General features: G+C 41.6%; 53 protein-coding genes and 3 tRNA genes (2 of these 56 running past the window's edge). 30 read left to right on the top strand and 26 right to left on the bottom strand.

From position 1 onward, the window contains the following. On the top strand, window positions 1–70 hold the final stretch of the coding sequence (locus K1Y79_RS12975) for a hypothetical protein (protein ID WP_220250474.1). The gene continues 692 nt to the left of window position 1, outside the view; only the last 70 of its 762 coding nucleotides appear in the window; its start codon lies beyond the left edge, outside the window; it ends in the stop codon at window positions 68–70. Between the two features lie 94 nt (window positions 71–164). Here the strand turns inward: K1Y79_RS12975 and K1Y79_RS12970 are convergent, their stop codons facing one another. The 4 genes from K1Y79_RS12970 to K1Y79_RS12955 form a co-directional block, all read right to left on the bottom strand. Next, entirely contained in the window at window positions 165–590 is a 426-nt protein-coding gene (locus K1Y79_RS12970) for an SRPBCC family protein (RefSeq protein WP_220250472.1), read from the bottom strand. 121 nt (window positions 591–711) lie between these two features. After that, entirely contained in the window at window positions 712–1,794 is a 1,083-nt protein-coding gene (locus tag K1Y79_RS12965; RefSeq protein ID WP_220250471.1) for a phosphatidylinositol-specific phospholipase C1-like protein, read from the bottom strand. Between the two features lie 201 nt (window positions 1,795–1,995). Then, a complete protein-coding gene (locus K1Y79_RS12960; protein WP_220250470.1) occupies window positions 1,996–4,425 on the bottom strand; it encodes a TonB-dependent receptor in 2,430 nt (809 codons plus the stop codon). 168 nt (window positions 4,426–4,593) lie between these two features. Then, a complete protein-coding gene (locus K1Y79_RS12955) occupies window positions 4,594–5,403 on the bottom strand; it encodes a hypothetical protein (RefSeq protein WP_220250469.1) in 810 nt (269 codons plus the stop codon). A 162-nt stretch (window positions 5,404–5,565) separates the two neighbouring features. Here K1Y79_RS12955 and K1Y79_RS12950 point away from each other — a divergent pair, with 162 nt between their 5' ends. Next, window positions 5,566–6,102, top strand: a complete 537-nt coding sequence (locus tag K1Y79_RS12950; RefSeq protein WP_220250468.1) for a pyridoxamine 5'-phosphate oxidase family protein — start codon at window positions 5,566–5,568, stop codon at window positions 6,100–6,102. Window positions 6,103–6,201: 99 nt separating this feature from the next. On the opposite strand, the gene K1Y79_RS12945 is transcribed toward K1Y79_RS12950, so the two are convergent. Beyond that, window positions 6,202–6,969 carry a hypothetical protein gene (locus K1Y79_RS12945; RefSeq protein ID WP_220250467.1) on the bottom strand — a complete coding sequence of 256 codons (768 nt, stop codon included), beginning with the start codon at window positions 6,967–6,969 and terminating at the stop codon, window positions 6,202–6,204. Between the two features lie 82 nt (window positions 6,970–7,051). On the opposite strand from K1Y79_RS12945, the gene K1Y79_RS12940 reads away from it, so the two are divergent. After that, window positions 7,052–7,222: a hypothetical protein gene (locus K1Y79_RS12940; RefSeq protein ID WP_220250466.1), complete on the top strand. Its 171-nt coding sequence runs from the start codon at window positions 7,052–7,054 to the stop codon at window positions 7,220–7,222. Between the two features lies 1 nt (window position 7,223). On the opposite strand, the gene K1Y79_RS12935 is transcribed toward K1Y79_RS12940, so the two are convergent. Both K1Y79_RS12935 and K1Y79_RS12930 read right to left on the bottom strand, forming a co-directional pair. Beyond that, window positions 7,224–7,823: a macro domain-containing protein gene (locus K1Y79_RS12935; protein ID WP_220250465.1), complete on the bottom strand. Its 600-nt coding sequence runs from the start codon at window positions 7,821–7,823 to the stop codon at window positions 7,224–7,226. Between the two features lie 806 nt (window positions 7,824–8,629). Beyond that, on the bottom strand, window positions 8,630–9,682 hold the full coding sequence (locus K1Y79_RS12930; protein WP_220250463.1) for a hypothetical protein: 1,053 nt from the start codon (window positions 9,680–9,682) through the stop codon (window positions 8,630–8,632). Window positions 9,683–11,004: 1,322 nt separating this feature from the next. Here K1Y79_RS12930 and K1Y79_RS12925 point away from each other — a divergent pair. Genes K1Y79_RS12925 through K1Y79_RS12915 form a run of 3 tightly spaced genes read left to right on the top strand, consistent with a single transcriptional unit; the run spans window position 11,005 to window position 14,853 of the window. Then, window positions 11,005–11,997 carry an ABC transporter transmembrane domain-containing protein gene (locus K1Y79_RS12925; RefSeq protein ID WP_220250461.1) on the top strand — a complete coding sequence of 331 codons (993 nt, stop codon included), beginning with the start codon at window positions 11,005–11,007 and terminating at the stop codon, window positions 11,995–11,997. Window position 11,998: 1 nt separating this feature from the next. Further along, window positions 11,999–13,369: an HlyD family secretion protein gene (locus tag K1Y79_RS12920; RefSeq protein WP_220250459.1), complete on the top strand. Its 1,371-nt coding sequence runs from the start codon at window positions 11,999–12,001 to the stop codon at window positions 13,367–13,369. Window positions 13,370–13,392: 23 nt separating this feature from the next. Beyond that, window positions 13,393–14,853: a TolC family protein gene (locus K1Y79_RS12915; protein WP_236059586.1), complete on the top strand. Its 1,461-nt coding sequence runs from the start codon at window positions 13,393–13,395 to the stop codon at window positions 14,851–14,853. Between the two features lie 136 nt (window positions 14,854–14,989). On the opposite strand, the gene K1Y79_RS12910 is transcribed toward K1Y79_RS12915, so the two are convergent. Beyond that, window positions 14,990–16,063 carry an SDR family oxidoreductase gene (locus tag K1Y79_RS12910; protein WP_220250457.1) on the bottom strand — a complete coding sequence of 358 codons (1,074 nt, stop codon included), beginning with the start codon at window positions 16,061–16,063 and terminating at the stop codon, window positions 14,990–14,992. 79 nt (window positions 16,064–16,142) lie between these two features. Further along, the gene (locus K1Y79_RS12905) at window positions 16,143–16,730 is read right to left on the bottom strand and encodes a Crp/Fnr family transcriptional regulator (RefSeq protein ID WP_220250455.1); all 588 of its coding nucleotides are present in this window, start codon (window positions 16,728–16,730) and stop codon (window positions 16,143–16,145) included. Window positions 16,731–17,118: 388 nt separating this feature from the next. Between K1Y79_RS12905 and K1Y79_RS12900 the strand changes: the two genes are divergently transcribed. Further along, window positions 17,119–18,342, top strand: coding sequence for a hypothetical protein (locus tag K1Y79_RS12900; RefSeq protein WP_220250453.1), 1,224 nt, complete (start codon window positions 17,119–17,121; stop codon window positions 18,340–18,342). A gap of 25 nt (window positions 18,343–18,367) precedes the next feature. Then, complete coding sequence (locus tag K1Y79_RS12895; RefSeq protein ID WP_220250451.1) at window positions 18,368–19,156, top strand: hypothetical protein; 789 nt, start codon at window positions 18,368–18,370, stop codon at window positions 19,154–19,156. Window positions 19,157–19,227: 71 nt separating this feature from the next. Here the strand turns inward: K1Y79_RS12895 and K1Y79_RS12890 are convergent, their stop codons facing one another. Next, complete coding sequence (locus K1Y79_RS12890) at window positions 19,228–19,692, bottom strand: GyrI-like domain-containing protein (protein ID WP_236059585.1); 465 nt, start codon at window positions 19,690–19,692, stop codon at window positions 19,228–19,230. Between the two features lie 150 nt (window positions 19,693–19,842). On the opposite strand from K1Y79_RS12890, the gene K1Y79_RS12885 reads away from it, so the two are divergent. From K1Y79_RS12885 to K1Y79_RS12860, 6 genes are all read left to right on the top strand, one after another. Further along, on the top strand, window positions 19,843–20,724 hold the full coding sequence (locus K1Y79_RS12885) for a helix-turn-helix domain-containing protein (RefSeq protein ID WP_220250449.1): 882 nt from the start codon (window positions 19,843–19,845) through the stop codon (window positions 20,722–20,724). Window positions 20,725–20,792: 68 nt separating this feature from the next. Beyond that, entirely contained in the window at window positions 20,793–21,530 is a 738-nt protein-coding gene (locus K1Y79_RS12880) for an SDR family oxidoreductase (RefSeq protein WP_220250448.1), read from the top strand. Between the two features lie 374 nt (window positions 21,531–21,904). Then, entirely contained in the window at window positions 21,905–24,316 is a 2,412-nt protein-coding gene (locus K1Y79_RS12875; protein WP_220250446.1) for an outer membrane beta-barrel protein, read from the top strand. 27 nt (window positions 24,317–24,343) lie between these two features. Then, window positions 24,344–24,901 (top strand): hypothetical protein, encoded by a 558-nt coding sequence (locus tag K1Y79_RS12870; protein WP_220250444.1) that lies wholly within the window; start codon window positions 24,344–24,346, stop codon window positions 24,899–24,901. A 106-nt stretch (window positions 24,902–25,007) separates the two neighbouring features. Beyond that, on the top strand, window positions 25,008–25,262 hold the full coding sequence (locus K1Y79_RS12865) for a hypothetical protein (RefSeq protein ID WP_220250442.1): 255 nt from the start codon (window positions 25,008–25,010) through the stop codon (window positions 25,260–25,262). Window positions 25,263–25,340: 78 nt separating this feature from the next. Further along, a complete protein-coding gene (locus K1Y79_RS12860) occupies window positions 25,341–26,447 on the top strand; it encodes a 6-bladed beta-propeller (protein WP_220250441.1) in 1,107 nt (368 codons plus the stop codon). A gap of 118 nt (window positions 26,448–26,565) precedes the next feature. Here the strand turns inward: K1Y79_RS12860 and K1Y79_RS12855 are convergent, their stop codons facing one another. Continuing rightward, window positions 26,566–27,588: an LLM class flavin-dependent oxidoreductase gene (locus tag K1Y79_RS12855; RefSeq protein WP_220250440.1), complete on the bottom strand. Its 1,023-nt coding sequence runs from the start codon at window positions 27,586–27,588 to the stop codon at window positions 26,566–26,568. Window positions 27,589–27,689: 101 nt separating this feature from the next. Further along, window positions 27,690–28,238: a 2OG-Fe(II) oxygenase gene (locus K1Y79_RS12850; RefSeq protein WP_220250439.1), complete on the bottom strand. Its 549-nt coding sequence runs from the start codon at window positions 28,236–28,238 to the stop codon at window positions 27,690–27,692. A 125-nt stretch (window positions 28,239–28,363) separates the two neighbouring features. Here K1Y79_RS12850 and K1Y79_RS12845 point away from each other — a divergent pair, with 125 nt between their 5' ends. Beyond that, on the top strand, window positions 28,364–29,275 hold the full coding sequence (locus K1Y79_RS12845; protein ID WP_220250438.1) for a helix-turn-helix domain-containing protein: 912 nt from the start codon (window positions 28,364–28,366) through the stop codon (window positions 29,273–29,275). A gap of 71 nt (window positions 29,276–29,346) precedes the next feature. Further along, the gene (locus K1Y79_RS12840) at window positions 29,347–29,769 is read left to right on the top strand and encodes a nuclear transport factor 2 family protein (protein WP_220250436.1); all 423 of its coding nucleotides are present in this window, start codon (window positions 29,347–29,349) and stop codon (window positions 29,767–29,769) included. A gap of 305 nt (window positions 29,770–30,074) precedes the next feature. On the opposite strand, the gene K1Y79_RS12835 is transcribed toward K1Y79_RS12840, so the two are convergent. Beyond that, on the bottom strand, window positions 30,075–31,514 hold the full coding sequence (locus K1Y79_RS12835) for a serine hydrolase domain-containing protein (RefSeq protein ID WP_317197486.1): 1,440 nt from the start codon (window positions 31,512–31,514) through the stop codon (window positions 30,075–30,077). Between the two features lie 831 nt (window positions 31,515–32,345). Here K1Y79_RS12835 and K1Y79_RS12830 point away from each other — a divergent pair. Further along, the gene (locus K1Y79_RS12830; RefSeq protein ID WP_220250433.1) at window positions 32,346–33,413 is read left to right on the top strand and encodes a phosphoribosyltransferase-like protein; all 1,068 of its coding nucleotides are present in this window, start codon (window positions 32,346–32,348) and stop codon (window positions 33,411–33,413) included. Between the two features lie 31 nt (window positions 33,414–33,444). Beyond that, window positions 33,445–34,209 carry an NADAR family protein gene (locus K1Y79_RS12825; protein WP_220250432.1) on the top strand — a complete coding sequence of 255 codons (765 nt, stop codon included), beginning with the start codon at window positions 33,445–33,447 and terminating at the stop codon, window positions 34,207–34,209. Between the two features lie 292 nt (window positions 34,210–34,501). On the opposite strand, the gene K1Y79_RS12820 is transcribed toward K1Y79_RS12825, so the two are convergent. The 7 genes from K1Y79_RS12820 to K1Y79_RS12790 form a co-directional block, all read right to left on the bottom strand. Continuing rightward, the gene (locus K1Y79_RS12820) at window positions 34,502–34,735 is read right to left on the bottom strand and encodes a hypothetical protein (RefSeq protein WP_220250431.1); all 234 of its coding nucleotides are present in this window, start codon (window positions 34,733–34,735) and stop codon (window positions 34,502–34,504) included. 146 nt (window positions 34,736–34,881) lie between these two features. Beyond that, window positions 34,882–35,061 carry a hypothetical protein gene (locus K1Y79_RS12815; RefSeq protein WP_220250430.1) on the bottom strand — a complete coding sequence of 60 codons (180 nt, stop codon included), beginning with the start codon at window positions 35,059–35,061 and terminating at the stop codon, window positions 34,882–34,884. Continuing rightward, a complete protein-coding gene (locus tag K1Y79_RS12810; RefSeq protein WP_220250429.1) occupies window positions 35,054–36,109 on the bottom strand; it encodes a serine/threonine-protein kinase in 1,056 nt (351 codons plus the stop codon). The genes K1Y79_RS12815 and K1Y79_RS12810 overlap by 8 nt, the downstream gene beginning before the upstream one ends. 2 nt (window positions 36,110–36,111) lie before the next feature. Continuing rightward, complete coding sequence (locus K1Y79_RS12805) at window positions 36,112–36,576, bottom strand: hypothetical protein (RefSeq protein WP_220250427.1); 465 nt, start codon at window positions 36,574–36,576, stop codon at window positions 36,112–36,114. Between the two features lie 88 nt (window positions 36,577–36,664). Then, the gene (locus K1Y79_RS12800; protein ID WP_220250426.1) at window positions 36,665–38,560 is read right to left on the bottom strand and encodes a UvrD-helicase domain-containing protein; all 1,896 of its coding nucleotides are present in this window, start codon (window positions 38,558–38,560) and stop codon (window positions 36,665–36,667) included. Window positions 38,561–38,567: 7 nt separating this feature from the next. Beyond that, complete coding sequence (locus tag K1Y79_RS12795) at window positions 38,568–40,757, bottom strand: ATP-dependent endonuclease (RefSeq protein ID WP_220250425.1); 2,190 nt, start codon at window positions 40,755–40,757, stop codon at window positions 38,568–38,570. A 303-nt stretch (window positions 40,758–41,060) separates the two neighbouring features. After that, on the bottom strand, window positions 41,061–41,270 hold the full coding sequence (locus K1Y79_RS12790; protein WP_220250424.1) for a helix-turn-helix transcriptional regulator: 210 nt from the start codon (window positions 41,268–41,270) through the stop codon (window positions 41,061–41,063). Window positions 41,271–41,992: 722 nt separating this feature from the next. Here K1Y79_RS12790 and K1Y79_RS12785 point away from each other — a divergent pair. The 6 genes from K1Y79_RS12785 (at window position 41,993) to K1Y79_RS12760 (ending at window position 46,952) form a co-directional block, all read left to right on the top strand. Beyond that, on the top strand, window positions 41,993–42,709 hold the full coding sequence (locus K1Y79_RS12785) for a hypothetical protein (RefSeq protein ID WP_220250423.1): 717 nt from the start codon (window positions 41,993–41,995) through the stop codon (window positions 42,707–42,709). 32 nt (window positions 42,710–42,741) lie between these two features. Beyond that, entirely contained in the window at window positions 42,742–43,476 is a 735-nt protein-coding gene (locus K1Y79_RS12780) for a sensor histidine kinase (RefSeq protein WP_220250422.1), read from the top strand. 39 nt (window positions 43,477–43,515) lie between these two features. Further along, window positions 43,516–44,424: a HEPN domain-containing protein gene (locus K1Y79_RS12775; RefSeq protein ID WP_220250421.1), complete on the top strand. Its 909-nt coding sequence runs from the start codon at window positions 43,516–43,518 to the stop codon at window positions 44,422–44,424. A gap of 373 nt (window positions 44,425–44,797) precedes the next feature. Then, on the top strand, window positions 44,798–45,040 hold the full coding sequence (locus tag K1Y79_RS12770; RefSeq protein ID WP_220250420.1) for a hypothetical protein: 243 nt from the start codon (window positions 44,798–44,800) through the stop codon (window positions 45,038–45,040). Window positions 45,041–45,132: 92 nt separating this feature from the next. After that, window positions 45,133–45,348 carry a hypothetical protein gene (locus tag K1Y79_RS12765; protein WP_220250419.1) on the top strand — a complete coding sequence of 72 codons (216 nt, stop codon included), beginning with the start codon at window positions 45,133–45,135 and terminating at the stop codon, window positions 45,346–45,348. Further along, complete coding sequence (locus K1Y79_RS12760; protein WP_220250417.1) at window positions 45,345–46,952, top strand: recombinase family protein; 1,608 nt, start codon at window positions 45,345–45,347, stop codon at window positions 46,950–46,952. Before K1Y79_RS12765 ends, K1Y79_RS12760 begins: the two co-directional genes overlap by 4 nt. Here K1Y79_RS12760 and K1Y79_RS12755 read toward each other — a convergent pair. Continuing rightward, window positions 46,918–47,002: transfer RNA gene (locus K1Y79_RS12755), tRNA-Ser, on the bottom strand. The genes K1Y79_RS12760 and K1Y79_RS12755 overlap by 35 nt on opposite strands. Before the next feature lie 410 nt (window positions 47,003–47,412). Between K1Y79_RS12755 and K1Y79_RS12750 the strand changes: the two genes are divergently transcribed. Further along, window positions 47,413–48,525 carry an acyltransferase family protein gene (locus K1Y79_RS12750; protein ID WP_220250416.1) on the top strand — a complete coding sequence of 371 codons (1,113 nt, stop codon included), beginning with the start codon at window positions 47,413–47,415 and terminating at the stop codon, window positions 48,523–48,525. A gap of 127 nt (window positions 48,526–48,652) precedes the next feature. On the opposite strand, the gene K1Y79_RS12745 is transcribed toward K1Y79_RS12750, so the two are convergent. Then, window positions 48,653–48,726, bottom strand: a tRNA-Asp gene (locus K1Y79_RS12745). A 267-nt stretch (window positions 48,727–48,993) separates the two neighbouring features. On the opposite strand from K1Y79_RS12745, the gene K1Y79_RS12740 reads away from it, so the two are divergent. Further along, window positions 48,994–49,563, top strand: a complete 570-nt coding sequence (locus tag K1Y79_RS12740; RefSeq protein WP_220250415.1) for an LOG family protein — start codon at window positions 48,994–48,996, stop codon at window positions 49,561–49,563. Between the two features lie 153 nt (window positions 49,564–49,716). Next, window positions 49,717–51,063, top strand: a complete 1,347-nt coding sequence (locus K1Y79_RS12735) for a BamA/TamA family outer membrane protein (protein ID WP_220250414.1) — start codon at window positions 49,717–49,719, stop codon at window positions 51,061–51,063. An 83-nt stretch (window positions 51,064–51,146) separates the two neighbouring features. On the opposite strand, the gene K1Y79_RS12730 is transcribed toward K1Y79_RS12735, so the two are convergent. Next, window positions 51,147–52,283 carry a hypothetical protein gene (locus tag K1Y79_RS12730; RefSeq protein WP_220250413.1) on the bottom strand — a complete coding sequence of 379 codons (1,137 nt, stop codon included), beginning with the start codon at window positions 52,281–52,283 and terminating at the stop codon, window positions 51,147–51,149. Window positions 52,284–52,577: 294 nt separating this feature from the next. Next, window positions 52,578–52,651, bottom strand: a tRNA-Asp gene (locus tag K1Y79_RS12725). A 118-nt stretch (window positions 52,652–52,769) separates the two neighbouring features. Between K1Y79_RS12725 and K1Y79_RS12720 the strand changes: the two genes are divergently transcribed. Then, entirely contained in the window at window positions 52,770–53,723 is a 954-nt protein-coding gene (locus K1Y79_RS12720) for an acetyl-CoA carboxylase carboxyltransferase subunit alpha (protein WP_220250412.1), read from the top strand. 99 nt (window positions 53,724–53,822) lie between these two features. After that, a complete protein-coding gene (dapA, locus tag K1Y79_RS12715; RefSeq protein ID WP_220250411.1) occupies window positions 53,823–54,701 on the top strand; it encodes a 4-hydroxy-tetrahydrodipicolinate synthase in 879 nt (292 codons plus the stop codon). A gap of 78 nt (window positions 54,702–54,779) precedes the next feature. On the opposite strand, the gene K1Y79_RS12710 is transcribed toward dapA, so the two are convergent. Both K1Y79_RS12710 and K1Y79_RS12705 read right to left on the bottom strand, forming a co-directional pair. Then, on the bottom strand, window positions 54,780–55,688 hold the full coding sequence (locus K1Y79_RS12710; RefSeq protein WP_220250410.1) for a ribonuclease Z: 909 nt from the start codon (window positions 55,686–55,688) through the stop codon (window positions 54,780–54,782). A 103-nt stretch (window positions 55,689–55,791) separates the two neighbouring features. After that, on the bottom strand, window positions 55,792–56,166 hold the full coding sequence (locus K1Y79_RS12705; protein WP_220250408.1) for an STAS domain-containing protein: 375 nt from the start codon (window positions 56,164–56,166) through the stop codon (window positions 55,792–55,794). A 196-nt stretch (window positions 56,167–56,362) separates the two neighbouring features. On the opposite strand from K1Y79_RS12705, the gene K1Y79_RS12700 reads away from it, so the two are divergent. Beyond that, window positions 56,363–57,671, top strand: the 5' portion of a protein-coding gene (locus K1Y79_RS12700) for an ATP-dependent Clp protease ATP-binding subunit (protein WP_220250407.1). It continues 1,226 nt past the right edge of the window; only the first 1,309 of its 2,535 coding nucleotides appear in the window; its start codon is at window positions 56,363–56,365; its stop codon lies off the right edge, out of view.

Below are 57,671 nucleotides of genomic sequence, written 5' to 3'. Positions count from 1 at the left end.
ATATGTCCTGCAGGCATCGTCCGGATGCTGGGTAGAGAAAGTGAGAACGTCTGCAGACTATTTCAGATAATCAGGAGTCAGTTAAATCAGATAGTAAGGTCAAAAGCCATTTAAGATGTATTTCTTAAATGGCTTTCTTTTGTATACTTTAATAACATCCGCCATTAGTGGCTTTCAGTATATCTGTTGAAGTTGTCCAGTATTGCCTGCCAGCCATCACGTTGCATCTCTACAGGATTTTCTTCTTCAGTCTCAAAGGTCTGCACTACCTTGGTACTGTCTCCCATAGTGGAAAAAAGAACGCTTACTTTTCTGCCGTCCCCCAGTGTATATTCTATCAGCTTATTCTCTTTCACATCTGTATATTCTCCTCCGAAATCGAAACTGAAACTGCCATCCTTCGCTGCCATAGTTGTACTGAATTTACCGCCTGTACGCAGGTCATTCTCCGCCTTTGGCGCATGCCAGTCTTCAGAAGCGAACGCCCACTGGGTAATATGCTCCGGCTTATTCCAGTATTCCCACACTTTAGATACCGGAGCCTGAATAGTCGTTTCTATCGTTACGGCAGTTCTGTTTGTTGTTGTCATAGCAGTATGTTTTAATGTTTTTGATCGTTATTGTTAACAATGCAAACATACACTGCCTCCATCTCTCTAAGGAGGGGTGAAAAAGACAAACAGGAGGCGATTTACGACCCCGGCTATCAAACTAATTCTTACCCATTGTAACAGTCTTACTATTAACCGGGTTAAGCCTTACATATTTCTGTCCGTCAAAACTTATCTCATAATCAGATTGGAAATGAGTGCTTTTCCGGTAATAGTCGGTTGTAATGATCTGCGCACCTGATGTACACGCAGCCTCAAAACTGGATCTGTCATTCAGCCTCGCTTCTCTCGTATCTGCATCTGCCCTGGTACGTACAATATACCCTTTTGCTACCAGCGTTGTAATTTCCGGCATTGTCGGATTATTCCTGAATAACATCGCCGCTTCCGGTGTACCTGGGTCAGCGTTGGCAAACATTATCCGCCCTTTCAAAGATGGATGGCCTGCTATATATAAATCCCTCTTTGTGTCCTTATCATCCAGCAAAAAAACGAATTTCCCCCTGGCTGCTTTTAACGAAGGCCAGTTATCCTGCAGAACTGCCTCTTCCAGGGTTTTATATTTCCCCCTGACCATATCCGGGGTAATGATACGGGACTTGCCAAGCCCGGCAATCAATGCCTTGTCCAGCTCCTCGAACGTATTAGCTGTAAATGGTTCGGGAACAGTCATTTCCGGATTCCTGGAAGCTCCATCCTTGGGTTCCAGTGTAATAAACACAGGGGCATGATCTGGATGTTTTTCCGACCAGGCCCTGAGTTCGGCCAGGGTATTCTTCAATGTAAGGTTGTCATTCCGGAAATCCAGGTCAGGAATATGCAATACCTTAAACCCCGGTTCATTCATCCATCCTTTCTCATCAAAGGGTGGTTGCCCTTTTGCCCACTCCAGTCCTTTAGGATGTGCAAAACGCCCGCCTTTCTCATCTGCATAGACATCTATTTCAAGATTGCGAAGTCCCATGTCCAGCTGCTCGGTCAGACTAATATGCTCATAATCCAGTTTACTGGCAGATACTGAATCCCGCTGCTGAAATAGTCTGAACAAGGCCGGGTCAATCGCCCTTTTATAGCTGTTATGCGATCCGATGACCTGTATCCTGTTCATCTTAATATTATCTGGTATCTCATCTTTCAGCAGGCAGATAGCCAGCCCTAATACAATTCCTGATATTATCTTCATACTGATTCGTTTATCCTGACAGCTAATGGAGGTACTGCCTGAAAAGTGAATATGCTGTTCAAAAATATGATCTGTACACAAATGTATTAACCCTGAGCGGAAGGATCAATGCACTTTACAATAGCATAACAATTCCTTTAAATAACAATGCCCGTTCCAACCGGAACGGGCATTGTTATTTAATATAGTAACTAAGATAACTTAGAAACGGTAGCCGATAGTCATACGGAAGTTACGACGCGCTTCCACGATGTAGCTGTAATAACCGCTTGCATTCGTCGGGATAGACGCTGCTGTCAGCAGTTTACGGTTATCTGCCAGGTTATTCACCAGGAAAGAGATGTTATATTTTCCTTTGGAATAGCTCAGACCTGCATCTGTACGGAAGTAGTTAGGCACATTGTATACCTTAGTAGCTCCTACCGCACGTTCTGCCAGCCACTGCATACCTGCTGATGCACCGAAACCAGCCAGCGGACCTTTACCTATGCGGTAAGATAACCAGGCGTTTGTAACGTGTGCTGCAGTATTAGGTGTGATGTTACCTACTGTAGTATTTGCTTCAGTTTTGTTAGGCGCATCTTTGGTTACTTTAGAGTCAGTATAAGCATAGTTAATATTAGCATTCAGACCAGTGAATATTTCACCGCTGATGTCTGCTTCGATACCCTTACTTACTGTTTCTCCCAGTGCTTCAGATACATCTGCACCACGGCTGTCTCTGATACCTAGTGATACTCTTGCATTCTGACGCGCAATACGGTAACCGGTCAGGGATGCCACCCAACGGCCATTGAACCATTCTTTCTTAATACCTGCTTCTATATCGTTTCCTTTTACAGGCTGGAACGCTTGCAGATTGGAATCCAGTCCGGTTTGTGGTACAAAAGACTGATCATACAAAGCATATACTGATGTAGACTTGTCGATGGAATAGCTCAGACCAACTCTTGGTGTAACGATGTCGTTAACAAGACTGGCAGTTTTTGTCTGACCTACTGTCTCTGCATGAGTGAAACGTAGTGCCAGGGAAAGACGTAACCTGTCATTGAAGAAGGCCAGCTCGTCCTGTACATATACTGATGTATAGTTTACAGAAGAGATATAAGCGCTTGCTCCGGCTCTTGTTCTTACGCTTTGTGAGCGGTCAATAACCGGAATAGAGTCGAATGGAATGCCATATACCGGGTTGTATACATTGAATTTCTGTCCGCCTCTCAGACCAATGCTCTGGTCCAGTGTACGGAAATCGCCCCAGAACTTCTTGTTACCCATATCAACACCTGCCAGTATTCTGTGTCGAACGCTACCAGTGTATTCTTCACCGGAAAGAGAGAACTGACCAAATCTGTTCTCACCAGCCTCGTCTCCGATACTGAAATAACGATCCATATCGCCACTTTCTGTCACGCTGTTCGCCCACATACTGTTAGCTACCATGCTGAAGTTGAAATAAGCAACCTGCGCATGCGCCTGCCACCTGTCATTGAATTTGTGGTCGAGGTATACATATACGCTATGATCTCTCAGACGGCCTGGCTCCAGTGAAGGGTCGCCGTAGAAGAAGTCATTACCAATACCTTCGTCCAGCAGTTTCTTCTTGGAGAACTGGTAGTTACCATTACCCAGGTATTTGGAACCCTGGAAGGTATACTCCAATGTTACAGATGTCTTGTCATCTACCAGGTACTTCAGTACCGGCGCGATCATATAACGGTTGCTATAATTGTATTTTGTGTAGAAGTCTTTCTGCTGACCAGCCATATTCAATCTATACAGCAGCTTACCATCTTTGCTCAGTTTACCATCCAGGTCAACTGCTGCACGGTAAGTACTGAAGCTGCCCATGCTCAGGTTAACGCTACCCTGTGTAACACCGGTAGGCTTTTTAGTTACCACATTGTAGAAACCACCTGGTTCGCCAGCTGCCAGCATAAAGCCTGCTGGACCTTTTACAAACTCTATACGGTCAATCATAGCAGCATCTTCGGCGGTAGGGCCCCAGCTTGCTTCGATGTTCATACCGTTACGGAACGCAGGAATCTTGGAACCTCTCATGCGGATCTGCGCATATTGGTTATCCCAGTGACCTACACGGGTGGCACCACTTACGTTACGGGTGATACCGTCTACGATATCAAAGGTCTGCTGATCTGCCAGCAATGTTGAAGATATTACCTGGATATTCTGTGGTATTTCCAGGATAGGCGTTTTCAGACGCAGTGAATTGGAAACGCCATCCGTTTTATATTTGTTTCTGGCACTGTTGATAATCACTTCCTGCAGCTGCTGGTTAGTAGCTTCCAGTTGGATATCCACGCTCAGGATCTGATCTTCTGTCACATCTACCTCTTTGGTAATGCTCTTATAACCAATCAGCATTACCTGGAGGGTATAATGCCCTGGTTGCATTCTCTTGAAAACAAATTCACCATTCTCATTGGTCATTGTTCCCTTATTCTTTTCTTTTATCTGAACTGCTACGTAGGCTACAGGTGCACCATCTCCGGTTAATACCCGACCCCTGATAGCTGACAGAGGCTCGTCAATTGCGAAAGCTGGAGATACCGCGAACATGGTACAGAGGAGGACGCATAACAGTCCATGGATCCGGTTGAGTTTATTAAACATATAAGCTGATTAGCTGAGAAATATTGTAAATGCGCCGCAAATCTATGCAGGCACAACTGGTTACGTTTATGCAATCGGGAAAATCATTTACGCAAAACGGAAAACTGCCCTGTTATAGGCGTATTTTTACAATATTGTATCATTTACAGCTAATAAACCATCAATCGGTTAGTGCGTCCAGTCTAAATTACGTACATCAAACTCCAATACCTCCGTGCCATTGCCAGCTATCTCTACCTCCACTAACAACGTATCAGTTTTCCTGATTCGAGCTATCAACTGCTCCGGATGAGGAAAATACAATCTCTGACGGGAACCGTTTTTGTCGCCGCGTACAGCCAGCATTTCCGGTTTAAGTTTGTCAAAGCGTACCCTTACCTTTTTCCCGCTGGTGAAGTACGCCGGAACAAATGTGCCCTCATAGAGATTCACATATACCGTTGTAGGCTGATCTGCCTTCTTATACAGATAAAGGCTGGGGATCGCAGAGGTATAGTTGGAAGAACTGACGGATGTATACCTGCCCGAACTACTGCGCGAAGGGCCGGAAGCATTACCATTTCTCCATATACCGGAATATTGCCCGGAACCGTTACGGTATCCGCTTTTATACCCCTGATCATACCCTTTACGGTAGTCATGATGCCTGGTTTCCCTGACAGTAACATTGATGATTTCCCGGTCAGTTTTTATACGGAGGTTGCCGTTTGCCGGACATTCTGCAATGTATGACACGTCAGATGTCATCTTGTCCTCCCCGGTTCTGTAATACCAGTTCCTTTTAGGTCCGTATATCCCATATTCCCAAATAGTATCTGCCCGGAGTTTACTGAGAGAGTCAGCCGCAGTCATTTTGGATACAGAAGCGGGTTCTTTTGCTGTCTCCATATTACCGATGGTGAATATTATTCCAATGATAAAGGGTAGCACTATCAATACACCAATGGATATCAGGGTCCATTTGAAAAACTTACTCATAAGTAGCAGGGAACTATTTCTTTTACGAAAGATAGTCAAAAAGACAGTATTGCCGGTAAATGAAGGATGCAGCAGCTGTTATAACGCCGGTTACTGAATGGCAAATGACCGAAGCAGCATGTTCCGTTGGCATGATTTTCTAACTACAGTAAGAAAAACGTTATGGATAGTATTAATCGCCAGCAGCCTGAACTTAATCACCTGGACCTTCAGGGTACAGAGGCTGCAGAGAAACTTAAAGAGCTGATCAGTAAATCTGAAAGCTGCTTTTTCTGTACCCAGATCCGTACGGGAAAGCCCTTTGATACAAGACCCATGGCCGTTCAGAAGGTAGACGAAAACGGTGTTTGCTGGTTTCTCAGCGCTACCGATAGCCATAAAAACGAGCATATCGCTGCTGATCCTGCTGTACAATTGTTGTTTAAAGGGAGCGATCATTCCGACTTCCTGACAATATACGGTCATGCCACCATCAGCCAGGATAAAGACAAGATAGAAGAGCTGTGGGAACCAATCTTCAAGACCTGGTTCACAGAAGGACAGGATGATCCGCGTATCTCTGTCATCAAGGTGACACCTGTAGACGGGTATTACTGGGACACCAAGCATGGACAGATAGTGGCATTTGCGAAACAGATAGTAGGGGCTCTTACTGGTCAGACATTGGACGACTCCATTGAAGGAAAATTGAAATTATAAGCAGTATTTTACAAGGGCATCCTGTCAGCAGAATGCCCGTTAAAAAAGATACCCGGTTGATGTTTGATCGTCAACCGGGTATTATGTTTTTTAGACTCGTCAGAATGTAAATGTAATCGGGTCTGTAATCAGGCTTTCCCTTGCACAATTGATCCGTACTTTAGCCGGTTTCCCGATACAAGGCCCCAGAAAAAGCGTATCAATGTTGTAGTCCCTTCTGATATAAAACAGTTTAGCGCCTCTTGGCTGCTCATTAACACTAATGACCGTACTGTCAGCTGTATACAACTGAAATGAATTATGCGATGCACCGTATAATGTGCCGGGTTGCTTCCCGTCAAGCAGTTCGCTTTCTTCCACCGTTCCGCCAGCACTGGCCTTTGCCAGCAGCTTATTATCCAGTACAAGCCGTACATAATAAGGCTGTGCTGTAGTAGCCGCGGCCTGACCCTGCGCAAGAGCTTCATCCGCAGTATGCCTGCTTGCTGCCAGTGCCTGCCTGCGTACTGGTTCGGGAAGCATCTCATAGGTATATACCGTACCGCTTTTGATCAAGCCTTTGGTATATATCTTTCCTGTTTTTGCAAATACTTCTTTTGCCATTTGTTCATCCGTTTTCTGGTGTATCCTGGCTAGTTCCGCAGCGGTCATCGCGGGTTGCTTCGTAGGGGGATGCCACGCATTGATGACCAGCAAAGCAGCTACAAAAGTAATGGTGTAGATAACTGCAGATTTAAGTCTTGTCTTCTTCCCTTTTAACCAGAACAACGATTTACCGGGAGATAAAAAGCCCAACACAAATAACAACAGGGAAATACTGACTAATGAAAACAGGAACAGCTCAAAGAAATGTTTTGCAGGGGACATAACGTATATATTGAGGTTTTGGTTGACGTGCGCCGGAATAAGATAAGTCTCCTCTAATATACTGAATTTATTGTTGTATACCATGGACCGCTTCTCTCTCCAGGCGGTCATTATCGCCTGTATGAACGTATCTCTATTACCCGCTTACATGACCAGCGCGTTACCGGCAGCAACACTGGCATCGTTAAAAAACAGCCGAGGAGGATGGCCACCACTATCCGTTCAGACAACTGTATTACCCTGCCCGCTATAGATCAATGTGTCCAGATCATTCCCTGTGGATTGATATGCCAGTGATATTTCTGGGCCTCCCCAAAGGTTTTGAAGTCCTGCTTTTTACCACTTACAATCTCTTCATATGCATAGAACATCTGCTTTGCAGCAATCACTGGAGGCATACGCCCCACGCCGGTACAGAGTCCGGGAATGGCTACCGACTGGATACTGTTGTGGCGATTAGCGGCTATCAGCAATGCCTTCATGGCCAGGTAGGCATTCACAGAAGTGTCAATATTGAAATTAGTAGGAATACGCATGGTAGGAGCAGAGATCAGGTAAGGAATCTGCTGGTCACCAGTTTCCAGTACTAACGCCTGACCAATCAGCAATTCCCCTTCCGGAGAAGCCTTGATCTTCGCCTGAAGCTCCTTTTCAAGATGCCAGCCTAACCTTTCAGACAAAGCATAGTCCAAGGAACCATCCATAAAGCCAAAGGAGTTCGCCGGACTAACCACTGCATCTACAGACAGCTGGGTAATGTCTCCTTCCATAATCGTAACATCAGGTGCTGCTGCGAAAAATTCTCTCCAGGCATCAACAAGTTTAGGGTTCGTGTCAATCAGTATATATTTCATAGTCGGGCATCTTTTATTATCGACATTGTTAGCCATACGCCTTATTAAAGGCGCAGACCGGCCGCTAAAAATAAGGAAAGTTTTTACGTGCAGAATCATGCTTATCAATTCCGGTGACCTTTATATTACCTGCACTCTATTATTTCAGTCTGAATGAGCAGTTGCAACTCAAGGATATCACTCCACCAGGGAGATAGTATTATTGATGATTTCAAGCAAGGAAGCATCTGCATATCATTTGCTCCTTGCCAGGAGCAAAATGATATTAGATTTGTCGTCGGCTGCAACAAGTTTTTTCTCAATCCGTGTATTTAAAACAACTGATATACGATCTGATATATTCATGGAAATATCTGCTATCTCACGCAGCTTATGTATCGCTTTATCTTATGATAGCATTGGTTTGTCAGGGAATGGATTCCCTTCCTGCTGATTGCCTCCCGCTTTCAAAGGCTTCCGATCAGAAACCACTCTCTATGCAAGCACATTTCCTGCGCTGCCAATCGTTATCAGTTGCGCCTGTGTAGATGCAGACTTCCGGATCGTTCTTCCACTTCCTTGCATTGTTCAATGTCTGGATGACTTGTAATCTGCGGTAAATTCAATTTACACGATGTCACCTGGCGGCTAACAGCCACCTGATTTATATTTCTATTGATTATGAGAGTGTTAGGGGATTGGCGTTTTGCTGATGATATTTTGCTCCCTGGAGTGGACGAACAAGGGACGAACTAGCGGCGAAGAAGCGACGAACTAGCGACGAAGAAGCGCGTATGTTAAAATAGTATCAGGAACGAGGCAGATGATCAGGTATTCCATTTCAGTATGTTTTTCAATACCTTAATGGCCTGTTTCGTATCCATTGATAATCCGTCAATTATATCCCGGAGGCCCTGTTGCAAACCTTCCAGATTGTTTTTTTCACTTTTCCAGTCAATAAACCGTACCCCTTGCGGACTCTTAGCAAATCCCTGCAAAAACTCATACCGGGGATGGTAAAAAAGTGCTTTGATTTGTTCTTTCAGGTCTTTTACCTGGTCTTTCAGGGTTATATTATATAAATGCAGCTTTTCATTGGTCAGGTGTTCAGGATGGGTGTCTTCCTGTTGTATCCAGTTTAATTCCAGCTGCAGCATGGTCAGCAGATCGCCCTGGTCCCTGGCGATGGTCAGCTGTTTCATGAGTTCTTCCTTTAACTGAATCCTTGCAGGATCCTGTTCCAGGTCAGGATGGAACACTTTAGCCAGTTGCCGGTACAGTTGCTGTACATTTTGCCGGCGGGCCAGCTCCAGCAATCGTTCTTTTTCCTCTTTCTGCAATTGTTTTTTTGACTTGCGCTGACCTCCGGAGGCAGTTTCGAGGTCTGTCGTCTTCATAGGCAGTGTTGTATCGTCATCTGCTGTATCCTTGCCAGCAGCCGCTGTTGCTGCTCTCAGTTTAGCAAGGTATTGCTCCGTAAGATCCTGGTAGGTAACGTCTGACAGCGAATTGAATATGTCGAGTAGCGTTGCGTCAGGATCCTCATGGTAACGGAATATTTCGTGCAGCTGATTGAGAATCAGCAGGCGTAATGCTTCTTTTTCGTGGCCGGATAAGCCCTTTGAGATCATCATAAACTCATTCATCAATACTACCGCCTTTGCCCGCAGACTAATAATCTGCTGCATCAGCGGGTATAGGTGTTTGATGTAATGTTGCAGCTGCTTGTCCAGCAGGATGTTGGTCTCCTTTAACTCCTGACGCAGTGATGCGATCTGCTGTATCAGTTTATTGAATGTCTGTTGCTCTTTGCTAAGGCCGGCTTTTTCTGATTTCCCTATAGTGAGCGCGCCGGTATGTTTATTGGACTCCTGCTGCATATGATATCCTTAATGGTGACTACCCGAACCGGGTAAAAGTACGAAAGAAAGGGGGAACAGTGGTATATGGCCAGCAGATATCAGCGGATACAGGCTGTATATCGGTTATTATTATACAGAATAGACACATAGCGGTGGATAATACGAGGGCGGCTGTATATCAGGGCAGCTGAAGCACCTGTTGCAGCTGTTGAATGGTATGATCTGGAGACAGCGACAGGCATCTTTAATAATTAAAGGTAGTCTGATGTATCATATGTCATGTGGTTGCCCGTCTATGTTAGCTGTAAAGATCGTATTTTTCGCAGATCCTGAGCGTCATAAATACTAAAAGGATAGGGGAGGGGAAAGAGGTGGATGTGTGCATAAATAGATGCCATTGGAGGTGATGAATGGTGTCAACAGGTAAGCTACTATGCCAGATTTGTCGTGTTAGATGGGTGACTGGATCAGCAGGACTCAGTATCGACGTCCCAGGCTGTGATCGAGACATACTGATTGTATTGTAACTTTTTTTTACAAAAAATTAACTTTTCTATGAATATATATGATAATTGCCTGTCAGGAAGAAGCTAATTTTCTGATAGTTGTCGCTGCAATCGTTGCTGAGTGGACACCTGTATCCGAAAAAAGGACGATTTTGTCTGAATACATCTAACTGATATTTTATTCAAACATCCACTGATAAAAGTTATTTTTTCGTAAAAAAAGGTCCCGTTCTTTGACCATTCTTGTATAACAGTTGGTCAAGCCCTATATTTGCGACAGTGGAAATAGTGAACATTTTAAGAATTTCGTCAGTCAAGGGTATTATGTGGATGCTGTTAGTAACGGTGTTTGCTGTAAAGTCCTGCGATTTTCTTTTTGACCACTACGCCGCCTTTAAGTCATACGATATCGAGAATACAAGTGACGAATCTCAAGCCCCTGACACGGGTGAGGATTGCGTTAAAAAGGGCGCAAAGAAGCTTTTTTCTTTTTTTGAGGACGATATAAGTTTTGCATCTGTTACCTGGCCCACACCCTTATCAATTCACTGGTGTGTGTATAGCTTTTTTATCTTTAAGGAGCCGCTCAGGGATGTTCTCACACCGCCTCCCAACCATTTTTTCGCCTGACATTACTGATTTAAATACTGCTAATTTGCAGTGATAGGGACAAGTTTTCCTTTGGTTTATACTGCCACGGTTCGTAAGCTGGTACACATTTGTGAATTGCTGTACCTGTTTTTCCTGTACTTATCCTACCGCTGTACCTTTGCATTAAAGAAGTGATGCTGTCGCACTGATCATCAATTTATTATCTGATAACAACATTATTTTATGAAGAAAAAGAAGCATGCAAATGCTCCTTCGCCCTGGCAAAGGCTGGTGAGTTTGTTACATCACGAACGTAGTTCTATTAATTACATATTTATTTACGCGGTCCTTATAGGTGTTATAGGGCTGACGTTGCCGCTGGGTACAACAGCAGTATATAATCTGTTGTCAAACGGCTCTATGTACAGTTCTACGTATATATTGATAGCTGTGGTACTGTTAGGAGTAATTATTGTCGGCGCACTGTTGATTGGCCAGCTTACCCTGGTTGAGTTCCTGGAGCAGAAGATATTCGCCAAGGCTTCCATGGAGTTTGCCTACCGCTTACCGCGTATCAAAAAGGAAGAGCTGGATGGAGAACATCCGCCTGAACTGGTGAATCGGTTCTTTGATATCCTCACCATCCAGAAAGGACTGACGAAGCTACTGGTAGATATCGTGGCCGCTGCCGTACAGATATTCTTTAGTGCCATCCTTCTGTCCTTCTATCATCCGGTATTTATGGCAGTAGGGTTGTTTGCCATATTGGCAATCGGGCTGGTTATCCTGCTGTATTACAGACAAGGTGTACAGACAAGTATTGACGAGTCAGGATATAAGTATGAACTGGTGGCTCACCTGGAGGAAGTTGCAGGTGAGCTGGATAAATACCGTGGTAATCCTGAGATGATGAATAAGGTTTGCAAGACTGCCGATGAGATTACTTCCAGGTACCTCATGGCACGTAACAGCCACTTTAGTGTGCTGAAAAAGTTCTTTATCAGCTCAGTAGCCTTGAGAACCATCCTGATGGGTGGTCTATTATTGCTGGGAACGTTTTTCGTAGTTGAAAGGCAAATGACGTTCGGACAGTTTGTGGCTGCAGAGGTGATCGTTGTGCAGATAAGTTATGCGGTAGAAAAACTAATGACGAACCTTAATACAGTTTTTGACATGGTTACCGGTAGTGAAAAGCTGGCTGTTGTAACCGATCTGGAATTAGAAGAGGGAAAATAAAATGGGAAAATTATCACATAATAGCATACATCATCATCAAATGGAAGCGTTGGCTGAGAGGTCACAGGGGGAGCTTATCGAGGTAAAAGGGAAGCGAACGCTTGGCAGGATTATTACTTTTTGTCTTATCGTATTTATCATTATTCTATTCCTTCCATGGCGCCAGACCATTCCTGGAAGGGGTACTGTAACTGCGTTAACGCCTGAAGACCGTCCGCAGACCGTACAGAACCAGATAGGAGGCCGTATCGAGCGCTGGGCTGTACATGAAGGCCAGGAAGTGAAGAAAGGAGATACGCTGCTTGTTATTTCGGAGACCAGCCAGTCTTATTTTGACCCGGAACTGCCACAGCGTCTGGATGAGCAGCTGGAAGCTAAGAAAGGTAGCGAGACCGCTGCAATTCAGAAGATGGAGGCTACAAATGCGCAGATAACTGCGTTGACCAGTGGTTTGCGCTATCAGTTATCTGCCGCTGAGAATAAGGTGCGTCAGGCTGAGAACTATGTAGAGATAGACAGTGCAGACCTGGTGGCAGTACAGAAGTTCTACGAGACGTCAAAAGCACGGTTGGAACGTTACGAAGCAGGTTACAAAAATGGCCTGTTTTCGCTGACGGATATTGAGACGCGCCGTTTGAAACTGCAGGAAGACAATGCGAAGGTGATTGGTCAGCAGAATAAGCTGAATAACTCAAAACAGGGACTGCTGAATGCGAGGATCGACCTTGACAATATCAGAGCCAAATACCAGGAGTCTTTGGCAAAAGCTCAGTCAGACCTTAGCTCTGCATTATCCAGCCGGGCAAGTGTGCGTGGTGAGATCGCGAAGCTGCGGAATGACATTTCCAATATCACTATTCGTCGTGGGTTATATATTGTACGCGCACCACAGTCAGGCTTTGTCGTAAAAACGCTGAAGGCCGGTATTGGTGAGAACATCAAAGAAGGAGAGTCTATTGTGACCCTGCAACCACTGAGTCCACAGGTTGCTGCCGAGTTATATGTTGACGCGATGGACGTTCCGCTGATCCTGGATACAAGCGACGTCCGCCTCCAGTTTGAAGGATGGCCGTCTGTACAGTTCTCCGGCTGGCCATCTGTAGCAGTAGGTACTTTCGCGGGTAAAGTATGGGCCATTGACCGCGTGAGCAGCAATGGTGGTAAATACCGCCTGCTGATCAAACCAGCTAATCCGGTACCTGAGAATGACGAACCGTGGCCGGTGCAGCTCAGACAGGGATCTGGAGTATATGGACGCATCATTTTACGTTCCGTACCATTATGGTATGAGATCTGGCGTCAACTGAACGGATTCCCGCCAAGTCTGGAAAAAGAGCCTTCTGAGAAAGCGACAGATGGTAAGAAAGGATAAGGTCGTGTACATTTTTATATAACATGATGATGAAATTAAAACGTTATTTAACTGCCAGTCTGTTTGCATTGCTGTTGCTGCAGGTGAGCGCTTCTGCGCAAACCGGGCAGTCCGGCGATACGGCCAGGGTGTTTGCACTAAAGGACCTGGAGGAGATTGTTTTCAGCCATCATCCGATCGTAAAACAGGCAGCTTTATTAAGCGAGGCAGCAAGGGCCAACGTACTGCAGTCGCTTGGGTATTTCGACCCGGCGATTAAAGCAGCAATGGGACAGAAATTCTTCGGCAATACAGAATATTATAATAACTGGGGCGGTGAACTGAAAGTGCCTTTATACATTGCAGGCGCTGACCTTAAAATAGGATATGACCGTAACGTGGGTACTTATACAGCACCCGAGAAACGTACGGGTACAGACGGTCTTACCGCTGTTGGCCTCACAATACCGCTTGGTCAGGGTTTACTGATCGATGCCAGACGTAATACGCTCTGGCAGGCTAAAGCTATGTTGAACTATGCAGAGGCTGACAAAGTAAAACAGATCAACAGTGTATGGTATACCGCCGTGAAGGATTATTGGAACTGGTATTATGCCTACAGGGAATACGTGCTGGTGAAAGAAGGGATTGAGCTGGCTACAAAGCGGTTCAGAGCTGTAAGTAACCAGACCCAGTTAGGCGATAAGCCGTCTATTGATTCCGTAGAAGCTAGTATCACCGTACAGGATAGAGAGATACAGCTGGCGAAAAGTGTGATTGAAGTACAGAATGCTATGCTGGTACTTTCCAACCACTTATGGAATGATAAAGGTAATCCGCTTGAGTTGCCGGCTAACGCAGTACCAGAGACGGTAGACCAGAATATCAATCTTCCGGGCAGAAGTCTGTTAGATACGCTACTCGGTCAGGCAGACGACGCACACCCTGAGCTGGTAAAGCTGCGGGCAAAAGGAGATCAGCTGGATATAGAACGCCGCTACCGGCAGGAGCTGCTGAGACCTAAGGTTAATCTGACAGGCGCACTTCTTTCCTCACGCAGGGACTTTGGTTCACATATACCTGAATATTATGATTTTAAATGGGGTAACTACAAAGTAGGAGTAGAAGTAGCATTCCCGCTGTTTTTGCGTTCAGAGCGGGGTAAGTTAAGAGAGGTTAAGATCAAACAGCAACAGTTGAGTTACGATCTGATTCAATCCAGCCGGGAGATCGGGAACACTATTACAGCCTCATATAATAGTCTGACGGCTTACAAGTCACAGCTGGCAGTACAGATTGCAAGTATCAGTAACCAGGAGAGGCTACTTACGGGTGAGATGCAGAAGTTCGATCTGGGAGAGAGTACGCTCTTTCTGATCAACAGCCGCGAAACCAAGCTGATTGATATGAAGATAAAGCGTGAAAGTATGATATCAGGCTATCAGAAAACATTAGCAGAATTGTACTATAAAGCCGGAACAAGGCAGATGCAGAACAATTTTTAAGCTGCAGATAGCCTGAAGAAGAGACTATATGACCATGGATCCCGGTTGCTGTTGTAACCGGGATCCGTATTTTATGTTAGTATCAGCACCAAGCCTCCGGATATTCCCGGAGGCTTGGTGTTATGCAGTATATCAGTTAGGGAATGATCCGCTCCTGGCGTAATTGCTCAAAGAGTTCAAAAAAGGAATCCCGGGTGCTTTTATAGCCTGTAAATCCTGCCTTCCTGCTTTTAGACATATCCGTCATTACCTCAATGGGCCGTCCCAGATCAAGGTCTGTATGCCATGCAGAAGTCAGTTTATTCATATCTGGCTGAATCAGTGCATGTTCGGCGGCAATATCTTTCCATATGGAGCTATAAGCACTTAATCTTCCATCAAGGGGGCGCATTGTTTCATTAAAACCCTGTGCTGCTATACCAAACCAATCAGCAATTTGGTACCATAAAGTACTCCACCTGAATACATCACCATTGGTGACGTTAAACGCCTCGTTATGTGCCCCTGGAGTAGTGGCAGCCCAAAGTAGCTGTTCTGCAAGTATACGGGCATCTGTGACGTCAGAAATGCCATTCCATTGCGCAGCAGATCCTGGCCATATAAAGGGTAGATTTTCCCGCTTGCAGATGCTGGCATATACTGCCAGTGTAGTACCAAGATTCATGGCATTGCCTATAGCCTTACCGATGACAGTATGAGGCCGGTGGATGTTCCATGTAAACCCGTCTCTTTCGGCAGCGGCATATAATTCGTCTTCCTGTGCATAATAGAAGTTATCCAGGGTAAGCCTGGGATGTTCTTCATTGACAGGAGTAACAGGCAACACCCCAGACTTTACATATGCATCAAAGGGACCGAGATAGTGTTTCAGTCCTGTCACAAGGCTGACATGGCGTACAGATTGATAGGGCGATAATACCTGCAGCAGATTGCGTATCAGTGCGCTGTTTATACGGATGTTTTCGGCTTCTGTATCATGCTTCATCCAGGTGGTGAAAAACACATGACTGGGGCGTATGTCTTTTAATGCATCAGTTAGTGAGGCTGTATCCAGCAGGTCTGCAGCTACAGGAATCAGTCCTTTGATATCTGACCTGGGAGATCTTGACAGTCCGTAGGTCTTCCACTGATTGGCTATCAGCAAGGTTGAAAGGTTACTACCGGAGATGCCGCTTGCACCAACAACGAGGGCTGTTTTATCTTGGCTCATCTTATTTGTTTTGATGCAAAGCTATCCTGGGGGAGACGAAGACAGCTTGATCTCAGGCAATAAATACCCTTGATCCAGATCAAGGATGTTTGTTGCCGGTATTATTGCGCTTAATTCTGCTGATGGTCTCGGGTGCAAGGCCCAGATAGGAAGCAATCAGTGTCTGAGGGATTCGTTGTATGATCTCAGGGTGATATTGTACCAGATGCTGGTACTTTTCTTCTGCGGTGTGCGTAATGGAGCTCATCAGCCTGCGTTCCTTGGTGATGATACTATTCTGATACAAGATCCTGAAGTAGCGCTCCATGATAGGAACAGATGTTAACAGTCTTTCATAATCAGCAAGCGTGATCTGGAGAACGGCAGTATCTTCTATTGCTTCGATATTCAATGTGGCCGGAGTTGCAGACAGAAAGCTATAAAAATCAGATACCCACCAGCCTTCCCAGCCAAACAGGTTAATATGATCTTCCCCTTTATCATCTACGTTATACGATTTAACAAGCCCCTTGGCAATAAAGGTAAGCTGTCGGCAGGTTTCTCCTTCCTGCAATAGGAATTGCCTACGTTTTAGCTTCTTCGGGCTGAAGAATGTCTTAATCATCTCCTTTTCCTGCTCCTGCAAAGATATTTTAGCTTCAATATGGGAGAACAGCGTGTCCAGCATCAGGTGGTATTTAGATTGAATATCAGTAACAAAGAGATTTATCAGGCAAATTTACGAAAAGTAGTAAGGCGCATAAGCAGCGGTAGTGTGTCAATACTTGTCAGGAGGTAGTTGTATGGCAAAGCTATTTGAATATCTTTATAGTATTTACTAAAACCTTAATATGTCTGTCGTTGGTAACAGTGAAAGGCCCGTCTGAATAAGTGTCAGCCTGCTGGTAACAACGAATACACTACTATCCGGAGGGGCAATACGGAGCTGAATCATTATTAGAGTATCCTGGAAGGCAGATCTTCTATATGCCTGTCTGGTTGTCAACCATCCATTGTATGTAGCTGAAATGGATGATAGTGCACAATTATCTGGATAACTAATCAACAGAATGATAATGAATACACCACAAACTGAAAACAGGATTTCGAGGGATAAAAATGTGCTTGTTGTACTAAGAGAGGCGCTTGCAATCAACGTAGAGTTGCGTGACCTCATAGATAGGTTCTGCGGAAAGGTAGTCTATAGTATGTCTGACATTCCGGCTGCTTCAGGCAAAAGAAGGATATATGCGTGTGGGGATATCAGTGCGCTGACAGAGAAGATTGCTGAGCTACTTGTGATCAGGGAGCTGTCAGATAATTATGAAGCATACCAGGCCGCCAGTGTCACGCTTGGAGAGGTGCCGGTGATAGTAAGTAATGCAGGAGTATATTTCAGGAAGTTCTTTACTGATGATACCTACTTTGAAAAGATTAAGTCCGAGCATCAGTTTCAGGAATTGACAGAGTCCAATAAGCCATCCAAAGCTTTCAGAAAGGGCATCTATCTTTCCAGGGTCACCAAAGAGCAAGATCAGGATGGCAAAGAAGCTTTACACTACCGGCTGTTGCGTTGTTCAAGTAATTTAACCGGCCCTACAGACAACTTCAGGACTACCGATCATAAGATCATCGACGCATTGAATGCCGCTGTAGACTATACCTTTGAAGACAAAACAACATTGAATCATGTACTGGCGCAGATATATGAGAATAAAATGAAAGGAGATGGTGTTGACAAGGAAGTTAAATCAAGAATTAAGGCGCACTCAGATAAGACAAAGGATATGCCGTCTAACGGACTGATTGCTTTCTGTACTTTTTACGATAATGCGGATATAGCAGGCCTGAAGCCCTCAGCAACTGACCGGTATGACAGGTGCTACAAAGAGGTAAGCGGATTTACCAGGCTTCATTTTAAATTAAAGAATACAGTTACTGATGAATCATTGGAGAAAGAATTTAGCGTAATATTGTACCCCAACTCTGTATTTACGATTCCACTATCTACAAACAGACTATATACTCATGAGATAAGACCTTCTATGTTAAACGCCGACAGGATTCCCACAAGGATGGGGTATGTTGTACGTTGTTCTAATCTGGAGGCTAAGTATGTGGATAATCAGGCCTATATACGGGACAATGATACGTTCATTCCACTGGAGATCATGACGCCCGAAACCCAGCAGGAGTTAAGGGATACTTACTATGAAGAGAATATCTCAGAAAAGATGGTAAGATATGGTAAGACGCATTTTAGTATGAATGCAGGCGATTATGAAAAGCCAATATTCTGATCCAAAAGAAAGACTAATAAGTAGTATGGGATTCCATAAAATTATACTTGATATCAGTATCCCCTTGTTCGATGAACTGGCAGCAGGATCAGACTTTGAATCAGTGGCTAAAGGCAGGATCGGTAATCACCTGGTAAGTACTGGAGAACAGGGTATACCTGTTGTGCGGACCACCACCCAATACAATATACCCGCTAATGATTTTTCCACTCAGCATCATAAGATAGTGGCTTATATCAATGAAGCAGTAAGCAGGGAGGGGCTGTCAGCTATACCGCTGCTGCAATTCAATAATGCGTTGATAGAGGTCTATGATGAGACCTATTGGAAGATGAATTATCATTCAGATCAGTGTCTGGACATCGAAGATGATACATATATAGGGGTGTTTTCATGTTATGAACATCCTGATGCCTTAACGGCACAACATATGCGAAAGCTGAAGATGAAAGACAAGGCGACCGGCGACGAGTCTGAATATGCGCTGACACATCATTCTGTCATATTATTTTCGACAGCGACGAATAAGCAATTCCAGCATAAAATAGTGCTGGATGCTGCTCCGAATCCTAAGTCTACAGTACCTGACAACCGGTGGTTAGGTATTACATTCAGGGTATCAAAGACATACCTCCGGTTTAAGGACGGTTTGCCCTGCTTCACTGATGGGAGCCAACTGATATTAGCAGATAAAGAACAGGCGTCAATATTTTATAAGCTGAGAGGACAGGAGAATAGTAGTCTTGACTTTGAGTATCCTCCGCTGAACTTTACAGTTAACCCGGCAGATCTTATGTTGCCGGTTAAGCGTTAGTGAAAGATAAGCGCATTTCATGATCAAGTGATATTTAACGGATGGTGAAATGCGCTTATCAATATTGATTGTTAGTGCTTTAGTGCAATAAAAATATTGACTTCAGCATTTTCCATATCCTTTGCCCTCTCGTCATATACTTCAAAATCGGCAGTGAAAGCTCTTGGAATTTCGCTGTTCCATATAGTTGTCCAGGTATTAAATACCGATCCCTGCATGATGTTCCCTTTAGCAACATATTTGTCATAAGTAGCATCATTGATTGTTATACCAACCATTCCTTCCGGAATAACTTCCAGTGTTGATACTTTGCAGCCCAGTACGGTAGTATAAGGCCGGGTATGATCCTTCTCGTAGTCTGTATAAATGCAGTAGAGCGCGTCGTCTGTTTTGTCAGGTATATTTGCAGATATACCTTCGGTAAAGAATCTGTTCCACAAGGCCGGAATATCTTTCGTTGCCTGTCCGTTCTCATTGGTTGTTCTTACCTGTATGCCGATAACATAGAATTGTTTGATGGTTTCCTTATTCATCATATTGTATAGATTGTTATGAGTCACGAATTTCCATTACCGGTGTGACAACCCTATGTCAGCAGGGAAAGAATTTTCCGGTAAGTTGCTAATAATAGTGTGCCTCCTTTTAACAGCAGGTGACCTATCTTTGCAGACAGTAAACTTTTTATAATGGAAGATACTAGGGGATTACTCGAAAAGATCAGGCATCATGACAAGGTGTGTATTGCGCTGAATGAGCATTGTGCTATTGCACTACCCGAGGACGTCATGCAGGTGTTGCTCAAGCCTCACCGGCTTTCCTTTTATTATTTCCAGTATATAGAACAGGGTGCTTCGAGCTTTAAGGCAGATCTGAAGGAGTATACTGTAAATGATGGCCAGCTTGCCTTCGGCTTGCCTAATCAGATTATTACTAAATATCCGTATGATAAAGACATGCGGCAATATTCCCTTTCTTTTGACGAAAACACCTTGACCTTGTTGCCCGGATCGTATCCATTTCTGGTGAATCCGTTTAATGTGAATACTATTTCGTTTGATGTACCTGCCAGGCAAAGGGTAAAGAATCTTTTCTCCGGCCTGTTTCAGTTGTTACATGCACCTGGTAAACAAAAAAAGGCGGAGGTTATCCTGGCACATTTGCATACCCTGCTGACGGAGTTTAACACTGCTTACTTTGAGCAGTATCATAGTCCGGAGCTGATTCCTAATACCAGACTATCCAAATATATTGCTTTTAAGCTGGCTGTGGATACAAACCTTAGTGAGCAACATGACGTACAAAGCATTGCTGAAAAGCTGGCTTTAAACTCCAGTACGCTGTACGGTATTGTAAAGGAGTTTGCAGGAGTCTCGCCTAAGGAATGGATCATTAACCGTATTATGACAGAGGCACAGCGTAAACTACAGTATTCTTCTATTTCTGTAAAGGAGCTGGCATATGATCTTGGCTTTACCGACCCGGGTTACTTCTCTCGTCTGTTTAAGAAAACCACCGGTAAGTCGGTTAGCAGATACGTAGCTGAGCTGCGTGATTTGTCCCAGAATTAAACCGATTTATCCCTGTCGTCTGCTACCTGGCTAATTAGCTTTGCTTCATCACTTAAACAGGGAAATATATGAAGTCAGCATTAGTTACAGGAGCCAACAAAGGCATTGGCTATGAGGTAGCAAAGATCCTTGCTCAGAAAGGCTTCTTTGTTTATTTAGGCAGTCGGAGTCTTGATAAAGGGACTGCAGCCGTGGAAAGGTTAAAAGCTGAAGGACATAACAATATAGCGGCCGTCCAGTTGGATGTCACTGATCAGCAATCCGTAGATGCATCAAGGAAGACTATCGGTGAACAAATAGATACCTTAGATGTACTGATTAACAATGCTGGTATAGCCGGCGGATTTGAGCAGTCAGCTCTTACCTCCACCACAGATGTGTATAAGACAGTTTATGAGACTAATCTCTTTGGCGTTGTGCGGGTAACACAGGCATTTATTGATATGCTGCAGAAATCGCCAGAGCCACGAATTGTGAATGTAAGCACCAGCATGGCGTCACTATCATTAGCAGCAGACATCTACAATGACAATTATCCACAGCGGTATGTAGTGTATCAATCATCAAAGTCTGCACTAAATATGTACACTATCAATCTGGCATATGAGCTGCGCAATACTCCTTTTAAGGTGAATGCAGTTTGTCCTGGCTGGACGCAAACTGACTTTACGGGGCTTCAGGGTACAAGTACACCTGAGCAGGCCGGACAACGTATTGCTAAGTATGCGTTGATAGGGCAGGATGGACCCACAGGAAAGTACTTTAGCGAGGAGTACTTTGCAGCGCCTTCGACCTGCCCGTGGTAACGGTGCATATCCTGGTTACAGACGATGGCTTTCTGATAAGATCGGAACGCCATCGTCTGTAATCAGGATATTTGCCTTACATAATTCCACAGAAAAAAAAATATTTGGATTTGTTTATTTTTTATTACTTTAGAATTACCGCCAAAATCTGAACAAATCAATTAAAGAAGATAAAGCATAGCATTAAGTCAACCCTAATTCGTATTGTATTGTAACCTTTCTGTTCATATGCCCTAATGACTATGCCAATTGACCTAATATTTCAAAACATCTGAGCTTAATTCAACTGTGAATACATGATATAATGGTTCATGTTTACAGCATTGTTATGCATGTAATCCACAGAATTGTTAACCATTTGAGAACAGATAAGAATGCCTGGAAGTATTGTGCCTATATCAAGGGACCTGAAAAGTGCGTCTGATAACTTATGGATTATTGAGATCTTCCAACCAAAGATCTGCATATTCATAGCGTTGTTACATGTATTCTCGCCACTTTTATTATCTGCGCAGCAACAGCATCGGCTGATAGTATCAGTAATGGATCAGCGTGATTCCATCAGGATTACTAATGTCGCAATCACACTTGTGGGAGCTGCGGGCAATGCAATCAGCACAGGTATTACAGATAAAGAAGGCTTTTGCGCCCTTGATGCAACAGGCGCTACCAGAATCTATTGCAAAATAGCGGGTTATAGTAACTATAATGCTGATCTGCCGCCTTCCCGGGTTGATACGCTGATATGTTGGATTTCGAAAAATACGGTCAGCTTAAAGTCTGTTGAGATCTTTGAGAAGCAGGTTATCAGCGACGTCGGTAAACTGGTGTACAAGGTCCGGCAGGATCAGTTTTCAAGAGGACAAAGCAGCACTGAGCTACTGAGGAAATTACCTGGTGTAATTGTAGTTGGAGAGCAGATCAAACTCCACGGGCAAACAGGCGTATTGATACTGATTGACGGAAAAGGTGAGCATAGAACTACAAGACAGCAACAGGCAATACTTGCTTCTCTGACTGCGGATCAGCTGGATAAAGTCGAAATCATGACGATGCCTTCAGCCCGATATGATGCAGGTATAAATGCTGTCATTAACATCATAACAAAGAAGGAAAGGGGTAATTCCAATATCAGGGCTACATACTCACAGCCCTTCTATATGACAGCTAACAACGCTGGATTCGGGTATCACTCAGGAGCAGGCGCAGCTAATTTAAACCTGAAGATCCGTAGGGTTAGCTGCACCTGGATCATGAGTACAGAAAACACTCTGAATACGACACAGTCAGCAGGATGGTTTGCTACTGATAAGGGATTCAGATATAATGATCTACGTAAATCAGATGTTGCGGCCTTTAGAATCACGCAGGACCTCAATCTTGACTATACTATTAACAGTAGATCAAGTGTGGGCCTTAATGTAAACATGCGTCAGGCACCATCCAGCATCAGTAATACAACTGAGCGTTACATCTTCCCAAAGGATTCTGTTACGGAAATTAATAACATGAATACCAGGAAGCAACATACTTTTCAAAGTACTATCAACTATAAGTATATACTGGACACAGCTAAGAAAAGTACGTTATGTTTCAGTGGTACATGGTCTGCCAGCCCGGATGACAGTAGGAATGTGCTATATCGTCAAACTGATGCAAGTAGTCGTTCTCTCATGCAGAATATCATTAACAGTCATACTGATATTTTCTCCGCTACTGTCATCTTCACCGACGTTATCAAAACAAAACATCTTAGTACCGAGTTTGGCATTAAATCTAATCAGCTTCGGAACAATACTAACCAGCAATATGACAGTAGTGTCTTATCTGACTTTCATTATAATGAACAGATTAATAGCGCTTTTTTCAGCGCCAGATGGAAATTTGGCAAGTGGCGTATGGCTACCGAATTAAGAGGGGAGCAGTTGCAGTCTAAAGCCCAGTACCAGGAGACTGCGGCTACTGATGAATACATTCGCAGGGATTATTGGAAATTATATCCTAATCTCTTGCTACAATATGATGTGAACAAGGAACTGGAAGTCAGCGTTGGATATACTAAAAGAGTCAGGCGTCCATTCATGGGAGACATGAATCCGACACGGCGTACTACCAATGCATTGATGACCCAGGAGGGTAGTATAGATTTTATGCCATCTTTTGTGAACAGGGTAGAAGGTCAACTGCTTTATAAGCAGTCAGCAGTTACGTTGCGTTACGAGAGTTTGAACAACCGAAGAGTGTTTGTACCCACAGATGATCCGTTTGAGTATAAGGCTATAAATATGACGCGATTCGAGTCATTCGGCATTTCGATGAACCAGTCGGTACAAATTTTAAAAAACTTTACTTCCAACATCACAGTAGATTATTTCTACTCCCGGTATTTACAACCCGGATCCTTTAACACCAGTACAAACCTCTTCGAGGTAAGCATGGATAATGAATGGACGATAGACAAGAAAACAAGGCTGCTGATATCAGCTTATTACAATGCAAGGATGTATCTGGAATATAGCATGTATAATCAGTTACTGTCCACATCCTGCACAGTTAAGCGCATATTATTAAAAAACAAGCTTTTCCTCCAGTTGTCCGTGTCAGATCCCTTTGGAGTGGAGAAAGTAAGATCGCGTAGTATATATCCTAATCAGTCGATGTCAGTAGACGCAGTGACTAACAACCGGCGGTTTTCTTTACAGTTGTTATATAGCTTTCCTTTCGGACATAAGGTCAAGTTACAAAGTTACCGTACAAAGAATGAGGGTGAGATAAGAGGATATTGATCAGAAGTAAGTAATCAATTTTCTATCATGAAATACAAATATAATGTCAACCTACTCTGCCTGTTAATATTGGCAGCGACCACCTATTGTGCCTGTAAATCACATGCAAATACGCAGGAGCCTGAAGATGTGGTTACGGCCTGGATCGGAAAAACGATTAGTTTCCCTCCTTCTGCACTTTGCCAGGAGCTGGGAGAAATCGTGCCCTGTAAAAGCAGTGCTGATAAGAAGTATAAGATCCTGGTTTATACTGATTCGATTGGTTGTGTAAGTTGTAATCTGCGTATAGATGAGTGGAAGCGTTTTGAGCGGGAGCTGGATAGTTCTATTGCACAGCATGTTGATTTCCAGTTTTACTTCTTTCCTAAAAAGAATAGTAACCTGGCGGATCTCTTTAAGCGGGAAAACTTTAGAAAGGTGGTACACATTGATCAGGAAGATACTTTGAACAAACTGAATGATTTGCCGAAAGATATGCAATATCAGTGCTTCTTACTGGATCAGAACGATAAAGTATTGCTGGTAGGTAATCCGACACTAAATACCAGCATATGGGACCTTTATGTCAAAACTATCAAAAAATAAAAGGAGGTATTATGTCGTAGCTAACTAACCACAAACATCGCTTTATCTGTTGAAAAGATAGACACAGATCATCCCCATTTATTAATCAAAATCAAATTCTAAAATCATGAAAAAAGGAATCTTCTCTTTAGCATTTGCTGTAATAGCTATTATCTTAATTGCAGCTTTCTCCCTTCGCTCAGAAAAAACAACTGCTTCCGCCAGCGCTACTGCTAACATTCAGGCATTGGCGCCAGTGGATCAAGTACCTGGATATACCGGCCCAAGACCACAGGGTGGACATTGCGAGTCAAGAAACAACCACGCTTGCGGCGACTCAGATTCTCCTGAATTACCAGAAACACCAGAAGTTTCAAAATAATTGTATCTAATACAGAAGAGGATCAGGGAGAGCCTGGTTCTCTTCTTTTATATATCTATCTCAATAAATTGTCCAGGTATGAAAATATTGTTGTCCCTGTTATTTGTTGTGTTACTTGTTATTGGATGTGCCTCGGAAAAAGTAAAAACATCACTTGATATACCTTCAGAGCATATTGCCCTTGCAGCGTTTAATGAGCAGGTAACCGGTGGATTGCCTTCAGCATTCGTTAAGAGGAAAAGATACATAAATCTGGAGATGCACAAAGACCAGAATTATGTAAATATTGTTGACAAGATAATCAATACGCACAGTAGGATCTATGTGCTGGATAAGCGGGGCAAAACACTGGCAGCATTCGATTCTACAGGAAAATACCTGACAAAGATTGATAGCCGTACCAGGGAGTTCTCTAATATAGCTGACTTTGATGTAGATAAATTCGGCTCAGTCTACCTCGTAGATGGCAGAGCTAACCGGGTTCTGCACTATTCTGATGCTTTTAATCTGATGTCGTTTAAAATAGCACCTTTTGATATTGATGTGATTGATTGTCTGCCAGACGGTGGTTTCTTATTTGGATTATCATCCTGGAATGAGCGTGATAATAAACACCATAAGTTAATCAGGACCAACGGTTTTCTGGAAGCGGTCAACACGTTTCTTTATTATGATGATTTCGTTGATCATAACTTCTGGATCACCGGCTACAGGTTTTTGAAAACAGATAAAGAGACCTTTTATAATAAGCCGCTGGACAATGAAGTATATACCTTTTCACCCGCAGGTGATGTAAAGAAGCGGTATACTTTTGATTTCGGTAAAATGAATGTACCACAGGAAGACAAGAAAGAGATAGATACAAAAGTCAGCCGTTACGATAGTTACCGGCTACTTTCCGAATTTACTTTTGTCAACGAACAATATGCGCTGGGCCGCTTGTGGGATAAACGCAAGTTCAGGTTCTTCTATGCAGACCGGAACAAACGGGAGCTATATCTGGAGGATTTATCTGCCACCAATGAATTAAGTCATATTATGGACTTTGATGGTAGGCGGCTACTTACGGTAATCTATCCCGGAGAGTACAATGAAAATGGCTTTAAAGAGCTGTCTGACGATGCAAGGGGGCATCTGAAGGCCGGAGGGCTTGTGTTATGTGAATATGAAATGAATGCTGAATAGCCAGAGTCTGCCAGTTAACTTAGACCTTGGTATACATCATACATCTTTACCGATTGAGGCCGGAATGAGTATAATGTCTTTCCATAAGAAAGGGGGAGTACCGTGATACCCCCCTTAACTAACGCCAGCCTAAACCCGGTGCTACATGCTCCAGGATGGAGGACAGGATATGTACGTTGTAGTCAACTCCTAGTGTATTGGGTATTGTGAGCAGCAGCGTATCCGCTTCCTGGATAGCTTCATCCTGCGCCAGCTCTTTTATCAGCTGATCAGGTTCTCCGGCATAGCTTCTTCCGAAGATGGCACGTTTATCACTTTCAATCATGCCTATTTTGTCGCTTTTATCCATTTGCTGCCCAAAGAACAACCTATCCTGATCGTTCATCAGTGCAAAAATGGATCTACTTACAGACACCCTCGGCGCGCGTTGATGGCCGGCCTTTTTCCATGCGTCCTTATACAGCCTGATTTGTTCTGCTTGCTGGATATGGAATGGTTTGCCACTTTCGTCAAATTTAAGGGTAGAGCTTTGAAGATACATACCATTTTCAGCTGCCCATACAGCGGTTGCGTTGGACGCAGCACCCCACCATATTCTATCTCGTAGCCCCTCGGAGTAAGGTTCTAATCGCAACAGGCCTGGTGGATTAGGAAACATGGGATATGGGTTAGGTTGTGCAAAGCCAACTCCCTTAAGTCTTTCTAAAAACTGCAATGCTTTTTTACGCCCCATATCTGCGTCAGTATCACCTTCTTCCGGCTCGTAACCGAAATAACGCCATCCATCAATGACCTGTTCGGGCGATCCTCTGCTGATTCCTAATTGCAATCGCCCTCCTGATATCAGGTCTGCAGCACCGGCATCTTCCACCATATAAAGGGGATTTTCATAGCGCATGTCAATAACGCCTGTTCCAATCTCTATCTTGCTGGTTTTAGCCCCGATAGCAGAAAGTAAAGGGAATGGCGATGCTAACTGAGCTGCAAAATGATGTACCCGAAAATATGCGCCATCTAACCCGATCTCCTCAGCCGCGACAGCCAGATCAATAGACTGAAGCAGTGTATCGGCCGCTGTACGGGTTTTGTAGGCTGGATGATTAGACCAATGTCCGAATGATAAAAATCCTATTTTCTTCATACGTCTTTTTTCAATGTATAATAGCCAACCTAAAGGTAGGTGTTGCGCCTGACAATTGCATATTAGACGGTAGTCTTCTGTGCAATGTTAAACTAACAGTGTTAAATCCTGTACATAATATCTGAACGCAGCACATACTTTATACCAGACGACAGCAGTGCACCTTCATGCCTTAATGGATGATGGAATATCAAAGCGGATCCAGTTTGCGGACGGATAATTTCCCCTGAAGCAAATATTGTTTCCCCGCCGACATAATCCTCATTCAGATAAATCATAAAAGTATACTGACTCTGTTCGTAAGGATCTCTCTTGAAAGAGCCATCTTTGTGCATTTTAAAGCGTTGTCCGGCACTGTATTTATAGAAGCGGAACAGTTCATTCAGCCCACAAGCATATTCCCCGGATTTGCCTTCAGGAGCAAATGTCTTCAGGCGCTCCCATATCAAGGCAGCATACATCTCATCCTTGAATAATACTCTCTCGTTGTTTCTTACGCTTTTAAGTAGACGTTGCTGGCCGCCTCCGACGTCAACTGTGGCTTCTTCATAACCTATTGCTTCGCTTTTGCTGATCAGGCCTGCGCATTCATCGGGGGATAGGAAATTACTGATAGTAAGTATGTCCTGGGTATAAACGATCTTTTCCATAATCAGTTGGATTAGGTATAACTTATCATTACAAATATAAGGTGTATATGCAGTTTGCTGGATAACTTACTAAGTCATTATTGCTTAAATTTATAAACACCATTGAATATAAACTTTAGTATAGCATGAAGAAGATCACGGAATCATTAACTGAGTTTTATAAACATAAATTTAATGGCCTGGCTGAAGAACTCCAGACGAAATTCGGGCATTTCAATGTCTTCCGTATTGAGGAATGGGTGAATGCCGGTTCACATTATCCGGCTTATATCAGGAGAGATTTCTACAAGATTATGTTATTCAGTGGTACCAATGTCTTTCATTACGGAGATAAAAGCATTCCGGTAAGCGGCAATACATTGCTATTTTTTAATCCTAAAACGCCCTATACTTCTGAACCACTTTCTGCAGCTTCCAGGGGGTACTATTGTATATTTGACGACGAGTTTTTTAGGGTCAATCACCGTCTTAATCTGAACGACCTGCCTTTATTCAAGTCATCTTCCAGGCCGGTTTTCTCCTTGACTGATGATCAATCTGCAGCCGTACAGTTAGTTTTTGAAAAGATGCTTCAAGAGGCAAGCTCTGACTACATCTATAAATACGAACTCATTAAAAACTATGTCAGTGAACTGATCTATTCGGCTATAAAGCTTCAACCTTCCGTGCAGGAGCTTTCAAGTCATAATGCCGGCTCCCGCATCTATGCCGTATTCCTTGAGCTGTTAGAACGCCAGTTTCCTATTACGGCTACTTCGCAGCGCTTTGCATTCCGGTCTCCTAAGATCATTGCTGATAGCCTCGCAGTGCATGTTAATCATCTCAACCGTGCAATAAAAAGCATTTCTGGCCGTACCACTACAGACCACATAACGGAACGACTGATCAGCGAAGCTAAAACATTACTGAATCATACGGATTGGAATATAGGAGAGATCAGTTATGTACTTGGTTTCGAGAATCAGGCGCAGTTTAATGTCTTCTTTAAAAAGCATACCCGTACTAGTCCCACTTCATTCCGAAAGGTTTCTATTTGACAAAGATCTGTTTGATATCGATAAATAAATCATTGCTGTCTGTGATAGCTTTGCATAAAAACAGTATAGTCATGGAAAGGAATATTGCAAAGGAAACATCAAACAAAGAAATTGTGAAAAGCGCCCTGGCCGAAGCCGCACAGGACTTTACTTTATTTTTCAACAATCTGTTTGTAGAGGACGTAGTCTGGACGATTGCTGGCCACGGACCCGTTGCTGGTACTTATCATGGAATGAGCCATTTGTTCAAAGATGCGGAAGAAGCGCTGTTTCAGCGACTGGCCCAACCCCTGGTTGTTGAAACTGTAGGTGTCTGGTCTGACGGTGATGAGGTATTTGCAAGGATCAAAAGTGCAAGTGTGGCTATTGACGGTCAACCTTACAGAAATGAATACATGTACATTATGACAATCAAAGATGGCAAAGTTATATCAGGCATAGAATGGCTCGACCTTGATGCTTATTATAATATCGTCAATCGCATAACGCTTTAGACATGCTTTAATCTGTAAGAGCGCCTTATGGTTATTAGTCCGGTGGCATTACCCATCACATAAAAAAAGCTTTCAGTATAGCTGAAGGCTCTTTTTATGCGTAGCATAGAAGTACTTTCAGCCTGTCAGAGATGTATCACTTATCCCATGCTAACTATTCATACTGCCAATCATTGTCGTAATTGACACCTGCTTTGGTTGTCAGATAAAACATTGACTACAATAAAAAAGCCCACGCCAGGCGTGAGCTTTTTATTTATTTAGCGGGCTGCAAGGGACAACTTTCGAACCGGTTTGATCGGGATCTATTTCAAATTCTGACTTTCATTAATTTTATTAAACTGCACGTTTCTAACTCTCGGTGTAGTAAAACTTAATCCTATTAGTGTCCTCTTTTTTCGCAAAAAAGCTACCTTAACTTTTGAATCCGCAATTAAAAACTCATCCGCGCTAATAGGGACCAAAACATACTTATCTTTTGAGTAACGGGTAATGATAAGCTTTCCTTCGCTGAGAGATATTTCTAATGCTGCTTCTACTTGTTGTGAATAGTATTTACCAGTGTATTCGTTCAGCTCCTTAGCCGGTATTATTGGACTATCTTTTTTTACAGGTGTAGGTGAGGGAGTCGGTTCTGGATTAAAGTTTTCCTTGCCGGTACCGGGTGCTTTTTTCACCAGTAAGTCCCGAAGCTCAGCTGTCCCGTCTCCTTTTTCGTCGAACTCGGATGTATTTGAAAGCCAGGCAATCGAAAGCTTCGACAAAGGGTAATATTCGAGCAAGGCCCGGTATGCGGCAGTTGCACCATCATGACTGAACAACTCTTGACCGTTATAAGTCAAAATCCGTAAGCCTGCTGAATAATTGTTCTTTATGCCACTATTTAAAGGTACCGTTTCCAGCTGGCGAGATAGCAAAGAAGGCCCGCCAGGTTTGCCAGAAAAACAATAAACATTCCATTTCAATAAATCTTCCGCTGTTGTTAACAGACCTCCGTTACCATACACATTTTCATTGGGCATATCCGTGAAATAGCCTTTCTCGTTCTTTGAATATGCTATGGCCCTCCAGGGAACTATTGCCCTGACGTCCGTTCTCCAGCTTGAGTGAGTCATTCCGGCAGGAGAAAAAATATATTTTTTAGTGAACGCTGCCAAGCTTTCTCCGCTTACCCTCTCTACGATCATAGCCAGCAGCACATAATTTGAATTACTGTACATGAACTCTTCACCTGGGTTATGGTTCAGATCAGGCTGACGGGCCACGATGTTTAGTACATCTGGATTCGAATAGACCTTAGTTCCTCGGGGCCAATCCGAAAGCGCCACCAAACTACCCCAGTCTTTAAGTCCGCTGGTATGGTGGAGCATTTGGCTTAAACTTATTGGCACACCATAATCGGGTAATTCCGGCAGATAACGGTGCACCTCATCAGAAAGTTTTAGCATTCCCTGCTGCTCGAGCAGTAAAACTGCGGCCGCGGTAAACTGCTTTGATACCGAACCCGCCTCAATCACAGATTCCTTGCTCATCACTACCTGACGCTCTAAATCCGCCATTCCCCACGCTTGTGAGAAAAGGATTTTTCCATCCCGGCTTACTGCCAGCTGACCACCCGGGCTTGGGGACTGGTATCGACTGAATATTCTTTCAATAATTTTAACTGTATCAGCAAGGCTTTGCCCATGCAGGTGAACCGCAGATATTACCAGCCAGAGTAAAAGTAAAATTCTTCTAAGTACCACGCGCAAAAAGGGGGATTTATTAACACGTTTTATGACTGGTCAATTATACAAAATCTTCTGCTGTTGAACAGCCTTAAAGTTTATTTTTATCACACGCGTGTTACAAATGTCATTAACAAAGTGTAACTAAATCGGGTGGACTGACATGAAGTAATTGAAGTTTGTTCGCTAATTATGAACAACAACCTCATGAACTTTCTCCAATTGGATTAATTCTTTGTGCAGATAAGAATGATGAATTAGTTGAACTGTCAGAACTTGATTCGGCGGGTATACATGTTGCACAATATCTTCTTGAATTGCCATCAAAAGAATTACTGAAACAAAAGTTACACATGGCAATACAGTTAGCACAACAGAGAATAAGGGAAATAAATGCTTAGATGGCTAATTACATATCTTAAAGCAACTGATTTCGAATGCTGATGTTGTTGACAACAAATATCTTAGATATTCATCAAAATAGATTTAAATAGTAAGACCCGCTCATAGAGCGGGTCTTACTATTCTGCGGGCTACCGGGGACAAGTTTCGAACCGATTTGTAGAGGATTTGTCTGAAATAAATGCATATTTCAGTGAAATTATTTATTGAAACTGTTATTGGAAATGAATTATTCGATGGCTTGTATTCAGAAGATAATGATAGATTGACTAATGCATATAATTAAGCATTTGGTGTAATTCCCGTTTTTTTTACAATGTGTCGAGGTGAAATTAAAATAAAACTGTTTATGTTAATCTAATCGAATAACTACGTATATCTCCGAATGATGTCTATTAATAGACATTATTTCAGTATTTTACTTTTTGAATCCCAAATTAGAAAACCATGGAATCTGTAGTTAATGAACTATATGAAATAATTAAAGATCACCGTAGCGATATAGGATTTATGACCACTGAGCGAATTTATGACTGGATTAAACAATTTGAAAAAGAGGATCAAGAGCTTATATTAAACGAGACCCTACACATAATGAAACAACGATATATATCTAAAGAAAGCGGTATTCAACATATAAAAGGGATAATTAATTATTTGAAGCAAAAAGAACCATTTGAGAATGTGAAGGAACTTATAAGTAATTCATATTTCATAGACAACCAAAGCGAAGGAAAAAGTCAAAAACTTTTACTTAATTTTCTAGATGACGTATTACAAAAAGATTATAACACAAGCTTAAGGGAATGTAATAGTACCAATCCTAAATATGTAATATACCTAGACGACTTCTTATGTACTGGGGAGACAGCCATTAAGGGGTTAGCGGACGAAGAGAGTGGATGGTTTAATGCATTACATAATAATGGCGGAACAAATTTTGAAAATTTCAAAGCTTCAAAGTCCCAACTAGTATTAGCATATTTGGCAGCTCATAACAAATGTATATCTAAATTTACCACAAGGCTTTATAAATGCTTAGGAGAAAAAAATGTAGGATCAATTCTATATGTATGGAATAATCGTTTTTTAATTGATAATGATGGCACTGAAGGGGAGCTCAATTTTCTTTATCCCACCGCAGATATTATAGATGAAGAAATCCTAGCATGTCAAAAGGAAATAGAAGATAAAATTCACGATAGAGGATATAAAAAAACAGAAAATATTCAGTATAGAAAACCAGATAATCCGGCTGAAGAAAAGTTTTTTTCTAATTCTGAAAATAGAAATCGGTATGAATTAATTATTCTAAAAAAGTGCATAGAACTATATAATAAAATACCTAAAGAAAATAAAAGAGCTCGTCCGCTAGGATATGGCCAATATACAGACATGAGTTTAGGATTTGGTACACTAATCTTCAGTTGGCGCAATGTTCCGTTTAACACTCCTTTATGTTTTTGGTATAATGCCCATGGATTTTCTCCGTTATTCCTTAGAGAACATACTTAAATTGGAATAACTTAATGCAATAAACAAAGTCATGAAGTATAACATAAAGGATTCAGAATTAAGATCATACAATAAAGATGATAGTTGCATCTTTAAGAAAAATAATGATGCCTATGGAGCATTATCAAATATGTCAACAAAGTTTCCCCTAATTGTAAATAACATAAAAATTAAAACTTCAGAAGCCCTTTATCAAGCTTGCAAATTTCCACATAATACAGAATTACAAAGGGAAATAATTCAAGAAAAAAGCCCGATGAAAGTGAAAATGCTAAGTAAGGCACATAAACTTCAATGTAGATCTGATTGGGATTCTGTAAGGCTTAAGATAATGAGATGGTGTATTCAATTAAAACTAATTCAAAATTTTGTTACGTTTGGAGAAGAACTCCATCTTACAGGAACAAAAGCAATAGTTGAAAATTCTTCGAATGATAATTTCTGGGGGGCGATTCCTGATAAAAATGAAATGATTTTTACAGGACAGAATGCTTTAGGAAGGCTTTTGATGGAACTTCGTCAAAAATTATACAGTCGTAATTGGATTGAACTATTTGTGTTGGCTCCGCCAGAAATTGACAATTTCGTCATCTATAAAGAACCTATTTGCATTATTGATGAGAGATTAACATTAATCCATTCATTACTTAATTATTGGGAAATTCTTGATAAGAATTATGGATCAAAAGAACTCACGCCCAAATGGAAAGGTTTTCCTCGTGATCTGAAAGCCAACATTTTAGGGGAAAATATATTTGATATTCATCATACACTTTTTCGTAATACGGATGAATAATAAATAATTATTAGCTAAAGAAGTCACTCCTTATTGCTTTGTATAGTCAGGAGTTACATTGTAAAGTTTATAGTTTACAATATATTATAGTCTCGGAATTGTGGTTGTTGATTGTCCATGGTACTATATTCAAAGTTAAAAAATATCAGCAGCATATCACAGCCGCCGTACCCAGCAGGCATCGTTTCGTTCGGCTCCGCTCCGCCTCACCTCACTTCAGCATGATATCGGTATTCCTTAATAGTTAATATAACTACGGATTGAACCATAACCCCATTCTTAGATATACTTATTAGCCTAGATAGTTAGGGAGTTCAGCTATCCAACCGACAACAATCTGTGTTATTTCTTCTCCCTTGGGCTGCTTATCGTCAAAGAGGTCTTTTTTAAACCAACAGTCTGTTTCACGATCATAATGGGAGACATAATTAAAAACATATTCGCCATGTTCAAATGGTTTCCTAATACTTACAACGTAGTTTCCTGATTCTTCTGGTTTTTGTCCAGGGTATGGCATCCAATTCACGATAGTTCGATTTGTGTTGTATATTGTCTATGTGTACGAATTACTAATAAAAATGCATTAAACAATAATGTTTTGTGTCTAATTTAAATTAGGTGAAAACATGTAAGTCAAGAATTAAAGAAAATAGTATAAATACAAAGAAAATATTAATTCTCTTTTTTCTTTACCATTTTCCAGTAGTCTTCATTTATTTCAATCGAAGAGTTTTTATTGTTTAGTTTGCTTGCACCTGAAAGCTTTAATCTCTCTTCCAGAGAAAGAGAAAGAAATGGAAAAGAATTAAGTTCTCTTGTAGTATGTTTTTTATGTGATTTTTTTTTACTCATAAGACGTTAATAATCTATCGATTATGCTTTCGGCGTCCGTGATTGTGAGATTGCTCTTACATCCTTCTTGAATCTTCTGCGTATTTCCTGACGCAACAATGGTTTTCATGGAGATTAGTTCATACTGTGAATTTGCTAATTTTTTTAGACTTATACTAATTTTTCTTTGTCCATCATCTTTATTCCAATTAAAACTATCTTGCGATTCCGAGTAATTCCAGTCTAGTAATTCATTTATCTCGCTTAGTTCATTTGTCAATTCCAAAACTGTTTGATGACGATCTTCAGGTTTAAGAGATAAGGCTTTTTTGATAATTTTTCTTAACTTCTTTGGAATATGTATTTTAAAAGATGAACGATCAGGAAATTTACCATTTGTTATTGCAAATTTCTTGTCGTCTCTGTCGGGAAATAGAGCTAGTTGATCATAAAAATGTTTGTTACCATTACAAAGACGATACAAGGTTAAGCCAGCTGAATATATATCATATAACATACTATGTTTGGACGTCTTAAAGTATTCAGGAGGTAAATGCTTATAATAAGCTTGATCCAATTCTGACAATCCAAAAATATCCATAGCTTTGGCTAGTCCAAAATCGGATACTAAAGCAGTATTGTTATCAGATATTAAAATATTGTCAGGTTTAATATCAAAATGAATTAATTTCTTGGAATGTATATTGTTTAAACCTGAGAGGAATTGAATACTATAACGCAGAATTTCCCTAACTGTTAAAAATCTACTATCGATTAAATCTTTTAGAGAGCCCTTTGAGTAATATGGCATCCCTAAATATATATAATCGTTGTCCATTGAGGCAAACTTTATTGGTACTACATGTTGATGTTCTGATTCGTTTAATATTCTCGCTTCGACAAAAAATTCGTTTGGATTAGGGATTTTGCTTTTTGCCACTCTTTTTACCGCTATTATGCAATTGAGCTGAATATCTGTTGCCTTAAAGACCTCGGAATTTTTTCCATTTTTCCCAATTTCGCATATAGGGGAGAATCCCAAACTTGTGGATGTAACTGTTGTGGTCATTGTTATATGTTTAGACTTGCTATCGATACTAAGATTGCTTCTCGTTGATTTGGCTTAAATGAATCCAGTTCAATATTTCGGTAAGATGCTTTTTTATCATTTACCAATTTTTTAAATTGAACTTTTTCTATTTGAAGCTTAGGAAACATGGTACTAATTTCCGCGGCAAGATATTTTTCAATTGTGGAGCTGCTTAAAAGTTCTTGAAGAACTGCTTCAAATGAAATTCTCTCAATGTTTACGTTTGATGAGGAGCTTTCGATCGTTCTTATCCCAGCTCTGATAATATGGAACTCTAGAATAAGATCTTTTACGGTAGTTCTAAGGAAATTTAGTTTTTCAGGAAATATTAGTGAAAGAGGCAATTTAATGTGCTCAACCGCCAATAATTGTAATCCGTTGTCTTGTAAACATGTGATAGCGTAAGTAATTTCTGTCGGTGTAGCTCTAAAGCCTATTGCGTTCATGTGATGCCATTTTTATGAAATTTATAATGTTGATATCAAAGTAAAATTAGTCTGTTGGTTTATTTGGATGCAAATTCAAGTAATTGTCTTATTTAAGGATCAGGACTTCGTCTTCCGTGAACCATTGATATTGGATGACGTTTCTTTTCAAGTTTTCAGGTAGGTTTGTATAAGCCACAATAGCGAGACTATCGCATGCCCTACTGCATGCAACATAAAACAATCTTTTCGTTCTATCTACCGCAGTATCTTTACCTTCTTCCTCATTTTTTTTATCTGTGGAAGTGGGATCTTTTGTTCCAAATAATTTGTCGTAGGAGAAGATGAAACCGCGAGCCTCTTCATCGTCTATAACAACCATCACTCTTGGGAACTCTAAGCCCTTGACGCCTTGATGTGTGCCGAATTTTGAATCTTCAGCAAGGTATTGGCTATATTTAACTACCTGACTATATGGGCAAGTAAGGGCTTGTTGCCAAGCAAGGAGTGTATCAGTTGAAGACTGTTCTTCCTCTTCATTGGAATCATTTATATCAATGGCTCCAATTTTTTCTCGGTATTTATGTTTCTCAACAAGCGGATATATTACTTCAGGAATGGGAAAAAGGTTTGACGCATAAATGTTTTCTAAAATGGATATTAAAGTTGGATCATTTTCGTCATTCCAAAGAGTAAGAAGACTTATGATTGCTTCATTGGCTTTTAGAAGATTCTTTTCTTGTTCTTTTATTTTTACTAGCTCCTCTCGGGCAAGCAACTTAGAATATTCTTTTACAATACGCATTTGTGCAAAGCGATCTGACTGGTCAAATGCATTTTTTAGTGGTATAATGATTTTAATGAAAAAATTAGCGGGGGCAAGTGATCCATCTAAAAGGCCGGTACTCGTTTTATCATTATGATATAGTGGTTCAAAGAAATCAAAGAAACCTAATCGTTGTGCAGCCATGTGATGTTCAAGAATTAATGTTTTCACTCCACTTGAGCTTAAATCCCAAAGTTCATCATTGGTTATACGGATCATTTCTCTTGATGCGTTATTTTCTGCTTGAATTTTAGATATACCGCGATCAACAATAAAAAGGCGAACTACCCCCTCTGACTTTTCTGTACGTGGATATTGCTCTTTTTTATCTACTGATTTACGTATGTCGTTTACAAGCGCAATTATTCTTTTACTGGATCGGTGGTTCATTTTCTTTTCAGGTAGGACCCAATCATTTGGTAACTGGTTACCAAGATTTTCTTTTCCATCCATATAGATTCTTTGCATTGTGTCTCCGAATAGTCCCAATGTAAATCTATTCTTGTTTGCTTCCTGTAACTGGAAAAGAGCTTCAATAAGTTCTTTTTTAGTATCTTGGCTCTCATCAACAAGAATGATTGGGAAACGGCTGATTGTTATATCCTGCATGAGCGCCTTATTTTGTATAAGATGTGCAGTAATGCTTATGACTTCACTATGATTCAATGATTCTTTAGATGTATTGTCCCCATTTGGATTATATGTGAAGCTAGAGATGTTGGGGAGGTATAAGAGTCTTCTTTTTTTTGACTCAATCTGTTTTGCTCTTAAGATTGATGTCTTATTATTGGGATTGCGACTACGAGCTTGTTCAGCTTCTAGTTTGACTATGTCATTCTGTAGGTTCTGTTCTAACCATTCTTTAATATCCTTTGTAAAGTTTTGTATAAGTTGCCAGCTAAAACTGTGTATTGTAGACACCCAAAATATAGGATTGGCTTTGAGACGATGTATGATTTCCTCCGATGCGGCATTTGTATAAGTAATAACGGCTACTTTACGCCTAGTTAATCTTAGGCTTTGTCCAAATTCCTTTTCAAAAATTTCAAGTACATTAACTAAGGATCGAGTTTTACCAGAACCTGCGCCTGCAAATAAAAAAAAACTTTTAGGGGATTGGAGATCAAGGCATCGAAAAATCTGTTCATCAACTAGGCTGTCTATATCGTTAGTGTACATTTGTAAATTATTTAGATTTTGTACTTATATTTTTGGGAGTTTCAGCTGGTAAAAGGAGTTTTTCTAACCATGATAAACCTTCCTCAATGTAAGTTGGTGTTTTTAATGTCTTAGGATGTTCAAAGAAAAAAAGCTCTAATGCGAATTCTGCCTTTTTTGCATTTTTTTGAGTGATAGCTTCATATAGTAGTTTAGCCGATGTTTTTGTATCTTCTTGCTGGGCTGCTTCGACCATCTTATTCAATAATCCAGATGATTTGTGTAACTCTTTAAATAAATTCCTATTAGTCATTACTAAGGAATCCTCAAATGTATATGGATAGACCTCTTCAGTAGAGTTTTCCCGTTTTGTAGATATAGTTGTCTGATAAGCAACTCTTATGGGAAGATCTTCAAATTGTTTCTGATCAAAAGAAAGAGTAATTAGTTCATCAAAGTCTTCGATCCCTGGTATCCAATTTTTGATTGTATCATTACCGCTTTTGTAACCTTTTCCTTTTTCTGGTTGACATTTAGTAGTGCCATTAACAGTATCTAAGTCTGTGATAATTAAGGTTATCAAACCAAGTTTTTCAATTAATGGTCTGAGACGATGTGCATGGCTACCACCGATCTCTAGTATAGATAGATAGCAGTTATAGAGTAAAGTATGATTTTTTATAAAATATGGGATGAGCATGCGTTCTGCTGGTCCTTCGACCAGAATCACAGCATCTGCAAAGAACAGGTCACAATGGGTAGTCTTCAGATATCGTATTGTAAATCGTGTAGTTTCATCATCGGTTCCAAATGTCTCAGATAGATTTATTACAGTAGAAGTAGTCATTTCAATGGCGCTACTACGTTGGCGCTTAAAATATCTCAATGATGAAAAATCGGTTTCATGAGCGATGTGATTGGAATGTGTGCTTATAATGAGTTGAGTTTCGAATTTGGAATCCTTGCCTAAATTTATATGTGTTCTGAGAACTTCATACGCTTTTCTAATAAAGACTTGTTGCACTTGCGCGTGCAAGTGTGCCTCCGGTTCTTCTATGAGAACTAAGTGTAAAGGTTCAAAGTAGTATGTATCAGAATCTGATAGACCTATTTTCGCGATTTTTCCAACTTGCATCCACTCATCACGGAAACGTATAAGTTTGAAAATTATGGATATTAAGTTTTGATAGCCCAGACCATTATATCTTTCTGGCAGAGATAAGTTGTCTCCAAGTGAATACAAGACTGCCGATTCATGATTAAGTCCATCTAAACTGCTGAATTTAGTTGAGAGAGTTATTTTTGGATTTCCAAACCCTGGATAATTAAGCATTGCTAATTCACTCAAGGGTGCCTGGAAATTTGTATTTACGTTTTCGTCGAAAATTCTTTTTGTCTCGTTAATAGCATTCAGTGCTTTAACATCATTTTCTGTTGGGCTGATTGTGGGGTTTAGGTGTCGATCGTAGTAGCTTCGCAATTGATTAGAGAGATTTTTAAACCCAGATATTGATTCTCCTTCTGTATTAATATCAGAAAATCCCCTTTGAGCATTAATAATGTCTACCTTTATAAGTCCTGCGAGAGGATCACCTTTCAACTCTTCGATAGATGAAGGTAATTCTTGGAAACTGGCATATTGATCGGGATCTAATAGATAAGTCTTAAGTTTGAAATAGCTATTAAGATTTCCTTTTTCGTCTAAGAATGCCCATAAACTTTTAGGCCAAATTTTAAATTTGTCGTCTTGTATCGGTGGATTCTCTAGTCGCCTAGCAGCATTAAATCCTTCAGTAAAGTCTCTACATAACTTCTCAATATTATCTGGTTCAAAACGTATACGAATACCTAAAAGACCAGTTTTCCAATCTAAAGTAGGGATTAGGTGATGAATATAATGTAGTTCATATGATTTTATATTTAACCAAATATCAAGTGATGGAACACTATCTTTCCATGGCGAAAAAGATAGATCGATCTCTTTTTCTGTTTGCCGAATCCAGCTTTCCCCAATTTTGTCAATGTCATGCCAATTGGAAAGGGTAAAATCTCTTGTTGAAAACCCTTTTCTTAATTTTAAGAACAGTATTAATGCGTCCATCGCGGATGTTTTCCCGCTATTGTTAGCTCCAACAAATAAAGTTTGATTCGTTGCTATGTCTATCCGGCAATCCTTTAGCTTTCTAAAATTGCGGATATGTACAGAACTGATGTTCATTGAGGTGGGATTGTTAGTTAGATAAGGTGATTGTGAAAATACAAGCGGCTTAATATTGCTACATGACAGATTATATGATCTATTTGTCTTTCATTTTTCAAACATTCATTTAAACTAGATGGTGTAGTATTAATGTATCATACTTGTTTTGAGAACTTAAGATAAAGGTTGAAACACTGAAATATCTATGGAACTAATGCCAACAATAGTTATTACTTATCCACTAATTGGGGCCAATATTAGTTCAAGATTTTAATATTTACTTGTTTGGATGAGTCGGGCTATCTCAGAATAAATCTTTGGCTAATTACTCACAAGTAGTTCGCAAACCTTCACATCCAAAATTTCAGCAATTTTAAATAACGTTTCAACAGTCGGCTGATTCCTATTCGTACACCATTTAGAGACTGCAGTAGAGCTGACCTCTAACTGTTCTGCTAACCAAATATTGGTCTTTTCTTTTTCTAATAGCACAATTTTGATTCTATTATATTTTTTCTTGGAACCAGTCATTCTGCAACTAACGAAAAAAGATACAAAGTGCTAACATTCAGTATTATAACAGTAACTTAAAGTTTAATTAGTGATTTTAAGTTATTTTATTTGACTTGTGATGCGTTAAAATGATTTAAAGAGATGCTCATATATAGCTCATAGAGATTCTAAAATATTAATTTCAAAGCGTATTTGCTTTATCTCGCTCCTGAAAACTACGACCTTTTGGAGATGGCGGGAAATAAGGTAGATCGCTCACGTTTTCCTTATTATATTTAAGGTCAAGACGTGGGCGTCCTTATTCGCCATCGGGGTGTCGTAGCCCTTCAGGAACGATAGGGACTAACCCACGTCTTTTTTTATTCTCCTGGTTAGTTCTCAAAGCAGTCCTTTTATTTTTCCACTATTACTTACTGCTATGAAATACGAGAGTAACCAGCTCATTTCTTTATCTGAAGAGAAACTCTTCCTCACACTGAGGAAAATCGCCCAGTACTTAATGCAGATGCTTTATTTATATGCATTTGATATCAGCGAATTGGAATTAACAGAATCGGTTACCCAAAGAACCTCCCATATCATAAGTTTACTTCTAGGGAGTGATCAGGACATCTCTCCATAGAATATGAGCCTTATTAAGACTATAACATTAATAGTCCATCATTCATGATGAACTATGTCTTATGATAGGATGATTCATTATCATCTTGCAATTAACTCTGTTATAAACCACTCAACAAATGAAACACGTTGCTTTCTCAAGCACAGCATTTGCGACTCAAAATCTCAATGTAATGGAGACCGCTGATCCTTATTCTGTGATTTATGAGTTATTTGATTTCGCGGAGCTTTCGCGTATCCGCGAATACCACTGGGAGTATTTAAAGTCAACTGTAACTGGTAGTTTCAATAAGGAGCTTAGTAGGCGGGAACGAAGTATGCTTGTCTTTTATCATGAGAAGCTTGGAAAACTAGTAGAAGCTACTCATATTATTAACGAGCAATATAAGATTCTCAGGCGATTTCGGTTAGGATACCATGATTTACAAGATATTTTGACTAATCCTGTCAAATCGGTAAATGAGAAGATAATTGATCTGATAATAATGATAGTCAGGCCAGAAAGAATTTACAAAGTAGATGGTCGCACGAACGATCCTGAAGACCTTCGTGCAGTCCGTAGCTATCTAGTTGTTTTAGCATCAGATAAGATGTTCTGTGATAAGTGGAAGATATTTATCGAATCGGCATGTGTGGGATTAGGTTCAGTCCTTGTGTCATTTATAGAAAACTCGGAATTAATCAAAATACTAAGCTTAGGACATAGCTTCTATTCCCAATTTTGTGTTCCGGAAAACTGTCTCTACGAATGTGATGCCCGACCTGAGAATACATCTACTCCGGAAAATGCTGTTAGTATCCATGAGACACCGATACTTAAAGTTCACTTATTGTAGTCGTCCTTTTTACATTGTTAAAATAGCCTTGTATGTTAATAGTCGATATTTCAAATCTACCTCCGCATCAAGCAAGTCAAAATACGTTGCACACATTCATGGGAATGCTTGCTCATGAAATGAAAACTTCAATATCTGGTATCTGTATGGCAACCAATATGCTTTTGCAAGACAAGTTAGGAGCCAGGGACAACAAGTTTTACTTGTCCAGTATTAATGCGATGGGCCTTGATGTATTGCACATTTTAAATAACATGATGTCATCTTCGATGGTCAACGCGGGAAAGTTGGAGATTAAACCGATTCTTTCGCCTATCCATATTAAAAAATGGCTCAAGTCCTACATTGATCAGCATAATAGGCTTGTCAAGTCTAAGTTAATAAGCATTAAGCTGACTTTCAATCGTAAGGTTCCTGAGTACTTAACAACAGACCCTATAAAGCTCGCACAAATATTGAAAAACCTTCTAGACAACGCTTTTCAATATTCTCCGGTGGGCGGCAGAATATCTGTTTTTGTAGGTTGTGTCGGGGAATCCGGTATGTTTTTCATGGTTACAGATCAAGGAACAGGCATATCTCCTGATAAAATTCACTTATTGTTTGAACCATTCCAGTCTTTTAATAACGGATTTACCGGTACTGGACTCGGATTGTACATAAGTAAATTATACGCACAAGCACTGGGTGGTGATCTTACGCTTGCAAGTAGCGATAACAATGGCACCTCATTTTTTCTGCGAATAGTTAATCAATCCAATAAATAAAAAAGGACATCCCCATTTTAAAACATCAATTCCCCTGATATGCTAACAGAATTCCAGCATCTATCAAAACCGCAAGTAGCTCAATTAGTAGCGCTTATTCAGAAGATAGTAAAAGCTGTTCATCCTAACAAGATAATTTGTTATGGAGCAGGTATGAATACTACTTCTCAGTGGAATAGTTTTATGAAGGACAACAAATGCATGACTAAAGAAAGACCAGCTTATGATTTGTTAATCATAACCAATAATGATGAGAAACAATTAGATCATGAGATTATTGAAAGTGCGGAAATACAAGCTACAAAAGTAGGCTGTGATGTGACATCCCTTGTGCAGTCATTAAATCAGGCGAATAGGGCACTAGAAAATGGTAACCGTTTCATTTCTACAGTATATCGTAATGGAGTACTCTTGTATGATTCGGATAAGTTGCCATTAGCAGCGCCACCTGCGGAACCTGAGATAAATGTTCTAATTGATACCATTACTAATGACTGGAGAAAAGGCTTTGAGTTGGCTCAATGCTTTTTTAAAAAGGCAATTTATTGTTATGAGAACGCATGGTATGAGCAGACTACATTTGATCTACACCAGGCAACGCAGCATGCTTGTATGTGTATGCTTAGGATGTATTCTGGTTATCGTTCCAATACACATAATCTATCCCGTCTTTTATCCTTGATTAAAAACTTCTCGCCTGCACCAAGCGATATTTTTCCTTGTACAACAAAGGAAGAGATAGGTATTTACAATACTCTTAATAAGGCGTATTCCGATGCGCGTTACAATGAGAATTATCAGGTGACAGCTGAGAAAGCCCAGTTATTAATTGGCAGGGTAAGGGCTCTTTTATCCATCGCACAACAATTATATCAGGAAAGATTGCTCTGTCTAAAATCAGATTTGGCCATCCAGCTACCAGTAAGCGATCTTAATGTAGCCGTCTAATGCAATCCGAAGGAGCCGCCATTCTAATTCGAATGTCTACAAATAAGAAATGATGTTATTTTAACACGTTTTTAAATGCAGTTAAATGGCGATCGATAATCCTTGATTAGTCTTCAACTACTTTTTAATGGATGTCGACTTTCCGGCAACTAGTTTTGAATAGGTTAGTTACAGCATTTTTTATTCTCATTGGATCTCTTTTAATAGAAAACCGTACATAAATCAGCTCTTTTTTTCCCTTTTGTGACAATTCGAACAAAACCGCGAAAGTGACCTTTTATGTTGATGTAGGTTTGTGACATGTTACCGTGCTTTTAAGTTGGAAGATATCGTAGGCATGTAACAATAACTATTAACTCTCAAAAATATACACATGGTTACAATCATGAAAAAGGCCATTAAGGTTCCTAGCGAAATTATGTTAGAAGTTGGTGGCATTGTCTGCGAACATCAGTTAACTAATGAAATTGTAGATGTTGATGAAGAAGATGAAATCATCACCCTTGAAATTCATTACTCAAAAAAGGATCGTGCGGTCATCCATGAAATCGAAGATTTGATCACCGATAATGGAAGATTATATGAGGATGAAGATGAGGACGATGAAGTAGAGTAGTTCAGTTTAAAGTTTCTCATTGGGAGTATAGCGCCTAGTTGCTATACTCCCAATGCAATTATGAGGATTGCTCATATTTCAAGACCGATGTTATGAACAAGAGAAATGAACTCAAAGTAATGCCAGCTCATATAATTACTGAAGAATTGAATGATCAGATATCAAACGTAGTTCCTGATAAAGAAGACTTCCTAATTCGGGAGTCAATTCGAATTCTTGCAAGAATATTATTATCTGCTCAGATGTCCGAAATGAATAGAGTTAAAGTTGTTAATCTTTCCCTACCACCTAAAAATGAAGCTGCATGAGTAATTTAAATGCTTTTTCTCAATTTGGCAATTATTCAAAAACAAAGGCTCCTAAAGTCTCCCATCAAGCTGCCATTGTTTATACGCGTGTTTCCAGCAAGGAGCAAGCAGACCATAATTTGAGTTTAGATGTCCAACGTAAAGCTATCGAAGATTTTGCCCAACGGAGTGATCTGAATATTATCGGATATTTTGGAGGCACCTATGAAAGTGCTAAGACGGATGGACGTAAGGAATTTACCAGGATGCTCGAGTTCATTAAAAAACATAAGGGCAAAGTAAGCCATGTTCTAGTCTATACCCTGGATCGATTTTCCAGAACAGGAGGTGCAGCCATCAAATTAGCAGAAGAGTTGCGGGAGAAGTATGGTGTAACCGTGTATGCAGTCACTCAACCAGCTGATACCTCTAATCCGAGCGGTGTCCTTCAGCAAAGTATTCATTTTATTTTCAGTCAATACGATAATCAGCTTCGTAAGCAGCGGGCGATAGCTGGTATGAAGGAAAAGTTTGATAAAGGGATTTGGGTTACCAAGCCCCCGCAGGGATATGATATAGTACGGACTAACGGGCAACGGAAGATTGTTGTAAATGAGGTAGGCAAGAAGTTAAGGAAGGCTTTTATCTGGAAGGCAAAAGGGATAAAGAATGAGGAAATTATATCCCGGCTTCGTGCTATGGGCGTCAAGATGTATAAACAGCAGCTAACCAAAATATTTAAGCGACCATTTTATTGTGGCGTAATCAATCATGGGCTGCTGGAAGGAAAGATTGTTGAGGGGAATCATGAAAAGCTGATAAGCAAAGAAATCTTCCTCAAAGTAAATGACATGCATCAAAGTTCAGGAGGATACGGAGTGCCACATAAAAAGGAGCAAGACGAAGTTCCATTGAAGATATTCATTAAATGTGACACCTGCAGCCAGCCATTTACCGGTTATGTGGTCAAGGCTAAGGGGCTTTGGTACTATAAATGCCGCACAGAAGGCTGTAAATGCAATAAGAGCGCTAAACGGATGCACGAGCTGTTTGGGCAGTTATTACACCAGTATCGCGTGGATAATACATTAATAGAGTCATTAAAATCAGCCTTACTGGATGAGTACAATGAGATAAATAAGGAAGGGCTGGAACAACAAGTCTTTTTAAATAATCAGCTAAAGGAGGTAAATACCAAAATTGACAATTTAGAGGAAAGCCGATATGTGCTAAAGGAAATAAGTCAGGAAACGTTTGATAAATTTCATCCCCGTTATATAAAAGAGCAGGAAATTATAGTGAAGCAATTAGCTACATGCACACAAAGTATTTCGAACCCGGAGGAAGCTATTGAACAAGCCCTATTACTTTCTTATAAACTTCCTCTAGTATGGAGTTCTAGCGATACAGGCATGAAAGAGAAACTTCAGAAACTCATATTTCCCGATGGAATCGTATATGACCGCAAAAATGAGTCATTTCGAACTCCAAAAGTCAATACAATTTTTTCACGAATCGCCCACCTGTCGGGCAATTCCCCCGAAAACGAAAAAGGGACAAATCATACTTGTGATGATTTGTCCCTTTTAGCGGAGAAAGAGGGATTCGAACCCCCGGACCTTTAACAGTCAACGGTTTTCAAGACCGCCGCATTCGACCGCTCTGCCATTTCTCCGGGTGCAAAATAAGAGTAGTAGAATCGAATCACCAAATATTTTTCTAAAATGTGTAAATCTTTTTGTTTACTTCTTCCTCACAGGAGCGCATATATGATCACAAATACGAAGCTATTTGCCGGATAGTCTTCATTCCGAACGTAATAGTTGATAAAGTCAACACTACAGCCCTCTGCCGGCTAATCTGCCGCTTTATGAGCTTTGCTGTAAGTACAATTGTAGTGGTGAAGATGCTACCTGGTTGTCTTCGTTGGATGTTTTACCGCCTGTATCGAGGTGGGCTTATATGAAATCTGGCAATTTTAAGATACCGGTAGAGTACGGTCACAGGTCCTGTACTCAACACTCTACCAGAAATATGTAAAAATGATCCGAATTATTTCCATCTTGGAAATAAGAACCAGTAGTTATGAATAGCAATGTACTTCCTACAAAACCTCATTACCAGATATTAGATGGCTTACGCGGAATAGCCGCTATAATCGTCGTATGGTTCCACCTTTGTGAGCCACATGCTACCAGCCACCTTACACAAGTGGTCAATCACGGTTACCTGGCTGTAGATTTTTTCTTTCTTCTTTCAGGATATGTAATCGGGTATGCCTATGATGACAGATGGGATAAAATGACTGTCGGCTCTTTTTTTAAGCGTCGTATTGAACGATTACAGCCGCTGATTATCCTGGGTATGACATTGGGTGCATTAGGCTTTTATTACACTGACTCTGCCATCTGGCCAACGATCCATACTGTGCCCGTCTGGAAAATGCTGCTAGTAATGCTCATTGGCTATACCCTACTGCCAGTTCCTTTATCCATGGATATACGCGGCTGGCAAGAGATGCATCCGTTGAACAGTGTAGCATGGTCCCTGTTTTTTGAATATATAGCCAACATATTGTATGCCCTGGGATTCCGTAAACTGTCTAATAATGCATTAGCTGTTTTGGTAGGATTAGCAGCAGTGGCACTAACCTACTTTGCTGTCACCAATTCAAATGGCGATGTTACCGGCGGTTGGACGCTAACTGTAGAACAGGTTCAGGTCGGGATGACGCGTATGATGTATCCGTTTTTTGCCGGACTATTACTTTCCAGGATTGGTAAAAAGATTCATATCAAAAATGCCTTTCTCTGGTGTTCACTGGCATTAGCCGCTGTACTGTTTATGCCACGTATAGGCGGGGCTGATCATCTGTGGATGAATGGCTTGTATGAATCAATTTGTATCATCGTTATATTTCCGCTGATAGTGCTGACAGGTGCGGGGGGGAATGTGGCCACTGATCAGGAGAATAAGGTGTGTAAATTCCTTGGTGATATCTCATATCCGCTATACATCACGCATTACACACTGGTATATTTCTATGTGGGTTGGGTAAGTGACCATAAAGGAATAACGCTTGCGCAATCATGGCCACATGCATTAACTACATTCTTGGGATCAATGGCCGTTGCCTATGCAAGTCTTAAACTCTATGATGAACCTATCAGGGCCTGGCTACGGAATAGGTCAAAATAAACAGGAAGGAAAGATGGTGGGATTGCTTCAGCTGTTTCAAAACAAATCAAACAATGAACAGTAAAATCTTCTACCACATTTCCTGGATATAAAAAAGCCTTCAGCATTGCTGAAGGCTTTTTTCTTGCGGACCAGACGGGACTCGAACCCGCGACCTCCGCCGTGACAGGGCGGCATTCTAACCAACTGAACTACTGATCCGTTTTCGTTCGTTCGGGGTGCAAATATTGGATAAATATTTTAATTCGACAAATAAAAAGTAAAAATATTTTTAGATCTAGGCTGGTAGCCAATTTCAAGAGAGAAGTTTATTGCCTATTCTGCTGCCTAACGCCTGTTGCGATCCATCATCAGCAACTTTTTACTGCCCTATTTCATTGCCATTGTCAAATATAATCTGTCACTTAATACCCCGATGTCAGGACATTTGTCCCGGTCACTGTACAATTAATACCGACATTTGCCTCCATGAAAAGTATAGCTATTTTCTGTGGATCGAACTTTGGTAACGATCCGATTTACACAGAGGCCACTAAGGAACTTGCTCATTGTATCGTTAAAAATGACCTGCGACTGGTATACGGCGGTGCATCTGTAGGTTTGATGGGCGTAGTGGCTGACCAGGTGCTTGCATTAGGTGGTCAGGTGGTAGGCGTACTGCCTGAAAAACTGCGTGACAGAGAAGTGGGGCACAAAAATCTCACTGAACTACACATCGTTTCCACTATGCATGAACGTAAGGCAATGATGGCAAATTTATCCGATTACTTCGTTGCCATACCTGGTGGTATAGGGACCCTTGAAGAGATAATTGAAGTGTTTACATGGGCGCAGCTGGGATTACACGCAAAGCCGTGCGGTATCCTGAATATCAATGGCTTCTATGATAAACTGCATGACCTGCTGTTGTCTATGTGCCAGCAGGGATTCCTGTCTGACCCACAATATAGGTCACTGATTTTTGATAATGATCCCGGCAGATTACTGGATACCCTGATGCGGCAACAGGTTACCTACCATTCCAAATGGGTGAAGTAACCCGGTTGGATTCCCTGCCATTGTCTGAATAAGCTGCTATGCCAGCCTCTGGTGTGGTGCGCTTACCACATCAGAGATGCCATTATAACTTGGTTTAAAATTTGTGACCTGATCCGGTGATATCACGCTCAAAAGAATAAACCATATTTTATATTGTTACATCTCAAAAAGACAAACGGCAAAGGGCCATGTCAACTCCGTTTGTTGCAAATGCTGTTGTTTGCCCTGTTGATATGTCTGTGCAGCCATACGTACGGACAGGTACCTGCGCCTGCAGATACCTTAAAAACTGATTCCACCGCTGCTGAGCGGATACTAGCTGAGAAGGAGGCACAGGAAATGGCCTCACAGTATGATCTGGGAGATCTGGTCAGAAAGATCCTGCGTAGAAAGACAGATCTGTCAGGTAGTACCCGCTCTGGTGTTATTATCATTCCAAACGTAGCCTCTAATCCCAGTATCGGCTCCCAAATCGGGATTAAGGCCGTTGCCGGAAAGAAGTTTGGCCGGGATCCAAATACATTGCTGTCTGTAGGTGCAACATCTGCATCTATCACCACTAAAGGGATTATCTACTTTTACATCAGTCATAATATCTACACTTCCGGTAATAAGTGGAACTTCCAGGGTAGTCTTGTAGCAGCAAAAACAGTTACGCCGGATTATGGTCTGGGAATAGGCAGGCCAACATCACTCAGCGAAACTGAACACATACTCAATAATCCGGATCGCCGACCCCGTGGACTACGTGCACAGTTCTACAACTTCCGGGAAAAAGTCTACAAGGAAGTCAGCAAAAATCTCTTTGTAGGTGGAGGTGTTTCTTTTGATATCCGCCGGAAGATTGATGAACGGGATACAACAAATAGCCCTAGTCCATACAATATCTACAGCGACCGGCATGGCTTTAAAAGGGACCATTACATGGCAAATGGTATATTGCTGAATGTACAATATACTACCCGCGATAACCAGAACAGGGCTTATAACGGCATCTATCTCGACGCCGGATTCAGAGCGAATCAGAAGTGGATGGCAAGTTCCCGCAATGCACTACAGTTTACGACCGACTTCAGAAAATATGTCAGTTTATCCAGCCGTCGTCCGGAACATGTCGTTGCTTTCTGGAATTGGAACTCTTTCCTGCTGGCAGGTAATATACCGTATCTTGAGCTAGCGGGTACTGCTAAGGATCCAGGCTCACGCAGCGGGCGTGGTTATACTGTCGGATACTTTAAAGGTACCCAGTACAGCTATTCTGAAGTAGAATATCGTTTTCCCATCCTTAACAATAACTTCCTTAGTGGGGTAGCGTTCTTTCACCTGCAGACCACCAACGATGAAGCAGGTACAAAAGTATTCCAGGTAATGCAGCCGGGAGGAGGTGCAGGCTTGCGGATATTATTCAATAAAGTTACCCGTACTAATCTTTGTCTTGATTATGCCTTTGGTAAATTTGGTGCCAGAGGTTTCTTTCTCGGCCTCAATGAAGCATTCTGATGAGCTAATGCTTTCATATCCGGTGGCTGATGGTGCTGCCGAAATATGCGCTGATCAGCAGACCTCTAGTTGCTCCTGAACCGTCAGTCAACCTTTAACAGATTAGCCGCACGTAGCAGCTGGATCGTATTTTCTACCACTCCTCTGGTAGTGATGGCATATGCTCCCAGACTAAGCCCCTGCTCATTCCGCAAAGTGGCCAGTTCGCGTTTGTAGTACCGTAGGAAAGGATATAGCAGGTCTTTTTCATTTCTCTTTACCAGTTGGAAAACAATGTCCGGCGCTTTAGTGATAGCGAGTTTGATTAGCCAGTGTGGCCGTAGTGAAAAGTATTTTTTAAAGTCCTTTCTGCTTTTGTTATTCATCGTGACAGCGTTCAGCATGACTTTAATAGTCGCAGCTGTAATATGCTGCTGCGCTACGTCGATATAAAACTTCAGTTGTCCGTCGTCATAAGGATAAATTATGGAAAGCCATTGTGTATCAAGGTTAGCTATTTTCAAAAAGAAAGTCCGATCCAGCCATTCTTCCGTTACATAGAAGGGGGTCCATCCGAGACAAAGCATGCGCAGAAAGGTTTTTATCTGCAGATCGGCTGCCGCCGGTGAGTGCTGTAAACAGCGCACATACATATGATAAGGCTCATCATACCCACGGTCTTGGGCAAACGTTGCCGAATAGTGATGTGCGAATAATGGAAACAGGCGATAGATATACTCATATTGTTTGGAGCTGAGGCGATACCAGGCCGTATCGATGCCGTGGGCCAGATAGAGACAAATAAAATCCAGTGCAGGCATGCCACCATTTCCTACATATGCTTTCTGTTGATTCACTGCTGCATCTGCGATGATAGTGAGCCGGATGATACGGGTAGCTATATCGAGCGTATCTTCGTCGGTGATGTATCTGATGTCTTCGACCAGCATGGCCAGGTTGTAGCGTCCCAGTTCATGGCTGCTCATTGTCCTGCCGGAGGCACCCTGCTGTACCAATATTTCCAGTGATTGAAGGCAGTCGCTCAAATGGGAGGCTGTATAATTCCCATCTATCAGCTCAAATGCCGTTTTAAAGGCCATATCCAGTTCATTGGCTGTATTTTCCTCTAAAAAATCTCTGGTAGCACTCCAGGCAGCTTTTTCTTTTTCCAGTGCTTTTTGTATCGTTAACAATTCCCGTTTTATGTCGAGATAGGTGGCGATGGGGAAATCTTGTTCCATTTGGCTAAAATGTCAGTTGACAGGCTGAATATAGTAGATATTTTGAATTTGATGAGGAAAGAGATACTTATGGATGGGAATTTGGCCTACTTATGTCGGAACGAACAAGCGACGAACTAGCGACGAATAAGCGACGAACAAGAAAGTGTCTGATTATTGCCAAAAAATTGCCATGTGTGGGAGCATAAATTTTTTTCAGGTTGCTGGTGCAGTTATTTTAAGCCTGCGATCAGCCGGGCAGTCCTGAAAACGAAAGAGGGACAAACCATACTGATGATGATTTGTCCCTCTTTGCGGACCAGACGGGACTCGAACCCGCGACCTCCGCCGTGACAGGGCGGCATTCTAACCAACTGAACTACTGATCCTTCCCTTGTTTTCGGGGTGGCAAAGATAGCAACAAAGAAATCAATTTTGCAAATCTTTTTTAAAAAATATTTTAGCGTTTATCTTTACACCGTACTTTAACCAATTTTATACATAAATATGCAATTCCTGGATTTTGAGAAACCTATTGAGGACCTGTATGATCAGTTGGAAAAACTGAAAGAGAATGGAGCAAAGTCAGGTGTAGATGTTACAGCTACCGTAAAGGAGTATGAGCAGAAAATCGCTGATACCCGGGTAGAGCTGTATGGTCACCTTACCAGTTACCAGAAGGTCCTGCTCAGCAGGCATCCCGATAGGCCCTATACACTTGCGTACATTGAAAAGATGTGTACCAATTTCGTGGAGCTGCATGGCGACAGGAACGTGAAAGACGACAAAGCCATGGTCGGCGGTTTCGCTGAACTGGATGGTGAAACGGTCATGTTCATCGGTCAGCAGAAGGGGGTAAATACCAAAATGCGTCAGATCCGCAACTTCGGTATGGCTAACCCGGAAGGTTACAGAAAGGCCCTGCGCCTGATGAAACTGGCAGAAAAGTTCAATAAGCCAATCGTTACACTGATAGATACCCCCGGCGCTTATCCTGGTCTTGAAGCTGAAGAGCGCGGACAGGGTGAAGCCATTGCCCGCAATATTTTCGAGATGGTAAAACTGCGTGTGCCGGTTATCTGTATCATCATCGGAGAAGGAGCTTCGGGTGGTGCACTGGGAATCGGTATCGGCGACAGAATACTGATGCTTGAAAACAGCTGGTATACTGTAATTTCCCCTGAAAACTGTTCTACCATCCTCTGGCGCAGCTGGAACTTCAAAGAGAAAGCTGCTGAAGAACTCAAGCTGACATCTGATCATATGAGTCGCTTTGGTCTGGTAGATGGGGTAATCAAAGAGCCGTTAGGTGGTGCACATGTAAATCCGGACGAAATGGCGGACATCCTCAAGAAGACTATCAAGGATACCCTTGTAGAACTCAGAAAGCTCGACGCCGATACCCGTATCGAACAGCGTATCGATAAGTTTAGCAACATGGGCTTTTTTGAAGAACGCTAAAAATATTTCGTTATAAACCAGTTCAAATTGTCATCTTTGCACCTCTTTAGCAGGATAAAGAGGGCGATTTGAATTTGTTATCTGGAATCTACACTTAATATGGAACAATTGAAAGGCACCGGTGTGGCACTGGTAACGCCCTTTAAAAAAGACGAAAGCATTGACTGGAATGCTTTGGAAAAAGTGATTGATCATGTGATTTCCGGCGGGGTTGACTATGTAGTATCCCTGGGCACTACCGGAGAAACACCTACACTGAGCTCAGAAGAAAAGCTGGACATCATGAAGTTTACCTTTGAAAAGGTAAATAAACGCGTACCGGTTGTAGTAGGTATTGGCGACTATAACACCCGCGATGTTGTCAAGCGACTCGAAACCTGTCCGCTGGATGAAGCAGCTGCTGTACTGAGTGTTGCTCCATACTACAGCAAGCCTAGTCAGGAAGGATTGTTCCAACATTACAAGGCAGTTGCTGCCGCTTCTCCTAAACCAATCATCCTCTATAACGTACCAGGAAGAACCGGTCGTAATATGACGGCGCAAACTACGCTGCGTCTGGCAAAAGAAGTAGCTAATATCGTAGCTATGAAAGAAGCCAGCGGCGATATGGTACAGTGCATGCAGATCATCAAAGACAAACCGAAGGATTTCCTGGTCGTTAGTGGCGATGATGCACTGGCATTCCCTCAGATCGCTACCGGTATGGACGGACTGATCTCTGTAGCTGCCAATTATTTTGCAAAGGATGTTGCTGACATGGTAAGAGCTGCATTGGCCAGCAATAATGCCAAAGCACGCGAACTGCATTACAAGCTGCAGGATTCCTTTGACCTGATGTTTGAAGAGAATAACCCTGCGGGTGTGAAAGCGTTCCTGGCAGAAGGCGGTATTATTGAAAATGTATTCCGTTTGCCAGTGGTACCGGTAAGTGCAGGTCTACAAAGCCGCATTGCTACCTTCAACAAAAATTATAAGTAACCGGAATACCGGTATAAATAATGATCCCCGTTCTGCCTGGCAGGACGGGGATCACTGTTTTATGCCTTTTTAGCCTGTTTAAATGATGTATGTCGCTCCCTCCAGGGCCAGACCGGAATTTGGGAATACCTCGCGGCATTCTGCCTCAAATGGTGTCAGATCTGTATACTTGGATGAGAAGTGACCTACTATTAGCCGGTGGGCATTTGCTTTCAATGCCAGAGTGGCTGCCTGTACGGTTGTACTATGATAACGGTCAGCTGCCCGTTCTGCCAGATTGTGCAAATATGTTGTTTCATGGTATACCAAGTCAGCATCCTGCCCATAAGGGATCAGTTCCTCATCAAAGGCTGTATCTGCAAAATAGACATACTTTTTACCCCTGGGTGGTGGTAGTGTAATCCAGTCATTTTTTACCAGTAGACCGTCTTTGCGCAGATAGTCAGCGCCCTGTTGCAGTTTAGAGAAGTAAGCTGCCGGAATCTCATAGGCCTTTGCCTGGTCCGGGATGATCTTTCTTTTGCGTTTTTGCATCTCGAAAGAAAACCCATAACAGGGTATGCGGTGTTTCACCGGGAAGAAACTGACTGTCAGATCTTTATCCTCCAGTATCACTCCCTGATTTTCTGCCATCAAGGGTACAAACTGCAGTTCAAATTGCAGGATAGTGCCTGAGCATTGTAACTGTAATTGTAGAATGGGTTCCAGCTCCGGTGGAGCAAAAACGGTAAGCGGGTCTTGTCTGCCAAGCAGACTCAGACTGTTTAACAGCCCTATGAGGCCGAAATAATGGTCTCCGTGCAGATGACTGATGAAGATATATCTCAGGCGGCTTCTTCTGATCTTGTAACGTGCAAACTGTAACTGGGTGCCTTCTCCGCAATCCACCAGTATCAGCTGATCATTACATGTAACTATCTGAGCCGTAGGGTGTCTTTCTAACGTGGGTAGAGCTGAATTATTACCTAATATGGTGACTGCAAACATGAACGAAAAAAAATAATTACCAAATTTCCTTATTTATTCCGTTAAATGGAATCTATTTCCACATTACGGAAAAATATGGCATCAATATGTGAGCAGGCAGGGCTTACTCCTCGTCTTGTAACAATTCTCTCTCAAGATCTTCCATCATCACCATGTCAATAGCCTCAGACATAGTAGGAACAACGTTATAGACAGATTCGTCTGCAGCTCTGAGCGTATTTGTTAAAGCGCTGTTAAGGCCAGTAACTGCGCAGGACAGTCCGCTGTCATACTGCTGGTGATATACTGTTAGAATGGCGTTAATCCCTGCATCATCCGCGTTTTCGACTAATGTCATGTCCAGTATAAGGTTACGTCCTTCCAGACCAGGCAATTCTGATACCTCTTTAGTAAACCCGGCTGACAAATTAGCATCCAATTGTTTAATTTGTGGCTGTACAACCAGTATTTTTTCTTTGGTATCAATTTTGAATTCCATAAGCAAGATTTTCTTTTATAAGTTAGTAAATAAGTAATCGGGAATCCTGCCAAATAACAGCCTTCTTTCTTACTTCAACTTGCCTTAATTGTATACTTATACTATTAAAGTGTTAGGGTAAAGGTAAATCAAAATTATTTGCTAATATTGTATAAGCAAGTCCCCGTAAGGGTTTTAATAATTTAATATTCTCACAATGGACCAGAATTTTTCACCGCAAGTAAAGGAGATCATTTCGTTTAGCAGAGAGGAAGCTTTACGCTTGGGGAATGATTTCATCGGCACAGAGCACCTGCTGCTAGGCATAATTCGAGAAGGGGAAGGGACAGCTGTTAAAATTCTGCAGGCCTTAAATGTAGACCTTTATGAACTTCGTAAAGAGGTTGAGTTGGCCGTTAAAGACAAAACAGGAAAAAACATTGCCAATATCAACAGTCTACCGCTTACAAGACAGGCAGAAAAGGTAATACGCGTTACCGTGCTCGAGGCGAAGGCCCTGAAAAGCCCAACCGTAGAAACCGAGCACTTAATGCTTTCAATCCTCAAGAATAAAGAAAACGTTTGTACACAAATCTTACAACAGTTTGACGTGGATTACGACACTTTTAAAAACGAGCTAGGCTTCGTAAAATCTGCTGATCCTAAAGCGGAGTTTGATGATCCTGGAGAGGAGGAATTTGAAGATGAGCGCAAGAGTTTTGCCTCCAAGGCCAAGCAAACTAATACGAAGTCTAAAACCCCCGTGCTGGATAATTTCGGCAGGGATATTACCAAGCTGGCCGAGAGTGGCAGCTTAGACCCTATTGTAGGTCGCGAGCAGGAAATTGAGCGTGTATCGCAGATATTGTCCCGCCGTAAAAAGAATAATCCGATCCTCATCGGGGAACCGGGCGTTGGTAAAACAGCTATCGTAGAAGGCCTCGCGCTGCGTATCGTGCAGCGTAAAGTGTCCCGCGTACTGTTTGATAAACGTGTGGTAAGCCTTGATCTGGCAGCACTGGTAGCTGGTACCAAATACCGCGGACAGTTCGAAGAAAGGATGAAAGCCATCATGAACGAACTTGAAAAGAACCGCGATGTAATACTCTTCATTGATGAAATCCACACCATCGTTGGTGCAGGTGGCGCTTCCGGCTCTCTGGACGCTTCCAACATCTTCAAGCCAGCTCTGGCACGTGGGGAACTTCAGTGCATTGGTGCTTCCACACTGGACGAATACCGTATGTATATTGAGAAAGATGGTGCATTAGACCGTCGTTTCCAAAAAGTAATGGTAGACCCTCCAACCGTGGATGAAACTATTCAGATCCTGAATAACATCAAACCTCGCTACGAAGAGTATCATAATGTAGCTTACTCAGACGATGCTATCGAGGCTTGTGTGAAACTCAGCGACCGCTACATGACAGACCGTCTGTTACCCGACAAGGCTATAGACGTTCTGGATGAAGTAGGTGCAAGAGTCCACCTCAAAAACATCAATGTTCCGCAGAATATCCTCGACC

Origin of the sequence: Chitinophaga rhizophila, from assembly GCF_019492185.1 — a bacterium.
GTDB lineage: Bacteria > Bacteroidota > Bacteroidia > Chitinophagales > Chitinophagaceae > Chitinophaga > Chitinophaga rhizophila.
Note: the sequence above shows the minus strand (reverse complement) of the source record. Positions and strands in the feature narration are given on the sequence as shown.

Coding starts and splice junctions, on each gene's coding strand:
- K1Y79_RS12970 (WP_220250472.1), bottom strand. CDS start 590: ATGACAACAACAAACAGAACTGCCGTAACGATAGAAACGACTATTCAG.
- K1Y79_RS12965 (WP_220250471.1), bottom strand. CDS start 1,794: ATGAAGATAATATCAGGAATTGTATTAGGGCTGGCTATCTGCCTGCTG.
- K1Y79_RS12960 (WP_220250470.1), bottom strand. CDS start 4,425: ATGTTTAATAAACTCAACCGGATCCATGGACTGTTATGCGTCCTCCTC.
- K1Y79_RS12955 (WP_220250469.1), bottom strand. CDS start 5,403: ATGAGTAAGTTTTTCAAATGGACCCTGATATCCATTGGTGTATTGATA.
- K1Y79_RS12950 (WP_220250468.1), top strand. CDS start 5,566: ATGGATAGTATTAATCGCCAGCAGCCTGAACTTAATCACCTGGACCTT.
- K1Y79_RS12945 (WP_220250467.1), bottom strand. CDS start 6,969: ATGTCCCCTGCAAAACATTTCTTTGAGCTGTTCCTGTTTTCATTAGTC.
- K1Y79_RS12940 (WP_220250466.1), top strand. CDS start 7,052: ATGGACCGCTTCTCTCTCCAGGCGGTCATTATCGCCTGTATGAACGTA.
- K1Y79_RS12935 (WP_220250465.1), bottom strand. CDS start 7,823: ATGAAATATATACTGATTGACACGAACCCTAAACTTGTTGATGCCTGG.
- K1Y79_RS12930 (WP_220250463.1), bottom strand. CDS start 9,682: ATGCAGCAGGAGTCCAATAAACATACCGGCGCGCTCACTATAGGGAAA.
- K1Y79_RS12925 (WP_220250461.1), top strand. CDS start 11,005: ATGAAGAAAAAGAAGCATGCAAATGCTCCTTCGCCCTGGCAAAGGCTG.
- K1Y79_RS12920 (WP_220250459.1), top strand. CDS start 11,999: ATGGGAAAATTATCACATAATAGCATACATCATCATCAAATGGAAGCG.
- K1Y79_RS12915 (WP_236059586.1), top strand. CDS start 13,393: ATGATGATGAAATTAAAACGTTATTTAACTGCCAGTCTGTTTGCATTG.
- K1Y79_RS12910 (WP_220250457.1), bottom strand. CDS start 16,063: ATGAGCCAAGATAAAACAGCCCTCGTTGTTGGTGCAAGCGGCATCTCC.
- K1Y79_RS12905 (WP_220250455.1), bottom strand. CDS start 16,730: ATGCTGGACACGCTGTTCTCCCATATTGAAGCTAAAATATCTTTGCAG.
- K1Y79_RS12900 (WP_220250453.1), top strand. CDS start 17,119: ATGAATACACCACAAACTGAAAACAGGATTTCGAGGGATAAAAATGTG.
- K1Y79_RS12895 (WP_220250451.1), top strand. CDS start 18,368: ATGGGATTCCATAAAATTATACTTGATATCAGTATCCCCTTGTTCGAT.
- K1Y79_RS12890 (WP_236059585.1), bottom strand. CDS start 19,692: ATGATGAATAAGGAAACCATCAAACAATTCTATGTTATCGGCATACAG.
- K1Y79_RS12885 (WP_220250449.1), top strand. CDS start 19,843: ATGGAAGATACTAGGGGATTACTCGAAAAGATCAGGCATCATGACAAG.
- K1Y79_RS12880 (WP_220250448.1), top strand. CDS start 20,793: ATGAAGTCAGCATTAGTTACAGGAGCCAACAAAGGCATTGGCTATGAG.
- K1Y79_RS12875 (WP_220250446.1), top strand. CDS start 21,905: ATGCCTGGAAGTATTGTGCCTATATCAAGGGACCTGAAAAGTGCGTCT.
- K1Y79_RS12870 (WP_220250444.1), top strand. CDS start 24,344: ATGAAATACAAATATAATGTCAACCTACTCTGCCTGTTAATATTGGCA.
- K1Y79_RS12865 (WP_220250442.1), top strand. CDS start 25,008: ATGAAAAAAGGAATCTTCTCTTTAGCATTTGCTGTAATAGCTATTATC.
- K1Y79_RS12860 (WP_220250441.1), top strand. CDS start 25,341: ATGAAAATATTGTTGTCCCTGTTATTTGTTGTGTTACTTGTTATTGGA.
- K1Y79_RS12855 (WP_220250440.1), bottom strand. CDS start 27,588: ATGAAGAAAATAGGATTTTTATCATTCGGACATTGGTCTAATCATCCA.
- K1Y79_RS12850 (WP_220250439.1), bottom strand. CDS start 28,238: ATGGAAAAGATCGTTTATACCCAGGACATACTTACTATCAGTAATTTC.
- K1Y79_RS12845 (WP_220250438.1), top strand. CDS start 28,364: ATGAAGAAGATCACGGAATCATTAACTGAGTTTTATAAACATAAATTT.
- K1Y79_RS12840 (WP_220250436.1), top strand. CDS start 29,347: ATGGAAAGGAATATTGCAAAGGAAACATCAAACAAAGAAATTGTGAAA.
- K1Y79_RS12830 (WP_220250433.1), top strand. CDS start 32,346: ATGGAATCTGTAGTTAATGAACTATATGAAATAATTAAAGATCACCGT.
- K1Y79_RS12825 (WP_220250432.1), top strand. CDS start 33,445: ATGAAGTATAACATAAAGGATTCAGAATTAAGATCATACAATAAAGAT.
- K1Y79_RS12815 (WP_220250430.1), bottom strand. CDS start 35,061: ATGAGTAAAAAAAAATCACATAAAAAACATACTACAAGAGAACTTAAT.
- K1Y79_RS12810 (WP_220250429.1), bottom strand. CDS start 36,109: ATGACCACAACAGTTACATCCACAAGTTTGGGATTCTCCCCTATATGC.
- K1Y79_RS12805 (WP_220250427.1), bottom strand. CDS start 36,576: ATGAACGCAATAGGCTTTAGAGCTACACCGACAGAAATTACTTACGCT.
- K1Y79_RS12800 (WP_220250426.1), bottom strand. CDS start 38,560: ATGTACACTAACGATATAGACAGCCTAGTTGATGAACAGATTTTTCGA.
- K1Y79_RS12795 (WP_220250425.1), bottom strand. CDS start 40,757: ATGAACATCAGTTCTGTACATATCCGCAATTTTAGAAAGCTAAAGGAT.
- K1Y79_RS12790 (WP_220250424.1), bottom strand. CDS start 41,270: ATGACTGGTTCCAAGAAAAAATATAATAGAATCAAAATTGTGCTATTA.
- K1Y79_RS12785 (WP_220250423.1), top strand. CDS start 41,993: ATGAAACACGTTGCTTTCTCAAGCACAGCATTTGCGACTCAAAATCTC.
- K1Y79_RS12780 (WP_220250422.1), top strand. CDS start 42,742: ATGTTAATAGTCGATATTTCAAATCTACCTCCGCATCAAGCAAGTCAA.
- K1Y79_RS12775 (WP_220250421.1), top strand. CDS start 43,516: ATGCTAACAGAATTCCAGCATCTATCAAAACCGCAAGTAGCTCAATTA.
- K1Y79_RS12770 (WP_220250420.1), top strand. CDS start 44,798: ATGGTTACAATCATGAAAAAGGCCATTAAGGTTCCTAGCGAAATTATG.
- K1Y79_RS12765 (WP_220250419.1), top strand. CDS start 45,133: ATGAACAAGAGAAATGAACTCAAAGTAATGCCAGCTCATATAATTACT.
- K1Y79_RS12760 (WP_220250417.1), top strand. CDS start 45,345: ATGAGTAATTTAAATGCTTTTTCTCAATTTGGCAATTATTCAAAAACA.
- K1Y79_RS12750 (WP_220250416.1), top strand. CDS start 47,413: ATGAATAGCAATGTACTTCCTACAAAACCTCATTACCAGATATTAGAT.
- K1Y79_RS12740 (WP_220250415.1), top strand. CDS start 48,994: ATGAAAAGTATAGCTATTTTCTGTGGATCGAACTTTGGTAACGATCCG.
- K1Y79_RS12730 (WP_220250413.1), bottom strand. CDS start 52,283: ATGGAACAAGATTTCCCCATCGCCACCTATCTCGACATAAAACGGGAA.
- K1Y79_RS12720 (WP_220250412.1), top strand. CDS start 52,770: ATGCAATTCCTGGATTTTGAGAAACCTATTGAGGACCTGTATGATCAG.
- dapA (WP_220250411.1), top strand. CDS start 53,823: ATGGAACAATTGAAAGGCACCGGTGTGGCACTGGTAACGCCCTTTAAA.
- K1Y79_RS12710 (WP_220250410.1), bottom strand. CDS start 55,688: ATGTTTGCAGTCACCATATTAGGTAATAATTCAGCTCTACCCACGTTA.
- K1Y79_RS12705 (WP_220250408.1), bottom strand. CDS start 56,166: ATGGAATTCAAAATTGATACCAAAGAAAAAATACTGGTTGTACAGCCA.